We start from the raw sequence: 57407 nt of genomic DNA, 5'->3' as shown, positions 1-57407 counted from the left end.
ATGGCGGCAATCCCCCCAGCAATTCATCTCAAAGAGGTCTCCTTTGGCTGGTCGCCAGAGGTTTTAGTGCTGGATCGGGTCTCCCTAGACATCCCGCGGGGGCAACTATGGATGCTCCTCGGCCGCAATGGCAGTGGTAAGTCAACGCTGGTGCGTATTTTGGGGGGTCTCTTGCAGCCCCAAAGCGGTGAAGTCTATGTGGAGCAACCCCTTGGCTTTGTCTTCCAGAACCCCGATCACCAACTGGTGATGCCCAGTGTCGGTGCGGATATTGCCTTTAGTCTCAATGGTGAATCCCTCAACTATTGGCAGGTGCGCGAGCGCGTCAGTGCAGCCCTACAAGCTGTGAATTTACAGGGGCTAGAACGCCGTCCCATCTATGCCCTCAGTGGCGGCCAAAAACAGCGGGTAGCCATTGCCGGGGCGATCGCTCGCCATTGTCGGGTGCTATTGCTCGATGAGCCCACGGCTCTCCTTGACCCCGATAGTCAGCGGGAACTCTTGGGCTACGTACGCCAACTGGTCAACAGCCAAGGGATCACCGCACTGTGGGTCACCCACCGTCTCGATGAACTGGCGCAAGCGGACGGTGCCATTGTTCTGGATCGTGGCAAAGTGATTGGCCAAGGGGCACCCAGCGACATGATGCCTCTGCTGCACGCTTGAAAAGCCAACCATTCCTGCACCGAAAGGGATCTCTCAAACCGCTGGCACTCCTCTTGGGCTGCTATGATCAAGGACTAGAGATATAGAATGCTTGCATACGAATTCACCTGTAGGATTGAATTATTGCATTAGGAGCGATCGCCATGACTGAAACGCCTCAAACCCCACCTCCCGAAGAACCCACGGCCAAAGCTGCCCGTCCCGCCCGTCGCAGCAACCCGCCCGCCAAAGAAAATAGCGGTCAAATGGTTTCCCTTGCCGAAAAAACCGCTCTTGCCCCCGCAGGCACAACCACAGCCAGCGACATCGTGGTATGGCAAACCTTTAATAGTGCCGGCTTGCGTCCCATTGAAGCCAGTCCCGTGCAAGTGGTGCACATGATCAAAGATGCCGGCGAGCGTCCTGTGCTCAGCAGTGGCCTGCAAATCTACGACAGCATCAACTCCGCCGGTATTCGCCCCATCGTGGCCACCAATTTCCGCGTGGTTGAAACCCTGAACATCATGGGGGTGCGCCCCGTGGCAGCGGATGACTTTGAAATTGTCGAAACAGTGAATTGGATGGGCATTCGTCCGATTACCACCAGTGGCCTGCACATTGCTGAAACCTATTATTCCGCTGGGGAACGTCCTGTGGCTTCTAATACCATTGATGATTCACCCGTCCTCATGGGCTATCTGGACTAGGGTCATAGGGTTGACCATTCAACCCTTTAGGTGGGGGAATGGCAGTCTGAATGGCCATTGATCCTTATCGGCACCTGCTGCGGCCACTTCTTTTTTCTGGCTTGCAGGCGGATCCCGAATTTCTGCACCAGCAGTTTATCTCCCTCTGTGGGTGGCTTAATCAGGATCGTGCCCTGAGCACTTGGCTGCGGCAGCAACTTCAGCAACGCTATGCCCTTTCAGATCCCCGTTTAGAGCGGCAAATGTGGGGACTACGCTTTCCCAATCCCATTGGTTTGGCGGCAGGGTTTGATAAGAATGGCGTCGCCCCCAGTGTCTGGTCGGCCTTTGGCTTTGGCTTTGCAGAGTTAGGCACGGTCACTTGGTATCCGCAGCCGGGCAATCCGCGTCCGCGCCTCTTTCGCCTAACAGCCGATCGCGCAGCAATTAATCGCATGGGGTTTAATAATGCCGGCGCAGAGGCCATGGCCGCCCTTTTGGAGCGATCGCCCCCGCCAACGATTCCCATCGGTATCAATTTGGGCAAGTCAAAAATCACCCCTTTGGAAGCTGCAAAAGAGGATTACTTAGCCAGTTTTCGCCGCCTGTATCCCCTTGGCGATTATTTCGTGATTAATGTGAGTTCTCCCAACACACCGGGGTTACGGGATCTGCAAGCCAAGGAACAACTAGAACCCATTTTGGAGACGCTACAAACCGCCAATCACTCCCACAAGCCCCTGCTTCTGAAAATTGCCCCCGATTTGAGTTGGGAGCAGATTGCGGCAATTCTTGATCTGATTCAAACCTATGAACTCGCCGGCATTGTGGCCACCAATACCACCGTGGCACGGGAGGGGCTAAAAACCCAGATGATTCCGCAGACGGGGCGATCGCCGGCGGCCGAGGCGGGAGGTCTCAGTGGTGCCCCTTTGCGCGATCGCGCTACCGCCGTGATTCGCTTTATCCACAAAGAGACCCAAGGCACTCTGCCGATTATTGGGGTGGGGGGGATTTTCACGCCAGAGGATGTGATCGAAAAACTAGCAGCCGGTGCAACACTGGTGCAACTCTACACCGGTTGGATTTACCAAGGACCGAGCCTATTGCGAGAGCTACTCCAAGGACTCTTAGCCCACGCCGCCGATCAAGAGAAACCAGAGAAATAGCGTTTGTGCCCTTGTCAAGGGGAGCATTCTAACTGTTAACTTTTCTATAGTATTGTCCCTATATTTTACGAAAGTATAAAAATATGACCGTTTCGCCCGAACAGATTGACCGCATTGTTTCCAACCAGCACCACGATCCCTTTGAAATTTTGGGCTGTCACCAGATCAGTGAGAATGGCCAATCCGTGTGGGCGGTACGCGCCTATTTACCCAATGCCGAACGGGTGAGTGTCCTCTGTCCAGAGCAGCGGCAAGAATATCCGATGACGCCGGTTCACCACCCCCACTTTTTTGAATGCCGCATTCCTCTGCCGGAACTGAATAATTATCAACTGAAAATTTATGAAAATGGTCACGAGCGGGTGATCTACGACCCCTATGCCTTCCGCTCCTCAAAGCTGACGGATTTTGATATTCATCTGTTTGCCGAGGGCAATCACCACCGCATCTATGAAAAACTCGGGGCACACCTGCTCACAGTCGATGGCGTTGCAGGGGTGTATTTTGCCGTCTGGGCACCCAATGCCCGCAATGTCTCTGTCATTGGCAACTTTAACCACTGGGATGGCCGCAAACACCAAATGGCACGACGTGGCAATGGCATCTGGGAACTCTTTATCCCCGGCTTGGGTGTGGGCGAGCACTATAAGTACGAAATTAAGAATCAAGACGGCCACATCTACGAAAAATCAGATCCCTACGGCTTTTACCAAGAACCGCGTCCCAAGACCGCCTCTATTGTCACCGACCTCAATAGCTACGAATGGGGCGATAACGACTGGTTGGAAAAACGGCGCCACACTGACCCCCTCACCCAACCGATTTCCGTCTTTGAGGTGCATTTAGGATCGTGGCTCCACGCCTCAATGGAGGATCCGCCCATTGGTGCTGATGGCCAACCCCAAGAACCCGTACAGGTGGCAGAACTCAAGCCCTGGGCACGCTTTCTCACCTATCGCGAATTGGCGGCCAAACTCATTCCCTACGTCAAGGAATTGGGCTACACCCACATTGAACTCTTGCCCGTTGCTGAGCATCCCTTCGATGGCTCTTGGGGTTATCAAGTCACTGGCTACTACGCCCCCACCTCTCGCTATGGCAGTCCCCAAGACTTTATGTATTTCGTGGATCAGTGCCACCAAAACGGTATTGGTGTGATTGTGGATTGGGTACCGGGGCACTTTCCCAAGGATGGCCACGGCCTCGCCTTCTTTGATGGCACCCACCTCTACGAACACGCGGATCCGCGCAAGGGCGAACACAAGGAATGGGGCACCCTTGTCTTTAACTATGGTCGCCACGAAGTGCGCAATTTTCTGGTGGCCAATGCCCTCTTTTGGTTTGACAAGTACCACATTGACGGTATTCGCGTGGATGCCGTGGCCTCGATGCTCTATCTTGACTATGCCCGCAAGGAGGGTGAGTGGGTACCCAATGAATACGGCGGACGGGAAAATTTAGAGGCAGCTAACTTTCTGCGCCAAGTCAACCACGTGATCTTTAGCTACTTTCCGGGGATTCTTTCGATCGCTGAGGAATCCACCGCTTGGCCAATGGTCTCTTGGCCGACCTACATGGGCGGACTGGGCTTCAACCTGAAGTGGAATATGGGTTGGATGCACGATATTCTGGACTACTTCAGCATGGATCCCTGGTTCCGCCAGTTCCACCAAAACAATGTCACCTTCAGTATGTGGTATCACCACAGCGAGAACTTCATGCTGGCGCTCTCCCATGATGAGGTGGTGCACGGCAAGAGTCACATCATTGGCAAAATGCCGGGCGATCGCTGGCAGAAATTTGCGAATCTACGCTGTTTATTTGCCTACATGTTCACTCACCCCGGTAAGAAAACAATGTTCATGGGGATGGAGTTTGCCCAATGGAGCGAGTGGAATGTCTGGAGTGATTTAGAGTGGCACCTGCTGCAATACGAACCCCACCAGCAAACCAAACGCTTCTTTGAGGATCTCAATCGCCTCTACCGTTCACAACCTGCCCTCTATACCCAAGATTTCAAACCGGAGGGCTTTGAGTGGATTGACTGTAGTGATAACCGCCATAGCGTTGTGTCCTTTATCCGCTGGGATAAGGACTACCAAGATTTTGTGGTTGTCGTCTGTAACTTTACACCGCAGCCCCATAGCCACTACCGCATTGGTGTCCCAGAGCATGGCTTCTATAGTGAACTCTTTAATAGTGATGCCCGCGAGTATGGCGGCAGCAATATGGGTAACTTGGGCGGTAAATGGGCGGATGAATGGCCCTACCACCACCGTCGCTACTCCCTTGATCTGTGCTTGCCCCCCTTGGCGGTGCTGATCTTGAAACTGGATCGCGAGAAAACAGCGGCGGAGCGGGCACGCTATAATCTCACACCCTAACCTTCAGGGAGGAGCTGGCCGGCTTGGACTTGCCAGAGGCCGTAATAGACGCCCTGCTGCGCCAAGAGTGCTTCGTGGGTTCCCTGTTCGACAATTTCACCGTGTTCAAGGACATAGATGCAGTCGGCATGGCGAATGGTGGAGAGGCGGTGGGCAATGGCGATCGTCGTGCGATGTGCCGTAATGTGGGCTAGCGATCGCTGGATGGCGGCTTCGGTTTCGTTATCCACGGCGGAGGTGGCTTCATCGAGCACTAGAATCGGTGGATCTTTGAGCAGGGCGCGGGCGATCGCCAGCCGCTGCCGCTGACCGCCGGAGAGTTTTTGCCCCCGCTCCCCCACCACCGTGTCGTACCCTTGGGGCAGTTGCTCGATAAAGTCATGGGCTTCGGCCAGTTTTGCTGCGTGGATCACATCGGAAAGGGTTGCCCCCGGACTACCATAGGCAATGTTTTCAAAGGCAGTGCCGTGGAAGAGAAAGACATCCTGACTCACCCAACCAATGGCACGGCGCAAGTCCCGCAGCCGATACTCGCGAATATCCACCCCATCAATGAGAATGCGCCCTTCTTGCACCTCATAGAACCGCAGTAACAATTTTACGAGGGTACTTTTGCCGGATCCCGTGGAGCCGACAATGGCGATCGTCTGACCCGCAGGGACGTGTAAACTAACATTTTTCAGCACGGGGGCACGCCCAGCATAGGCAAAGCTGACGGATTCAAAGCGCACTTCCCCTTTGACATGGCGCGGATCAAGGGGGCGATCGCCCGTACAAATCGCGATCGGCGTTTCCAGCAAATTCAGCACCCGCTGCGTTGAGGCCATGGCTCGCTGATACTGATCCAGTGTTTCCCCCAAACGGGTCAAGGGCCAGAGCAACCGTTGAATCAGATAGACCATCGTGCTGTAGGCGCCCACATCCAAGCGCCCCTGAAAAGCGGCAAAGCCCCCCAGCACCAACGTTCCCGTAAAGCCAAAGAGGATCACAAAGCGAATCAGGGGAATATAGGCAGCACTGAGGCGAATGGCGCGGCGATTACTCTGTTGGTAGGCTTCACTATCCCAGCGCAGGCGCTCCAATTCGTAAGCCTCGGCAGTAAAGCTCTTAATCGTTTGAATACCTGAGATATTGTTAGCCAAGCGTTCATTGAGGCGTCCCGCCTTTTCCCGCACATCGGCATAGCGAGGGGCGAGTCGCCGCTGAAAGATGATGGATCCCCAGAGAATAAAGGGCATCGGCAGCATCCCCCAGATCGCCACATTGGGCGCCAAATAAAAGAAAATCCCACCAATCACTAAGACAGTGGTTGTGACTTGCAACACCTCATTGGCACCACCATCCAAAAAGCGCTCGAGTTGGTTAATGTCATCATTGAGAATCGAGAGCAACACCCCACTGCTGCGTTCTTCAAAAAACGCCAAATCCATCTCTTGGACATGGGCATAGGTCTCAAGGCGCAGGTCGTGTTGAATCTGCTGGGCTAGGTTGCGCCAACTGCGGGCATAGGCATACTCAAAGAGGGATTCCAAGCTCCAGATCACAAATGATAGGCCGGCCAAGGCCAACAGTTGCTGCTCAAAGGTCACCAGCCCCCAGCGGGCGAAGAGGGAATCCTGCCGCTTCACCACCAGATCCACAGCAATCCCAATCAGAACGGGGGGAGCGAGATCAAAAATTTTATTGAGGATAGAGTAGAGGGAGGCAAGCCCCACTTGGCGTTGGTAGCGTTGGCTGTGGTGCAGCAGTCGTAAAAACGGATGCAAGGCTTCTTGGCCTCCCCAAAGTGCAGGATGATCGCGGGCAAGCAAATCACTCGCCTAATTCTTAAGATAGGCTAAAGAATTGCCCCCTTGGGGAACAACGCCTCCAACGCTACTGCCTACCTCTTAAACGGATGCTTTTCCTGCCTCCTGAATCGGTACCCACTCCGTATGGAAGGTTCCCGGTTTATCGATCCGCTCGTAGGTATGGGCACCAAAGAAATCCCGCTGTGCTTGGGTGAGATTTTGCGGCAGGCGATCGCGCCGATAGCTATCGAAGTACTCCAAGGACGCGCCAAAGGCGGGCACAGCAATCCCAGCACGGGTCGCCTCCACCAATACCTCCCGCCACGCCGCCTGTTTATCGAGGATGGTTTGCCGAAACTCCGGCGCCAGCAGCAAATTGGCCAGTTGGGGATTTTCGCTGTAGGCCTGCTTGATCTTATTCAGGAAGCCAGCGCGAATAATGCAGCCCCCCTTCCAGATGCGGGCAATTTCGCCAAGGTTTAGTTGATTATCAAAGAGTTCTTGGGAGCCTTTGGCAATCAGCGCCATCCCTTGGGCATAGGAGCAGATTTTCGAGCAGTAGAGGGCATCGCGGATTTTGCCGATGAATTCTTCAGTATTGCCGCTAAAGTGAGCCACAGGGCCGGGGAGGACTTGGGCAGCCGCCATCCGTTCGGCTTTGATGGAGGACATGATGCGGGCATTCACGGCAGCGGTAATCGTTGGAATGGCCACCCCCATTTCAAGGGCACTTTCCACCGTCCAGCGACCGGTTCCCTTTTGACCTGCCGCATCCACAATCACATCCACAAGGGGCAAATGGGTTTCTGGGTCAATATAGGTGAAAATCTGGCTAGTAATTTCAATCAAAAATGAGTTGAGTTCGGGGGTCTCATTCCAGCGTTTGAAGACCTCATGAAGTTGCTGGTGATTGAGGCCGAGGAGATTTTTCAGCAGGTCATAGGCTTCGGCAATGAGTTGCATATCGCCATACTCAATACCGTTGTGCACCATCTTGACAAAGTGCCCCGATCCCCCCGGCCCAATGTAGGTGACACAGGGGCCATCATCCACTTGGGCTGCAATTTTAGTGAGAATGGGTTCGAGGGCTTGGTAGGCCTCACGACTACCGCCGGGCATGAGACTTGGGCCATTGAGGGCACCTTCTTCACCACCGCTGACCCCCATACCAAAGAAGCAGAGTCCTGCTGCCTCCATTTCAGCAACGCGGCGTTCGGTATCCGTGTAGAGGGAGTTGCCACCATCAATGAGGATGTCTCCCGGTTCAAGGAGTGGCTTGAGTTGCTGGATCAGGTCATCCACGGGTTTGCCGGCTTTGACCATCGCCAAAATGCGGCGGGGACGCGACAGGGAAGCAACAAACTCCTCAAGACTATAGGTGGCCTTGAAGCGACGGCCGGTGGCTCGTTCGGCCATGAAAGCTTCAGTGCGGGCGGGGGTGCGATTATAAACCGCCACGGAGAATCCATTTCGCTCCACATTGAGGGCAAGGTTTTCCCCCATGACAGCGAGGCCAATGACGCCAAAATCTTGCTGTGACATACATCCGTCCTGCAATGGCAAGGATCACTTCCACCATAGCGGCAAGCTCAGCCAGAGGAATGGAAGAAGACGTTAAGGTTCGCTAGCGATTGATGTCCCGCAGCAGACAGCGCAGGTTATCCCACGTGTTCAAGTAGATCAGGTTATCAATTTGCCAGCGATCGCTCCCTTGGCGAAGGAGTACTTTAATCGGCACAGGCGTTCCCGATCGCCCCCGCAGACCTGCCATAACCTCAATATCCACTTCCGCCACTTGGGGATGATTGGGCGATCGCCGGACATTGCGCACTTGCACCCCTTGAGTACTCACTTGGGTAAAGGAAAAGGGATCAAAGTCTAGCCAAACGCCATCCCGTGGCTGTCTGCGAAAGGCTTGCATCAACTGCTGGTATAGATCGGGTGTAAACACTGCTCGCTGCTGACTAAGCCGTTGGCGGCCTTGATCTTGGTTTCGCACCCACCACTGATAAAACTGGCTCACCACTGTTTCTGGTGCTGGGCGAGCGATCGCCCCCGTTTCGATGACAAGGGCAAGACTAACGCCGAGGGGCAACCACCGCTGCATCAGTTAGGCCAAACCGACGAGTTTTTCACTTAACTCCCAAAGACGGCGGGCTTTTTGCTCATCACTACCCTCTGCCGAGAGTTCTTGGACAAAGGCTTTGCGGCCCTCTTTTTGGCGGTTACCCCAGCTCCAGTGCACCCCCGACTGGCGAAACTCTGGATCGGCCACCACCATTGCGACGCGCTCACCCGCTAGTTCTTGACTGACATAGCCCCCAGTGATGTTTTTCTGGAAGAGGGGGAAGAGCTTCTGGAAGAGGGGAAAGTGGTGGCGAAACAGGGGGGTATCCGCCACACAGCCCGGATACAAGGAGCTAAAGACAATCCCCGTCGAATCGTGGAAGCGGCGATGCAGTTCCCGTGCTGTCAGCATATTGCAGAGCTTGCTGTCTTTATAGGCCTTGCCCGACTTGAAGGGCTTGCCGTTAATCATGGCAATGGGTTTCTTGAAGCCCTTTTCAAAGCCTTCGAGGTTGCCCAAATCGGGGGGAGCAGGAATGGGAATTTTACCGCCGAATTCTTTGCGGTTGGCCGTCACCGTGCCGAGAATCACCAAGCGCTTATCGCTTTCGGGAGACTTCTTCAAATCATCGAGGAGGAGGTTGGCCAAAAGAAAGTGCCCCAAATGATTGGTGGCCACACTGATTTCATAGCCATCCACACTGTAGATTGGTTCCTTGAGCAGGGGATAATAGACAGCGGCATTGCAGACAAGGGCACGCAAGGGGCGATTCAATGCCCGAAATGACTCCACAAAGCCGCGCACACTGGCCAACGAGGACAAGTCCAAATGCAAAATCGTGTAGGCCTGCGGCGGAATCTGCAAGTCTTTGGCGGCTTGCTCTGCTTTTTCAAGATTGCGGCAGGCCATAACAACGTGCCAGCCCCGATTGGCTAAGGCTTTGGTGGCATACAATCCGACTCCAGAGGATGCACCCGTAATAATGACCGTTGGGCGTGGCTGATCACTCATAGGTTCTGTGGCATACCTGCGGTAACGTCGCTATTGATCCTGCCATAGAAGCGATCGCCCCCTAGGCGCACCCCCAGCGATCATTTACAGTTACTTAATAAATAGACTCGATAGTTAATCAAGTTTTGTATCTAGCTCGCCTCTCCCCTATTTTCAGGATTAGCCCGACTCTATGACCATCTCCCAACCCCTGCCGCCGTGGCTGCGCAAACCCCTTGGCAAAGCCAGTGAACTCTCCACCGTTCAACGCCTCGTGCGCCACTATGGCATCCACACCATCTGTGAAGAGGGGCGCTGTCCCAATCGCGGTGAATGCTATGCCCAAAAAACCGCCACTTTTTTACTCTTGGGTGCCACCTGTACCCGTGCCTGCGCCTTTTGCCAAGTCGAGAAAGGCCACGCTCCTGCTGCGGTTGATCCAGAGGAACCAGCAAAAATTGCGGTTGCTGTAGCTACCTTGGGATTGCGCTATGTGGTTTTAACCTCTGTGGCTCGCGATGACTTACCTGATCAAGGGGCGGGTCAATTTGTGGTCACCATGCAGGCGATTCGCCAACGTTGCCCCGGCACGGAAATTGAAGTCCTCACCCCCGACTTTCGTATGGATCGGGGACGCTTGAGCCAACGGGACTGCATTGCCCAAATTGTGGCGGCACAGCCTGCCTGCTACAACCACAACCTTGAAACTGTGCGCCGCCTACAGGGGCCTGTGCGCCGCGGAGCCACCTATGAGAGTTCCCTGCGGGTCTTGGCCACGGTTAAGGAACTGAATCCCCACCTTCCCACCAAGTCGGGCTTGATGTTGGGCTTGGGAGAAACCAAGGCAGAGGTGATTCAAACTCTAAAAGATTTGCGAGCCGTGGGGTGCGATCGCCTGACCTTGGGGCAATACCTGCCCCCCTCGTTGAGTCATTTGCCTGTGGTCAAGTATTGGACACCTGAAGAATTTAACACCTTGGGCAAGATTGCCCGCGAACTCGGCTTTTCCCACGTGCGATCGGGGCCTCTTGTACGTAGCTCCTACCATGCCGCAGATGCCGCGCCAACCCAAGAAGCGTGATGGGTACTTCATTCACTCAGGAAAGTATTTGCCCCTTGTGGTGACCATTACCGCACCGCGATCGCGAATCAACGCCTTGGCTGCCCGCTCAACGCGATAGCCAAAAAACAGAGGGCGAATTTCCTCAGTCGCTTCCACTTGAGCGACCAGATTCAAAAACCGCTCCACCTCAGATTCGGTGATATTGCTTTTGACTTCCCCCAGCACTAGAATCGGCTCTCCATGAACTTGACCCCGGATGACCAAGTCAAACTCATAACTGCCGTTGCGTAGGGGTAGGGTATCCCGCTCACAAAATTCGATTTCTATGCCCCAGCGATATTCCAGAATCTCTGGCACCACCTCAAGGGCGAGGTCTTCCAGCGACCCACCCAGGGCTTCACTGAGGCCGCCCACTTGGCGTGCAAGTTGTTTGACGGCTCGTTCGGTGTGCTTTTGCGCTTCCGCCAGTTCTGCAACAGCAACAGCTAGCTGATCCACTCGTTCTTCAGTGCGTTTTTGAGCTTGGGCAAGTTCTTCAACTCGTTCTTCAGTGCGTTTTTGGGCTTGGGCAAGTTCTTCAACCCGTTCTTCAGTGCGTTTTTGGGCTTGGGCGAGTTCTTCAACCCGTTCCTCAGTGCGTTTTTGGGCTTGGGCGAGTTCTTCAACTCGTTCTTCAGTGCGTTTTTGAGCTTGGGCGAGTTCTTCAACTCGTTCTTCAGTGCGTTTTTGAGCTTGGGCGAGTTCTTCAACCCGTTCCTCAGTGCGTTTTTGGGCTTGGGCAAGTTCTTCAACTTGCTCCTCAGTGCGTTTTTGGGCTTGAGCTAATTCGCCTACGATGGACTTCAGCTCATTGAAGTCTCTTGCTTTCACCAAATCGTTGTAGGCTTCATGGATGACTTCTGCAAGCAGATGCGCTTGTTCGGGAGGAAACGCCGCCCGCAGCTTTTCTTCAAGGACAGAGGTCATTGCATCTATGAAATCTTGGCTGTACTTTCTATTGTACCGACCGGACAGGGCTTCTCTAGTTGCCGCGACCTCTATCAGGAAGGCTCCTTGGGCACACTCCTACCATGATGGCGAGACAGATGAAATTTCAGTGTCAACAAATCACAACAACCTATTTGACAAATCCAAGGGAAAGCACTTAGAATCTATCAGAACTTGCATAATCAGCTTGCAACACATTTAAGCCATATTGTGTAAGCTAAGTACTAGGGGACAGCAGAATGAATTGATCGCTCTGCCGGACCCAGACGCTCGTGAGTGAGGAGTAACATCGTGAAAAAGACGTACCTGTTAGCAGGTAGCTTAAGCCTACTGGGTGTGGTTGCAGGGGCTAACATTGCTACCGCCAATGAACCCGCCAACTTCGAAAACCTAATTGCTGCTGAACCACAAAATCTCCAAGTTTCTGAAGCACTTGCTCCCAACACCATTGCAGACGCTTCTAGCACCATTACCTCTGTTAATCAGCTTCTGGCCAACGAAGAATCCATGGGGCAGGTGACCTCTGTCTCGCAACTGTCTGACGTGCGTCCCACCGACTGGGCCTACCAAGCCCTCGCCTCCTTGGTTGAAAAGTATGGCTGTATCGCGGGTTATCCCGATGGCACCTTCCGGGGCAACCGTGCCGCCACCCGTTATGAAATGGCAGCAGCATTGAACGCCTGCCTCGATGTGATTAGCGATCGCTTTGCCACCAAAGAAGACCTCGCTACGCTTCAGAGACTCATGGATGAGTTCGCTGCTGAACTCGCCACCCTGCGCGGTCGCGTGGACAACCTCGAAGCCCGCACCGCTGCCCTTGAAGCCACTCAGTTCTCGACAACGACCAAGCTCACGGGTACGGCGGTGATGTCGGTGCAGTACGGTGGTCGCCAAAGTAGTAGTAGCCTTTTCCGCTCCGTGCGTCCTGGTCCCGATCCTGCTACCCCAGGTAACAATATTCCTCTTGGCGGCGGTAACTTTATTTCACTTGCCTCCGGACGTCCAAATCCGACGGTTATTTCTGCCGTTCTGCTGAACCTGAATACCAGCTTTACCGGCACTGATTTGCTGCAAACCACGCTGTCTACGGGCAATGGCGGTCGCGATGCCATTAGCACCTATGGTCTGGGTTTGCAAACAAATTCGACCCTCGGACCTGGCAATACATTTAATAATGCAGCGGGGCCGCTGCCCTACTTTAGCCCCAGCCAGTACTACTGGTCGAACTTTGGTCCGAATGTGGAGCTATACCGCTTAGCCTATACGTTTAAGCCCACCCAAGATATCACCATTACTGCAGGGACACGGTTCTATCCGAGCGACATCATTGACACCAATAGCTGGGCGAACTCTCCTGCTAGTGACTTTGGCACTTACTTCTTCCTCAACAACCCCTTCATTGTGCCCTACGCCATGAACTACCTAGGGGGTGCAGGGGTTGCTATCCAGTGGAACCCCAATGAAGGTCCTTTTACTGTGCGGGCATTGTATCTTGCGGCAGAGCCAGGACGAGCTAATTCTGGCATTGCCCCTCCAAGTCCGGGGGGTGGGTTTGCGGGTGATCCCTACCAAGCTTCCTTGGAGTTGGAGTATGCCAACACCTTTGGCAATGGTCGCAACAGTTATGTGGTGAAGCTGCAGGGTACCTACTCCAAAACCTATGGCATTGAGGCGCAAGCGGGGGGCATCAACTTTGAGCTTAATCTGGGTCGCTTGGGCATCTTTGGCCGTGCAGGGGTAGCAGGGATTCCCAATGGCTACTTCCCCAATGTTTCGCCCCTACCGTTTTCTATTTTTGGTGCCCCTGCCGCTGGTATGATGGCCTATAACTTTATGGCGGGTATTGGCTACAAGGACTTGCTGGTGCCAGGTTCAGTACTGGCGGCAGCGGCGGGTGCGCCGTTTATCAACAGTGCACCTAGTTTTGGTCCCATTAACAATGCCAATCAGGTCAACATTGAGGCCTTTTACAAATTCCCCATCAGTGACAACATCAGCATCACGCCTATCTTCACAGCGATTATCAACCCCAACAATACTAATGGTGGTGGGGTTATTTCTGGTCAGCCGATTCTGCAAGGCGTGATTCGGACTACGTTCACGTTCTAGAGCGGGTGAATTTGCCCTCACCCTAGATCCCTCTCCCCTGTGGAGGGGGATTTTTTTTACGGGAAGTATTTACCACGTGTGGTGACCATCACTGCGTCGCGATCGCGAATCAACGCTTTAGCTGCCCGCTCAACGCGATAGCCAAAAAAGAGGGGACGAATCTCCTCAGGCGCTTCCACCTGAGCGACAAGATTCAAAAATCGCTCCACCTCTGATTCGGTGATGTTACTTTTCACTTCCCCGAGTACCAAGATTGGTCGCCCTGCCACCTCACCCCGAATCACTAAATCAAATTCATACTCCCCATTGCCCAGGGGGAGGGTGTCGCGGTCACAGAACTCAATTTCCATGCCCCAGCGATATTCCAGAATCTCGGGCACCACCTCAAGGGCGAGGTCTTCCAGCGACCCACCCAGGGCTTCACTGAGGCCGCCGACTTGGCGTGCAAGTTGTTTCACTGCTCTCTCGGTGCGCTCTTGGGCTGCCGCCAGTTGATCTACTCGTTCTTCGGTGCGCTTTTGTGCTTCAGCGAGTTCTGCAACAGTGACAGTCAGTTGATCCACCCGTTCTTCGGTGCGCTTCTGGGCTTCGGCCAGTTCTGCAACAGTGACAGTCAGTTGATCGACCCGTTCTTCCGTCCGCTTCTGGGCTTGCGCCAGATCCGCGACAATCGCCTTTAGTTCGTTAAAGTCTTTGGCCTTCACCAAGTCGTCATAGGCCTCACGGATCACTTCCGCCAGTAGGTGCGCCTGTTCTGGCGAGAACGCTGTCCGTAGTTTTTCTTCGAGTGCAGAGGTCATTGCTAGTGCTGATTAGCCATATTCCCATTCTAGGGAAAGTACTTGCCGCGTGTGGTGACCATTACCGCGTCGCGATTGCGAATCAACGCTTTAGCTGCACGCTCAACGCGATAGCCAAAAAAGAGGGGGCGAATCTCCTCGGGCGCTTCCACCTGAGCGACAAGATTCAAAAATCGCTCCACCTCTGATTCGGTGATGTTGCTTTTCACTTCCCCGAGGACCAATACTGGTCGCCCTGCCACCTGACCCCGAATCACTAAATCAAATTCATACTCCCCATTGCGCAGGGGGAGGGTGTCGCGGTCACAGAACTCAATTTCCATGCCCCAGCGATATTCCAGAATCTCTGGCACCACCTCAAGGGCGAGGTCTTCCAGCGACCCACCCAAGGCTTCACTAAGGCCGCCGACTTGGCGTGCGAGTTGTTTGACCGCTCTCTCGGTGCGCTCTTGGGCTGCCGCCAGTTGATCCACTCGTTCCTCTGTTCGTTTCTGAGCTGCCGCCAGTTCTTCTACCCGTTCTTCCGTCCGCTTCTGCGCTTGAGCGAGTTCTGCAACAGTGAGAGTCAGTTGATCCACCCGTTCTTCCGTGCGCTTCTGGGCTTGCGCCAGATCCGCGACAATCGCCTTTAGTTCGTTAAAGTCTTTGGCCTTCACCAAGTCGTCATAGGCCTCACGGATCACTTCCGCCAGTAGGTGCGCTTGTTCTGGTGAGAATGCCGTCCGTAGCTTTTCTTCAAGTGCAGAGGTCATAGATAATTATGGTTCAGAGAGGAGAGGCATCATTATTTTTGAGACAACGGGTCTGCTTTACTATCCTTTGTAAAAGTCATTAACTTTTCTGAAGTTTTCTTTCATCTTTTCCCCAACACTGCTTAATATAATCAACACATCGGTATTCTTAAGCACACCTCTTACTTAAGGATAGCTCCATATCTCAATTGGTTTTATTGTCAAATATCGCTGGTTGCTGCCGGAGTAGGACGAAACTTCGGTGGGGGTAGCAGCTCGGAGGCTAAATATGATGACATCAGATCGCGGTTTTAGTGGCGGGGGAACACCACAGTTTACAGAAACGCTTCAGCCAGAACGATTACTCCAGCAACTCAGCACTTCAGGAGGCACAGGTTGCTTCAGGGTGAGCGTTCAAGGGCAGCAGTGGTTTCTCTACTTTGATCAGGGAAGTATTGTCTATGCTACCCACACGATTGAACCGGGCGATCGCTTTGAGCGCCATTTGCGGCAACTCAGCCAAAGTGTTCCTGCCCTCGATCGCGAGTTACGTGCCCAAGTCCGACAGCAATGGGAACAGGCCAACACCCCCACCCCGATCTATGAATATGAGAGTCTGCGCTGGTTGCTTACTCAAGACATCATTACCCCAGAGCACTTCAGCCGCCTAGTCGAGGGGCTAATCGTTGAAGTCCTAGAGTCGTTTTTATATCTCAAGAGCGGTCACCATCAACTTGTGCCCTATGTTGAAGTGCCAATTGTCAGCCGCTTTGACGCCACCCGACTGATTCAGCAGTGCAAATCCCGAATTCAGCAGTGGCTCAGCCTTGGCCACAAAATTGTCTCGCCTTTTCAGCGCCCCTACTTCTTTAGTGGTGCGCAAGTCAATTTAACCCCAGAGCAGCAGCAACGCTTGGGGTCGATGTTGCGGGGGTTTAGCTTCCGCCACTTGGCCGTGCTCATGAACCAAAATGAAATTGCCTTGGTGCGTAGCCTCTTACCCTTGATTGATAAAGGAGCCGTAGTCGTTCGTGAGCCGCAACACCCCTTTGATTTGCTGCCCAGTTTTGATGCCAGTTTGTGGCAGGAAACCACGCCTACCGTTACAGAGGAGAGTGGCGATTTGGGCAGTGGCTTTTTTACCTCAAAAGTGCCAAACCGTACCTATCGGATCATCTGCATTGACGATAGTCCGACCATGCTCAATGAAATTAAGCGGTTTTTGGCGGATGATGCCTTTGAAGTCATTGCCCTCAATGATTCTGTAAAAGCCCTGATGGAGGTGATGCGCCTCAATCCAGATCTGATCCTGCTGGACGTGGGGATGCCCAACATTGATGGTTATAAGTTTTGTAAAGTCATTCGCAACCATGAACGCTTTAAGTCAGTGCCGATCATTATGGTGACGGGTAACACGGGTCTCATTGACCGCGCTAAAGCCCGCCTCGTGGGAGCGACGGACTATATGACCAAGCCCTTTACTCAGGCGGAACTTCTCAAAATGGTGTTTCAGTACTTGACGTAGTACAGGCAACCTGTGGGCAGTATATTGACAGTAATCGATTATTTGAATTGACATTTGGGAGATGACATGACGACGGTTTTAGTGGTGGAAGATACCCCCTCGGAAATGGCACTGATTACCTCGTTTCTTAAGGACTCTGGCTATACCGTCATTGCGGCCACCGATGCCAAGGAGGCTCTAGAAAAAGTCACGCAGTACAAGCCCGATGTGGTGGTGACGGATGTGGTGATGCCAGGGATGAGCGGCTTTGAACTCTGCCGCAGTCTCAAGAAAAATCCGGAAACAGAAAAGCTCCCCATTGTTGTCTGCACGTCGAAAAACCAAGAGCTAGACCGCCTTTGGGCAATGAAGCAGGGGGCAGATGCCTATGTCACGAAGCCCTTCAGCCGTGAGGATCTACTGCGGGCACTGAAGTCGGTGGTGGTGTAGCGATGCTTGGGGCAGCACCTTGGTTGAATCATGGTGAAGGGCGGGGCGATTACCCAAAGAGTACGCTACGCGATCGCCCCCAAGGGGCGCCCTATTTGCGTTTGGTTATCCACGACCAATTCACGGCATTGCTGCCGATGACTGAGATTCAGCAGGTGTTGGTGATCCCACCGCAACAGCTCACGGTGATTCCCAATATGGCCGCAGTGGTGATGGGACTGCTGAACTTTCGTAACCGCATTGTTTGGGTACTGGATTTAGCCCACTTGCTCAACTTGGAGCCACTGGATGCGGATATTTCGGTGTTGACGATCGCGTTGCTGCACACCCCCAAGGGATACCTAGGATTGGCGCTCAAGGAGGTACGGGGGATCGTCCGTCTTCCCGAGGGAGCCATTCAATCGCCTGTGGGTACAGTGAGCGCGGCGCTGGTTCCCTACCTCAAAGGCTGTTGTCGCTTAGGAGAGGAGTTGTTCTTTATCCTTGATGGGGCAGCGATCGCCGAAAGGTCTTGCTCAAGTGTTCTTGCTGTTGATGTCGGATAGCACTGCTGTTAATGCTGTTAGGATGTGCCAACAATGACCACTGCCAAACCCTCCCTTGATATTCCTCCTTTGCCACCGTCGGTATTGAACTACCAACTCCCTCCCCTAGAGGAGAAAAAAGCCACAACCAACGGCAAATCCCCTGAGCAACCTGCATCCCCACCCCCCCCACCCCGCAAATTTTGGGGCTTACGTCCGAAACTGATTACCAGTGCCGTTGCCCTTGCAACACTGCCGATGATTGGTGTGGGCTTGGCGGCAAATGAAGTGGCGCGTCAACAACTGATGGAGCAGGTCTTGCAGCTCCAGCAGCAGGAAGCCAGTAGCGCTGCGCTCCAATTTGATAACTATCTGCGCGATCGCCGAGGGGATGCGCGCGTCTTGGCTTCGGTTTTGAATAATCGTTATAGCAGTGAAATTCAGCAGCGCGATCGCGCCCAACTGCAAGCCGTTCTCGATCAGTTCCTTGATGCTTACGTGGCCTACGACAGCGCCGCGATCATTGCCAACAATGGCCAAGGAACGGTTATTGCTCAATCCTCAGCGGGAAATCGTCTCGCCAACAATATTCTCCAAAATCAAGAGTACTTTAAGCTCGCGATCCAAACGCGGGGCGCGGTTTTAACCGTTGAGCCAACGCTGTCACTGCCAGAACGCCCCTTGGGGATGTTTTTAGCGGTACCGCTGATTAATCCTCAAAACCAGCAAATTATAGCGGTGCTGCGGTTGCGGGTACCCAAAAGCAGTATTCAGCAATTTCTGAAAACCTATGATCGCACTCAGCAGCAGAGTTTTTACCTCGTAGAGCCGGGGGGAACGATCTTTGCTGCCTCTATTCCAGCATTGCAGGGTAAACCCCTAGAGGAAGTCTTTCCCAAACTGGCTCAGTCTAGGGACAATACCTCAGCAAGTACGCTGACAGAACGGCGCCGCTCTGATGGCGAGTCCCAAATTCTCAGCTACACCACTGTTTCCCAACCCTTTGCCTCCATTGTCCTCGGCACCGACCAAGACTATGCCCTTAAACCCCTACGAAACCTGACATGGACACTCCTTTCGGGGGTGGTGGTGACGGCAATTGTGGCGGGGGCGATCGCCATCTACCTCAGCGATCGCGGGATTCAACCCCTGCTGCGAGCCACCAAGGCGGTGACGAAAATTGGTGAAGGGGATCTCCAAACCCGTCTGCCGGTGGAGGGGGATGATGAACTGGCAACCCTCAGCCGCACGATTAACCAGATGGCAGAACAGTTGGAACAATCCCTGATAGAAGCTCGACTGGCTGCCCAACGCGCCCAACAGTTACGTGATAGTGTCTTTCGTTTGACCCAGCAGAGCGATCGCCAGCAAATTCTCGATAATCTGGTCAATGAGGGGCGCCATCTTTTGGGGTGCGATCGCGTGATCTTCTATGAATTTGACGAGAACTATGTCGGCAAAGTCGTTGCCGAGTCTGTAGCCGTCGGCTGGCCCCAAGCCCTCGAACAGGTGATTGACGATCCCTGCTTCCGTCAAAATTGGGTTGATGCCTACACCAAAGGGCGCGTGCAAGCCACAGCAGACATTCTCAATGCTGGTCTGACGGAGTGCCACCTCAAACAACTTGCTCCCCTGAAGGTGCGAGCCAACTTAGTCGTTCCCGTGTTGGTGGAGAAAAAACTGGTCGCGCTTTTAATTGCCCACCAGTGCAGTGAGCCGCGTCAGTGGCAGCAGCCCGAAATTGATGCTTTCCTCCAGTTGGCCAACCAAGCCGGACTGGTGCTTGAGCGCAGCAAATTCCTTGAGCAGACCACCGCTGCCCAAAAAGAAGCAGAACGCCTTGCCCAAGAGCAACAGCAGCGTACGGAACGCATTCAAATGCAGTTGATTAACCTGCTCACCGAAGTCGAGGCGGCCTCCCAAGGGGATCTGACGGTACGGGCCGACATCACCGCCGATGAAATTGGTACCGTTGCCGACATCTTCAACTCCCTCATTGAGAGTCTGCGGGACGTGGTTGTCCAAGTGAAAGCCACCACAGAAAAAGTGAACACCGCCCTCTTGGCGGATGAGACAGCCATGACAGAGTTAGCAGAAGAATCGCTGCGGCAAGCCAAGAAGGTGAAGCGGATGCTGGAAGCGGTTGAGGCGATGTCCACCTCCATTGAATCCGTGGCCAACAGCGCCAACGAAGCGGCAGAAGTGGCTCGCAAAGCTTCAGAGCGAGCCGTGACCGGTGGTGAAACCATGGATGCCACCGTTGATAGCATTCTCCACCTGCGGGAAACCGTGGCCGAAACCGCCAAAAAGGTGAAACGCTTGGGCGAATCCTCGCAACAGATTTCCAAGGTGATTTCGCTGATTAACCAGATTGCCCTACAAACCAACCTCTTGGCCATCAATGCCAGTATTGAGGCTGCCCGTGCCGGTGAAGAAGGCCGCGGCTTTGCTGTGGTTGCCGAAGAGGTGGGTGAACTAGCGGCGCGATCGGCAGCGGCCACCCGCGAAATTGAGCAAATCGTAGAAACGATTCAGATGGAAACCCACGAGGTGGTGAGTGCCATGGAAACGGGTACGGCTCAGGTGGTTGAAGGCACCCGCCTTGTGGAGGTGGCCAAGCAAAATCTCCAAGAAATTGTGCAGGTGTCACAGCACATTGACGAACTGGTGCAGTCCATTTCCCAAGCTACTGTCTCCCAAGCCCGTACCTCCAACACCGTCAATACCCTCATGAAAGACTTTGCCAAGGTCTCTGAGGGGATGTCTGCTACGTCCAAGCAGATTTCTGAGTCTTTGCAAGCCACCGTGGACATTGCTCAGGAACTCCAAAACTCCGTCAACATCTTTAAGGTGACTGCTGAGGGATAACCATGCCCGAACCCGGCGTTGAGGAAACGATTCGTCTCCAGTTCCTCGAGGAGGCTCAGGACTACCTGCAAACCATTGAAGCAGGGATACTGGAACTCTCCCACCAGCCGGGGGTGATTGATGCTGTACTGCGGGCAGCTCACTCCATTAAAGGGGGGGCAGCGATGATGGGCTTTATGTCCCTCAGTGAACTGGCGCATCGCCTTGAGGATTTCTTCAAGGTCTTGAAATCGCGCCCCTGCGACGATGTTGAAGTGCAACACCTCCTGCTCAAAGCAGTGGATCAACTGCAAGCAGTCATTACCCTCCATCGCCAAGGGGTTGAACCCAATGAGGGCTGGTGGCGCACCCAAGTCGAGCCAATTTTGGATGAGTTGCAGGGACGGCTGGGAGATCCCACGGCGGAGGATGATCTGGCGCTCCTCAGTGGTGATGATGGCCAGCAGATGCGGGTGGTGCTCTTTGAAACCGAGGTGGAAGCCTGCCTACAACGCTTGGAAACTGTTCTGCAAACCTCCGGCCAACCCTGCCTCAAGGAGGAGCTGGCGATCGCCGCCCAAGAACTGGAAGGCCTCGGACAAATGCTCGAACTGCCTCAATTTGCTGAGTTTTGTGCCTCCGTCAGTGCCTATCTGGAGCAACCCAACTGTGATGTCAGCGAAGCGGGTGCCCACATTGTGCAGCAATGGCGCCGCTGTCAAGCCCTCGTGATTACTGGTCAACTGGAGGCTCTGCCCACCCGCTTGGAAATCCCGGAAACCGATGACGCGGATCAAACCATTATTGATTTATCGCTGGCCAACCTCAATCAAGAATTAGGGGTCGAGGACTTTGCCAGTGCTGAAGTGGGGGCCTTCTCCTTGGGTGATTTATTGTCCCCCCCACCCACCCCTACAGCAGCCCCTTCCCCTGCGCCAGAGGCTGAGACCACCCCAGTAACTCCCCAGCCCCAAGAACCCAAGGAAATGACCGTGCGGGTGCCGGGGCATCAGTTGGATCAACTGAGTGATCTGATGGGGGAATTGCTCATTGAGTGTAATGGTCTGGATTTACAACGGGAGCGCCTCCATGATCTGCTAGTGGGTCTCAAGCAAAAAGTGCGTGCCCTTGAGCGTGCCAACTTTCGTCTGCGCGCAGAGTATGACCGTGTCAGTGCCCCCCATCACTTTAATCCCCAAAATCAGCATGGCTTCGATGTTCTCGAGTTCGATCGCTATACCGATGTGCATCTGCTCTCCCAAGAGGTGATGGAAACCATTGTCCAAGTACAGGAAATCACCAGCGATTTGGAATTGAGCCTAGAGGACACTGAACGCACTGGCCGTGATCTCAACCGCACCGCCAAGCAACTTCAAGCTCGGTTTACCCAAGTGCGGATGCGCCCCTTTGCGGATCTGGCCAACCGCTATCCTCGCCTAATCCGCGAATTGAGTCGCGAGCATGGTAAAAATGTCAACTTAGAGATTGAGGGCAGCCACGTTCTCATTGACCGCATGGTGTTGAGTGTGTTGGCGGATCCCCTCTTGCACCTTGTCCGCAATGCCTTTGATCACGGAATAGAACCCGCAGAGGAACGCCAAGCCCTTGGTAAGCCCGCAGCGGGAACCATTACCCTAAAGGCGGCCTATCGCGGCAACCAAACCGTCATTACTGTGGCGGATGATGGCCGAGGCCTAAATCCAGAGAAAATTCGGCAAACGGCACGGCGATTGGGCTTAGCCCGGGACTGGTTGGAAACCGCGAGCGATCGCGACCTTTGGCAACTGATTTTTGAGCCGGGCTTTTCAACGGCCTCACAGGTGACCAGCCTCTCCGGGCGTGGTGTTGGCATGGATGTAGTGCGCACCAATCTGCGGCAAATTCGTGGGGACATCCAGATCCACAGTACCCCCGGCCAAGGCACACGATTTATAATTACAATTCCCTACACCCTCTCAGTGGTACGGGTGCTCTTGGTGGAGGCCGCTGGCATGCTCTTGGCGGTACCCACCGAAGAAATCGAGGAAATGGTGCTGGCCGATCGCTACCCGCCCATCGAAACCCTTGGCTCAACCCTAATTGACTGGGAAGGCTATCTCATTCCTTTAATTGACCTCACCCAGATTTTCCACTTTCAGCGCCCCTATCGTCCTGTGGAAATGGAGGGCGCACCCACAATTAACGAGCCAACCCTGATGATTATCAGTCAAGGGGACAGTGCCCTTGCCCTGCGGGTCGATCGCTATTGGAGCGAGCAGGAAGTCACCATTCGCCAAGTCGAAGGCGAATTAGCCCTCCCCCAAGGCTTTAGTGGCTGCACAATTTTAGGGAATGGCCGCATTGTCCCCCTACTCGATCCCCTTGCCCTCTTTGATTGGTCAGAACAAGAGAGTTCTCATGCCCCTGTGGCTAGCCCCGTTGCCCCTAGCCAAGACACCGTCCTTGTGGTTGATGATTCAGTGAACGTGCGGCGTTTTCTCGTCAGTACCCTTGAAAAAGCCGGCTATCGGGTTGAGCAGGCCAAAGATGGTCAGGAAGCCATTGATAAACTCCAAGGGGGGCTACACGTCAACGCTGTTATCTGCGACATTGAAATGCCCCGCCTCGATGGATTTGGCGTCCTCACTCAAATTCGCCGCATTCCCCAGTGCCAAAACACCCCCGTCATGATGCTGACCTCCCGCACGGGTCAAAAACATCGCCAGCTTGCAGAACGCCTAGGGGCAGCCGCCTACTTTAGCAAACCCTTCCGCGAAAGTGACCTCTTGGCCACCCTTGATCAGTTGATCCGCCATGCTTAAAAGCCGCCGTCGCCGCCAAAGCCAACCCGTTGTTTTAGAGCAGTTCCTGACCTTTATCGTGCGTCAAGAGCAGTTTGCCGTGCCCATGGCACAGGCCTATCGGGTCATTCCTTTACCTCCCATTCATGGCGACCCCCACCAGCGGGGGATTGGCCTTGTCACCTATGAGAATCACGAAATTCTAGTCATTGATATTGGCTGCTGTCTCTTTGATGATCCCCTCTCAACCTCAGAAACCCAGAAGCTGAAATTTTTGCTCATTCTCCAGCCTCGCTTAGAAGGGGAATGGCTTGGCCTGCCCCTCACAGAACCCCCCGTGATTGAGCGCATTCCACGGGATGCCATTCATCCCATTCCCAGCAACTATCTCCACTGGGGGAGTATTCACAGCGTCAGTTCCCTCATGGTCAGTAGTCAAGAAGATCAGGAGCTACCCCCGATCTTTATCGTTGATATTGAGCAGGTTCTGCACACCCTAAAAACGCGATAACCTGCCTGCATTTCTAGATGGAGGCGCACCAGCCATGAGTACGCTGTATGAAACCGACTTTTATAGCTATTCCAATAGAGAATGAGATATCATCTAGCACAATACTTGCGAATCACCTCATCCATAGAACAGTTTAACCCTGCATACATCCGCGCTCGCTTCAGCGCACTGAAGTCGTGCTCAATCACATTCAAATCAAGAGAGTATTTCGGTAAAAATAACACCTCGTGACCCGCCGCTTTCACCACTGCCTGAATCGCCCCTTTCGGATGAATCGGTGCATTATCCATCGTCAACAACGACGGTCTCTTTAACGTCGGCAAACAGTATTGACTCAGCCAACTCACAAACCCTAACGCATTCAAATATCCTGAAAACAACATTGGGGCTATGAAGTCTTTCTGGTGTCTATACCATCCTGCGACTCAACTCTCTCTTTTCTGACGCTTCCCCGCTCGCTCTCCATCAATTCGTTGGCCTCGCGCTGACCACCCATACTCAGACTCCACTCGATCGCTGGGCACGGTCGATTAAACGGTCATCGGGATGGGCAGCAACATCCGCTGCTAAGGCCGCTCAATCCAGCTTCCAAGGACGACGGGGGACAACCGTGGGGGCTAAGTCGCCTCGCTTCAGCCAGCGATGGATGGTGGCGCGGCTCACCTGAAAAATTTGAGTCGCTTCACTGATTTTGCCACCTTGCTTGATATAGGAGACAACCCGCTCTCGTCAGTCCAAGCTATAGCTCATATTCTTGAGTAACATTCATGACGCTTTGAGTATAGCCTATCCCTCTTGAAAATATCTCATCTCCTTTCGAAATGGCTATACGAAAAAGAATGACGCGATCGGAGGTGATTCTCTGGCAGCATCTCAAGGGCAAGCAGATGAATAGCTATGATTTCGATCGCCAACGTCCTATCGATGAATACGTTGTTGACTTCTACTGCAAAAAGCTGAAGCTAGCGATCGAAGTTGATGGCTCATCCCACGATAGCGAAGAAGCTCAAGAGCAAGACCGCTACCGTCAGCAAAGGCTTGAAGCCTTAGGGGTTCGATTCTTGCGGTTTCGAGATGAAGAGGTGCGCCACAATGTTGAGGCAGTCCTTGAGGCGATCGCAACCTAGATTAAGGACAACGCTCCCAAAACTCCCCCTCTAGGGAGGGATTAGGGGTGGGTCTGAGTTGGGCTGACTACGGACAGGGATGCGAAGGGAATCCTTGCCCTGTAAATTTCTGCGTGAATCTCATTTGTGACCTCTGCCCATCAGACTAAGAAGCCTCCCATGGCTCTCTAGTTCTCCTCATCCCAAACTGACGTGGGTGAGATGATGTGTTCGTGCTAAACGCTAGCCGAATCAGCGTCAATCCCTAGAAGGGCACCTCATCTAGGTTAATATCTTCGGGTTCGGGGGGTGGGGGCGCCACTTTCGGTGTCATAGGTGCCGTGGCTGCGGGTGTGGCCATTGGGGTTGCTGCGGGCTGGGCGGGATGATCCACAATGTTGCCGTCAACGGTGTAGAAGCGGCTCACTACCAACTCGGCACGTTTTTCTTTGAAACCTTCGGGGCGGTCAATGGTGTCCATTTTTAGCCGGCCTTCGAGGATCAGGCGATCGCCCACTTTGCATTCTGCCTGCATTTTTTGCCCCAAATTGCCCCAAGCCACTGTTCGCAAACTCATGGGTGGCTCTTCACTGCGCAGGCTAGCAAACTGCACCACCATTGTGGCCACCGCCATCTGATTTTCTTGGGTGTAGCGCAGTTCTGGCGCTTGAATCACTTCTGCAAAGAGGACGCAACTGTTCATCCGATCGGCTTCCAACAGGTCGTGTTCTTTCCAGTATAGTCCCAACGGCTGCCGCGACAAGGCCACAGGATCAATACAGCGCGACTCTGGGGTTCTCCCTAGCACAGACGGCTGTAGCCAATTGTATCTTCTTATACTATCATATAGTTAATTAGATAAATTTACAGAGGATACGGTTATGGCACGGGTGGTTGTCCTTGGGGCAGGCATCGGCGGGTTGTCCACAGCCTACGAATTAAGGCACCGTTTGGGCGATCGCCATCAAGTGGTCTTGGTCTCCGATGTGAATCGCTTTACATTTATTCCGGGACTAGTGGCAGTTGCCCTTGGACACCATTCCCTCGAACGCCTGCAAGTGCCCCTAGGGATCGTGAGCCGTCGCCATGGGTTGCAATGGGTGCAAGGCAAAGTTCAGCAGATTGACCCTAAAGCTAAGAAAGTCTATTTGCCTGAGCAAACCCTTGACTACGACTATTTAGTGATTGCCACAGGGGCAGAACTCGCCCTCGATTTGATTCCCGGCCTTGGCGTTCACAGTTATTCCGTGTGTACCCCCGCCCACGCAGTTGCCGCCCATCGAGCATGGCAAGCATTCCTCAAAGACCCCAAGGATTTAGTTGTGGGTGCGGCGCCGGGAGCCAGTTGCTTTGGGCCTGCCTATGAATTTCTGTTTTTGGCGGAGTATGCCCTGCGGCGTCATCGGTTGCGCGATCGCGTCAAGATTACATTCATTACTCCTGAACCCTACATTGGCCATCTGGGGATTGGCGGCTTGGCTAACAGTGATCAACTCACCCTAGACCTGATTGCACAGCGGGGCATTGAAACCATCACGAATGCCGAGATCACGGCCATTGAGCCGCATCGGATTTTGTTGCGGGATGGACGGGTAATCCCCTTTGGCTACAGCATGATTTTGCCACCTTTTCGCGGGCCAGCCTTTGTGCGTGCCTCGGGTCTTGGCAATGAAAAGGGATTTTTGCCCCTGCTGCCCACCCTTCAGCACCCCGACTATCCTGAAATCTATGGGGTCGGTATTAGTGTTCACCTGCCGCCGATAGAAGTCACCCCTGTGCCTATGGGCTTGCCCAAGACGGGTCAAATGACCGAGGAGATGGCGATCGCCGTCAGCCACAATATTGCTGTTGCCCTTGGGGAATTAGCCGCTGACCCTGTGGTGCCGACACTGGATGCCCTCTGTTTTGCCGACTTTGGTGACACGGGTATTGCCTATATTGCCGCTCCTGTGATTCCTGAGACCCTCGGGCAGAAGCGCCGCTTGGCCTACGCTATTCAAGGATTGTGGGTGAGTTGGGTCAAGGCTGTCTTTGAGCGCTACTTCCTGCTGAAAATGCGATGGGGGCTAAGTGTTCCTTGGTTTGAACAGTGGGGACTGCGGCTCTTCTTTGGCCTTTCCCTTGTGCGTCCCCTTCACCCCCCCCTAGTTTCCAAGCAGCAACCGTTCGCAAAAGTTTGATATGCAACCGTTAACAACACTGACAAGGAGTAATTTTTATGGCGCGCCTCTTTCTCATGGGTCTGTTGATGGTTTGTCTATGGCTCAACAGTTCCTCAGCCACATTGGCCAATGTGAATCCCGATGAACTGGGGAAAGCCGTAACCGCCATTGAACAGTTGGATCAAATGCGCATTGGCCTTGCCTCTACTTTAGAAGGAAGTCCCACGGAACCCACCCTTGACACCTTTAAGACTGTTTGTGCCCCCGTAGGCAAGAAAGCGAAGGAAATTGCTGCTGCCAATGGCTGGCAACTGCGTCAGGTAGCCCTCAAGTACCGCAACCCCAACCATGCCCCGCGCACAGCGCTGGAAGTGCAAGCCCTCAATCGCTTTGATAACAATCGTCAACTCCAAGCCTTTTGGCAAACGGATGCTGCAGGGGTGCACTACTTCCGTCGCATTGATGTCCAAGCCAGTTGCCTTGCCTGTCATGGGGCGAAAAATCGGCGGCCTGCCTTTATTCAAGAAAAATATCCCAGCGATCGCGCCTATGGTTTCCGTGTTGGTGATCTGCGGGGCATGTACGCTGTGACGATTCCGCAAATTCAACAGGCACTCCAAACCTCACCCTAGGGAGGAACTTCAATGAAACGTTGGCAGCGTTTGTTACTTGTGATCCTGCTCGTCATTCCCCTGTGGCTAGCGGTGTCCCCCAGTAGCCCTGCCATGATGCGCACCATTGAAGAGGCTCCCAATCAAGTGGTGGTGCAGTCGCGGCATCAGTTGCGCGATAATCGTGGCTTCACGTGGCAGGTGATTCTCTTTTCCCGTCGTGACCAGTTGCAATTACGCTTGGTGGGGTTTCCCGAGCAGTACCACTTTCGCCATCCCGATCCCTTGGTGCTGATCACATCGAGCGGTCAAACCCTCACAGCCGTAGATGACTTTCCCAAGGCAGACTCCGTTGCCAATGTGGGACAGTTTGACCTGTTGCCCCTCGCCTCGCAATTGCCCAAGAGTGAACCTTTGGTACTGCGTCCGCCCCTAGAGGAGCAGGGGATTGAGATTGCTGTGCCTGCGGCTGTGGTAATTGAATGGCACGCTCTGATGGAGGGAGCCTAGGAACGGGGGCTGATGGGCATAGGTGTTCCGAGGGCAAGGAGCAGGGCTTGGGCTTTGCTCAGGGATTCTTGCCATTCCCGCTGTGGATCACTGTCGGCCACAATACCGGCGCCCACCTGTCCCCAGGTCGTCTGGCGATCGCCTGCCACCAATAAGGTACGGATGAGGATATTCAAGTCCAAATGCCCCCGCTGATCCCAGTAGCCACAGGAACCGTAGAACAAATTGCGGGGAAAGGGTTCCAAATCGGCCAAAATCGCCATGCAGCGCACCTTGGGACAGCCAGTAATCGTGCCGCCGGGAAAGAGGGCACGGATCACATCCACAGGAGACAGCCCCGGCTGCAACGTGCCGCGAACATTGCTCACCAAGTGAATCACATGGCTGTAGTACTCCAGCGTTAGGAGTTCATCCACCACCACACTGCCCCACTGGCACACTCGCCCCAAGTCATTGCGCTCTAAATCCACGAGCATCATGTGTTCTGCCTGTTCTTTGGTATTCCTAAGGAGTTCCTCGGCCTGGGCGCGATCGCCCGCTGGGGTTTGGCCGCGCGGACGGGTACCAGCAATGGGTCGGGTTTGCACCCTATCTCCCTGCACTTGCACCAAGCGTTCCGGTGAGCAACTGACAATGTAGCCCCAAGGGGTCTGCCAAAAACTGGCAAAGGGAGACGGGTTAATCTGCTGCAGCCGCAGGTATTGTTGCCAAGGATCAACGCGCCCGTAATGGCAAAAGCGGGCCGACAGATTGGCTTGAAAAATATCGCCAGCGCGAATATGGCGGAGAATCTGCTGCACCGCTGCTTGGTAGGTATCGGGTTGCCAGCCAGCGGCTAGTTCAATGCTGCCGGGGCGATCGGGCACCCAGAGAGATGGCTCAGGGGGTGTTTCCGCAAGCGCTTCTTGCAGCGCTGCCAGTTGGCTAGGGGTCGAAGCCGCCAAGTAGAGCAGATCTTCCTGATGATCCAAGACGGCGAAGGCTTGGGGTTCATACCAAAAGGCCACTGGAAAAGGGAGAGGATCAGGCTTCAGAGGCGGCAGGGCTTCAATTTCCCACGCCAACTCATACCCCAGCCATCCCAACCAGCCACCAGTAAAGGGCAGATGGCGCACCGCTTCAGGAACCGCTTCACATTGGGGAAAGCTTTGTAGCGTCGGCAGGACTTGACCCAAGGAGAGTGGCCACTGGCGATCGCCGCGGGGGGAACCCGCACAAATGGAGTAGCGCGCTTGGGAGGTGGGGGCTTGGGCTGGACTTTCGAGGAGGACGGCAATCGGCTCCGCCAAAAATAACTGCTGAAAAACGGCGCGAGCCGTGCGACGCCGCAGCGGCAAACAGCACCATAGCCACGGCTGACAGGGGAACATCAATGGTGTGTCACCCCCAACCAACCCAAACGAACCAACCAAAATAACCCCATGCCCCCCAGAGCCAACCAATCTCGCCGCTGCAGTCGCAGATGGTGCCAGGGATTATCGTAGGTTCCCGGTTCTTGAAAGCCCCGCACCTGCATCGCACAGGCCACCTGTTCTGCCCGCAGGAGTAAATTGTCCAACAGCCGTACTGCTAAGGTGAGCCACAACTTGATGCTGCCCTTAATGCCCACCAGTCGCCAATTGATGGCACGCGTCCGCACTGAGCGGCTCAGGTTTTGCACCTCTTCTAAGACCAAGGGAATAAACCGCAGCGACAGCGTCAAGGTCAGGGCAATTTCGGCCACCGGCAGCTTAAAGCGTTTCAGGGGCTGCATCAGATTTTCCAAGCCAGCGGTGACTTCCTCAGGGGCAGTGGTGAGCAAAAACAGATGCGTACTGTAAAGGAGCGTAAACAGGAGGGTACTCAGGCGTAACCCCAAATCCAGCGATCGCTGGGAGACTTGCAGATGAATGGGAAACTGACCCACTTGGGTATGAAACTGCCACAGGATATAACTGTAACTCGTGGGCGGAACTGTCGCTGCCAAAGGGCGGCGGGGTTGATAGGTGACCGCCATCCCATCCGGCATCAAAGCCGTGATGACTAGAATTAAACTCCCCACCAAGAGGAGCCACAGCAGTTGCCGCCGCCACACCCGTGCGGGAATTCCCCCTAGGAGGGTCAGGAAAATTAAACTAACCACTAGCCCCAACCGCCAAGTGACATCCGCCAAAATAGGTGCCAACAGAAACGTCATCAACCATGCCAGCTTGACCCGTGGATCAAGGCGATGCAGCCAAGTCACAGGTTGTTCAAGGTATAGCCCCAAAGGGAGCGATCGCAGGAGATCCATGGAAAATAACTAGTTCTTCTCCAGTTCCCGCCGCAGGGCTTCCAACTCTGGATCGTAGGCAGGGGTGCTGCTGGGTGACAGTTGCGGGTTGGCCAATTCTGCCTTCAGCCGTGCCAAATCGTCATCCACACTGCCGGCTTCGAGGGCGGCAAACTTGGCTTCGAGGGTATCGCTATTGAGTTCAGCCACGGCTTGGGAGCGAGCCTCCATTTCCTGAACCCGTTCCTCCATGCGCTCAAAGGCGGCCATGGGGGCATTGGTGTTGAGGCTGCTAAAGGTTTGTTGCAGTTGCTCTGAGGCCTTGGCTGCCCGTGCCCGTGCCACCAGCATTTCTTTGCGGGTTTTCGCTTCCGCAATCTTGCTTTCAAGCTGCTGCATTTGTTTTTTGAGGGCTTCCACTTGGGTCACAGACTGCTCCAGTTGCCCTTTGAGAGCCATGGCTGCATTCAGTGCTGTTTTTTTGCGACTCAAGGCCTCAAGCGCTAGTTGCTCATCCCCATGTTGCAGGGCAATTTTGGCACGGCGCTCCCACTCAGCCGCCTGCTGTTGATGTTGGTTGAACTGTTGCTCTAACCGCTTTTGGGAGGCGATCGCTTGGGCGACGGCTTGCCGCAGGGTCACCAGATTGTCCTGCATTTCAATCATGGTCTGCTCAAGGATTTTTTCGGGATCTTCAGCAGCACCCACCAGCGCATTGAGCCAACTGCGAACCACACGGCTGACGCGATCAAACAGTCCCACAGCGTTATCTCCCTATTGGTTCCTTATCTATAGCAGTATGCCACTTTCCTTAGACCCTTTGGCCACGAGTTCCAAAAACGGTCGCTGCCCTAGGCTTAAGCTATAGTAAAATCATCAAAATTCTAATCCTACTCTAGTGATGTCTGCTTCTTCGGGGCGACCTTCAGACGCCTTTGATAAACACGGTTTTCTCAGTCGCTACGCCCCAGCCATGATTAATCAAAATAGAGCTGATCAAATGCTGGCAGACTATGCCAAAGGGCGGCGTGACTTTCGGCGACTGGATTTGCGCGGTGTCACCCTAGAAGATGTGAATTTGGCGGGGGCAGATCTCAGTGGCTCGGATTTAAGCAATGCCACACTGACCAACGTGGATTTGACCAATGCCAAGCTGATTGAAGTTAAGCTGATCAATGCTGAACTGACGGCTGTGCAATTGCGCCAAGCCAACCTGAGTCGCGCCAACCTGCGGGGTGCCACACTGACCCACACGTCTTTAGCCACGGCAACCCTGCGGGGAACAGTCCTGCCCAATGGCCGCTGGTCCGATTAGCTAAAGCTGGTGCAAAAAAGCTTGCAGCCGTTGCCAAAAGCGCTCCATCTCCGCTGGTGTGCCAATGGTGACCCGAATTCCGCCAGCGATCGCCCGCACAAGGGTACCCTGACGCCGCAAGGCATCACACAGGGGCTGGGTGTATTGCGGTTCCTGCAAGCGGAAAAAGAGGAAATTGGCCACACTCGGCCATACCCGCAGTTGGGGGCACGCCTGCAGCCGTTCATAAAGGCGCTCCCGCTCTGCCAGTACCGTGGGAATTTCTGCCAGCAACGTCTGACGATGGTCAAGGGCAACCTGCGCCGCCACTTGAGAAAACGTAGGCAGGTTATAGGGCAGACGAACCTTTTCTAAAACCGCAATCACCTCGGCATTGCCAATGGCGTAGCCCACCCGATGGGCGGCGAGTCGAAAGGCCTTGGAAAAGGTGCGCAGAATCAACCAGTTGGGATGCGCTGCCAAGTCCCCCACCAGTGTCTTGCCCGAAAATTCAAAATAGGCCTCATCAATCACCACTAAAATGTCCTCAGGAAGCTGCCGTAGCCAGTCCACCTCCGCTGCGGTTAGGGGGTTCCCTGTTGGGGAGTTGGGTTGCAGCATAAAGAGAACGCGCACGGGGGGAGCCGCTTGGGCAATGAGGGTATTGGCTTCAGCAATTTGCACGGCAAAGGTGTCAGGATCGCGGGGCGATCGCTGGACGGGAATCCCTAGGGTTTGGGCGAGGATCCCGTATATGGAAAATGTCGGTTCTGCCACTAGGATAGAACCGTAGCCCCCGATCGCAGTGGCCAGTAAAATCGAGCGAATTAGCTCATCGGAGCCGTTGCCCACCGCAATTTGGTGTGGGGAGATTTCAGTTGAACTGTGTTCATTGACATAGCGGGCGATCGCCTGCCGCAGCGGCCAATGGTGACTGTCGGGATAGCGATGACTGGCGAGGGTGCTGACATACTGTTGAGCTAACGCCTCCTTAAGGGCAGTGGGCAAATCCCACGGAAACTCATTGGTATCGAGGTAATCCAGTTCTAGGGGTAGGGAGTCGCTCGTGGGGGTGGAGTAGGCGCGGAGGTTGCTCAGTTCTGGACGAAGAAACGTCGCCATGCCAAGACGGTATAAAGGGATTCAACTATAATAACACTGAGCTTTTTGCCCTAATTTGCTGCCAGCCCTGACACTCAATCTTCATCTTTTGATTACGTAGAGGCGAATGTTCCTATGGCGCGTACCGACTTCAAAGATTACTACCAAATCCTCGGGGTCAGCAAAAATGCCACGGATGCCGAAATTCGGCAAGCCTTTCGCCGCCTCGCGCGCAAGTATCACCCCGACTTAAACCCAGGGGACAAAGAGGCAGAAGCTCGTTTCAAGGAAATTAACGAAGCCCACGAAGTGCTCTCGGATCCGGAAAAACGACGCAAATACGATCAATTTGGTCAGTATTGGCAACAGGCCAGTGCGGCGGGTGCTGGTGGCTTTAATGTCAATATTGGTGACTTTGGCGCTGACTTTAGTCAGTTTGGCAGCTTTGAAGACTTTATCAACGAGTTGCTGGGGCGATTTGCCACCGGCACGACCACAGGGCGTACCCGCACTTGGAGCAGCGCTGGCTTTGATTCATCGGCATTTGGCGGCAGCGATGTTGATGCGGAAGTGCAAATTAGCTTCCAAGAGGCCTTTCAGGGCTGCCAGAAATCATTCGCCATTGGTAATGAACAGGTGACTGTGACGATTCCCGCTGGTGTTAAGCCAGGGACAAAGTTGCGGCTGCGGGGCAAAGGTCAATATAACCCCTACACCCAACAGCGAGGGGATTTATATCTCACGGTACAGGTGGCGCCTCATCCCCTCTTCCGCTTTGAAGAGGATCAATTGGTGATTGATTTGCCGATCACGCCGGATGAAGCTGCCTTGGGTGCTCAAGTCACGGTGCCGACGCCCTCGGGGACTGTGGTTTTGAATGTGCCTGCGGGCACGCGATCGGGGCAATCACTGCGGTTACGGGGCAAAGGGTGGCGCAGTAGTAGCGGCATTGCTGGCGATCTCCTTGCTAAGGTACAAATTGTGCCCCCCAAATCCCTGAGTGCCCAAGAAAAAGAACTCTACGAAAAGTTGCGATCGCTGCGCACCTTTAACCCCCGTGCCCATTGGCCGCTCTAAGTTAGGGAAATTGCCGCGATTTTACAGCTTGGCAGTAGCTCTTAAGGGCAGCGATCGCCTGAGTGCCCAAGTCGGCATACACCTTAGCAAAGGGGGGCACCTGTGGACTCAAGCCCAAAACATCTGCCGTCACCAACACCTGACCATCACAGTAGGGGCCTGCGCCAATTCCAATCGTGGGAATTTTCAGCTTGGCGGTAATCTGCTGTGCCAAATCCGCAGGAATATGCTCCAAAATGATGCCAAAGGCACCTGCTTCGGCCAGAGCAAGGGCATCTGCGAGAATTGCTTCTGCCCCCTGTGGCGTCTTCCCCTGTTGTCGCCATCCCCCCAACTGATGCACCCGCTGCGGCAACAGACCCACATGACCCAGCACCGGGATGCCGGCCTCCACTAAGCGCCGCGTTGCTGCCTGCACCACGGGTGAAGCACCTTCCATTTTCACTGCCTGTACATCTGCTTCTTTGACTAAACGCCCCGCCGATCGCAGGGCCTGCTCTGGGCTTTCGTGGTAGCTCAAAAAGGGTAGGTCACACACGAGGAAACTGTGGCTGACGCCCCGCCGCACCGCCTGCGCATGGTGAATCATCTGATCAAGGGTCACCGGCAACGTGGTTTGATAGCCAAGGGCAACCATACCAAGGGAATCCCCGACAAGGATCACATCCACCCCCGCCGCATCCAATAGCCGCGCCCACAGATAATCCCAAGCCGTGAGCATGGTAATTGGCTCTCCCTGCTGTTTTTTTTGCTGGAGTTGGGGTAAGGTTACGGGGCGACGCACCATAGTCAAATCCACGAGCTTCGTATCCCCATCCTCTAAAGGAACGCTCAAAACGTCAATTTAGCCACAGGCATAGAGTCTAGTGATATGATTGGGGCGCGATGTTAGCCACAATACGCATGTCTTTGCCTGCCTTTGTCGAAGCCCTATTAACCCCTGCTGCGTACCCCCATGCAGTGACCTCTCCCATTCAATTGCTGCAAACGCATATTTCCTACGTATTTCTGACGGGGGACTATGCCTATAAGGTGAAAAAGCCGGCGGATTTTGGCTTTTTGAACTTTACAACCCTAGAAAAGCGGCTATTTTACTGTCGGGAAGAGTTACGGCTGAATCACCGTTTGGCGTCAGATCTCTACTTGGCGGTGGTGCCCATTGTGGCGGTGGGCGATCGCTATTTTGTGGCGGATCCCCAAGACTTACCTGCGGGAGCTGAGGTGATTGACTATGCTGTGCAAATGCGGCAATTTGATCAGTCGCAACTGTTTTCGCACCTCTTTGCCGCCAACCAAGTCACCCCCCACCTAATTGAATCCCTCGGTAAAGAACTGGCTCACTTTCACCGCACGGCTGCCACCAGTCCCCACATTAGTGAATTTGGCTCCCCGCGGGCGATCGCCCAAGTGATTAACAATTGCCATGCCTTGGCAGCTCAGTTTGTCGGTCGCTGTCAATCCCCAGAGCAGTACGCGGCAATTCAAGCCTTTACCGATGACTTTTTGACGCGGCATCAGGAGTGGTTGGTGCAGCGGCAAGCCGGGGGCAAAATCCGCGAGTGCCATGGCGACCTGCACCTGAACAATATCTGTCTGTACAACGGCAGGGTGCAAATTTTCGACTGTATTGAGTTCAACGAAGAATTTCGCAACATTGATGTCATTTACGACGCCGCTTTTTTGCTGATGGATCTGGAGTTTCGGGGGCGCGGCGACTTGGCCAATCTTTTCCTCAACACCTACTTAGAGTGGAGTGGGGACTACGCTGGGGCAGTGCTGTTGCCCCTTTACCTCTGCATCAGAGCCTATATTCGCGGCAATGTGAACGCCTTGGCCCTCAATGATCCCGCCATTAGCGAGGCCGAAAAGGCACAGATTCAAGCCACGGCTGCGGCCTACTATGAGGCGGCCTATCGCTACACCCAACCACGTCAAGCCAAGCTCTATGTCATGTGCGGTCTCTCTGGGGCAGGCAAAAGTACACGGGGACGGGATCTCGCCCAAGCCGAGCAAGCCATTCAAATCCGCTCCGATGCCGTGCGTAAGCACTTGGCGGGTTTACCCCTTGACCGCCACAGCAGTGATTTCCCGCAGGTCGATCTCTATTCTGAGGCCATGACCCAAAAAACCTATAATCAGCTCTTGGCCTATGCAGAATTGTTGCTGCGTCAAGGACAAACGGTGATTTTGGATGCGAAATACGATCGCGTGGCGCTGCGCCAACCCGTGATTGCCCTTGCAGAGAAACTGCACGTGCCCCTAGAGATTCATTTCTGTAGTGCACCCCCGGAGGAATTGCGCCGTCGCTTGAGCGATCGCCAAGGGGATATTGCCGAGGCCACGCCCGATCTCATTGCTGCCCAAATGGCCAGTTTTGAATCCTTTTTGCCTAGGGAGGAACCCTACGTTCGCCATGTGTGTGACTAGGACGAGCGCGACTGATAATAGGAACAGTGCAATAGGACGGGTCTGATGTATCACATTGGTTTACTGGGGTTGGGCACTGTTGGTGGTGGTGTGGCACAAATTTTGGCGGATCCAGCGGGGCGCCATCCGCTGATCAAGGAACTGGCGATCGCCCAAGTGGGGGTACGGAATATCCATAAACCCCGCGCCATTGCCCTTGATCCGCAACTGTTGACAACAGATTTAGAAAGTATTGTCACCAACCCAGCCATTGATATTGTGGTGGAAGTCCTCGGCGGCATTGAACCGGCGCGATCGCTCATCCTCAAGGCCATTGCCCACGGCAAGCACATTGTCACCGCCAATAAGGCCGTGATTGCCCGTCATGGTGCTGAAATTTTTGATGCGGCCAATGCCCAAGGGGTCTATGTGATGCTCGAAGCGGCCGTGGCTGGTGGGATTCCCGTCATTCAAGCCCTGAAACAGAGCCTAGGTGCCAATCGTATCCACAGTGTCAGCGGCATTCTCAATGGCACCACCAACTACATCCTGACCCGCATGCAGCAGGAGCAAGGGGATTTTGCCCCTATTCTTGCCGACGCCCAACGCCTAGGGTATGCCGAGGCGGATCCCAGTGCTGACATTGAGGGATGGGATGCAGCGGATAAAATTGCCATTCTTGCCAGCCTTGCCTTTGGCGGACGGATTCGCCGCGAGGAAGTGTATTGCGAGGGCATTAGTGGCATCACCGCAGCCGATATTGTCTATGCCGAAAAGCTAGGATTTCGCATTAAACTGCTGGCGATCGCCCGCCAGCTCAGTGGCCAGCCCCTAGAGGTGCGCGTGCATCCGACGCTTGTGCCCCTTGAACATCCTTTGGCCGGCGTCAATGGCGTCTTTAATGCCATTCTTCTCGAGGCAGAGCCGTTGGGACAGGTGATGTTCTATGGCCCCGGTGCGGGTGCAGGGGCAACCGCCAGTGCTGTCGTGGCGGATTTAATCAACATTGCCGCCCTTCTGCCCCAAGGACGTGCCAGCCATCCCTTGCTCACCTGCCAGCATGATCAGTTTATGCCGCTGCTACCGATGGCAGAGGTGGATAGTCGTTTCTATGCCCGTGTCCATGCCCAAGATCATCCGGGGGTACTAGGAAAACTCGGCACCTGCTTTGGTAACCATAACGTTAGTCTGGAGTCCTTGGTTCAAATTGGTAGTCACAACGATCTGGCAGAAATTGTAATTGTCACCCACCATGTGCGCGAAGGAGAGTTCCGCCAAGCCATGGCCGAGATTGCCCAAATGACCGATATTGAAGCCGTGCCCTCGATTTTGCGCGTCCTCGGCACCTCCTAGGGATTGGGCTTGATCCCTGTTTTCCGCTCCAAAATTTCCTTAACCACGAGCGTCACAAGCGCTAGCAAACCAAGGATCACCGCTGCTGCGTAGGCCGACTCCGTGTTGTAGTTTTTGTAGGCGTCTTCAACAAAGAGAGGCAGGGTTTGCGTCAAGCCCGCCACATTGCCAGAGACAACTGCCACAGCACCAAACTCCCCCATCGCTCGCGCATTGGTCAACAGGACCCCATAGAGCAGCCCCCAGCGGATATTGGGCAGGGTGACTCGCCAAAAGGTTTGCCACTCATTGGCGCCTAGGGTTTTTGCGGCTTCCTCCTGCTCGGTGCCGATTTCTTCCAGGACAGGGATGACTTCTCGTGCCACAAAGGGCAAACTCACAAAGGCTGTTGCCAGCACCATCCCCGGAAAAGAGAAAATAACGCGAATATCTAAAGCTTGCAGCCAGCCCCCGAACCAGCCATTGCGGCCATAGACCAGTACCAGCATCAGTCCGGCAACAACGGGGGAGATGGAAAAAGGTAAGTCAATAATGCTAAGTAAAAGGGTGCGCCCCGCAAAGCGATGGCGGGCGATCGCCCAAGCGGCACAGAGGCCAAAGATCGTGTTTAAGGGCACCACCACCAAGGCAAGGGCAAACGTCAGCCACACCGCATGCAGAAAATCTGGCGCCAGCAAATTTTCCAGAAAGGGCATGACTCCCTTGTGAAAGGCTTGGAAAAGGACATTGGCCGCCGGCAGCAAAAGCACAAGGGCTAAGTAGGCGATGGCAATGACAATCAAAAAGGCATGTAGCCACGGCTTTTCTTGGGTGGGCGAGGGTTTAACGCTCCGCATAGCGCCGCCCCCACGCTTGCAGCAGATTAATCAGAAATAAAATCGCTAGGGACACCAAGAGCATCACCGTGCCAATAATGGTTGCTGCCTCATAGTCATACTGCTCTAAGCTCTGAAACACCAGCACTGAGGCAATCAAGTCCCGAAAAGGAGTGTTGGAGGAAATAATCACAATTGAGCCAAATTCTCCCACTGCCCGTGAGAAGCCTAGGGCAACGCCTGTGAGAATAGCGGGCATCAAAGGTGGCAAAATCACTCGCCAAAAGGTCTGCCCATGGGTGGCACCCAGCGACCATGCTGCCTCCTCCACATCCTTTTCCATTTCGGTGAGGACGGGCTGCACCGTGCGAATCACAAAGGGTAAGGAAATAAAGAGCATCGCCACCGCCACTCCCCAGCGGCTGAAGGCAATTCTGATTCCGAAGGGCGCTAGTAAGCTACCAATCCAGCCATTTTCGCTATAGACCGTTGCGAGGGTGAGACCCGCCACCGCCGTCGGCAATGCAAAAGGTAGATCCACGACAGCATCAAAGAAGCGCTTCCCCGGAAAGGAATAGCGCACCAGCACCCAAGCAATCAGGGTACCAAAGATGCCATTGATCAGCGCTGCGATGAGGGCAGTGACAAAGGTGACTTCATAGGCCGACAGGGCGATCGCCCGCGTTGCCACCCGCCAAAAATGCAGTGGCCCAGCACTACTGGCACGGCTCAAGAGGGCAGCAATGGGTACAGCCAGCATCACGAGTAAGTAAAAGACCGTGATTCTCCAAACCCAAGGAAACTGCCAGCGCTGTTTCTGAGGAGAGAGTGACGGCGAAATGGGGTGGGTAGCGGTCATCAGGCTTGATTCTCCTGCTGAATTTGATCAAACAGGGCGCCATTAGCGAAAAATTGGGCTTGCACCTTCTCCCAGCCCCCTAAATCTGCCACGGTAAAGAGGGTGGGCACGGGTGGAAACGTCTGCTGATGGGCGGCAAGGACGGTGGCATCCACGGGTCGAAAACCATATTGGGCAAAGATCTCCTGAGCTTGGGGAGTATAGAGAAAGTCAATATAGGCCTGTGCTACCTCCCGTGTGCCATGTTTATCCACGTATTGATCCACAAGGGCGATCGGGTTTTCAATCAGGATATTCACAGGAGGAAGGATATAGGAAAGGGTCTTGCCCTTTTGGCGAGCCAAGATCACTTCATTTTCATAGTTGATCAGGGCATCCCCCTGTCCCTGTTTCAAAAAGGCATCAGTGGCTTCACGACTATCGCGGGGGAGAGCGGCCACATGGCGAAAGGCTTCAGTCACAAACTGCCGCGCCTGATCAAACGTTCCCCCTGTTTCCGTGACCGATCCCCACAGCGCAAGGAAGTTCCAGCGAGCCGCGCCAGAGGTTTTGGGATCGGCAGTCACAAATGTCACCCCCTCACGGGTGAGATCCTGCCAGGTTTGCAGATTTTTCGGGTTGCCGTCACGGGTAATCAGGGCACCGACAGAAGTGGTGACAATGCTGTTGTGGGGGGCTTGGCTAGCCCAATCGGGGCGAATTAACCCTGCTTTGGCAATGCGATCGACATCTAAACCAAGGGACAAGTGGACGATATCGGCTTCTAGGCCATCAATCACCGCCCGTGACTGACTGCCCGAGGGACCATAACTCGTTCGGAAGCGCACTTTTTGTTGATGTTCCTGTTCCCATTGAGCAGCAAACAGGGGCATAATAGCCTCGTGCGCTTTTTTAGTGACCGAGAACGAAGAAAGGGTTAGATTCACCTGAGCAGGGCGACCATCGGGCAGAGTGGCCTGAAATTGACAAGCAGCGGTGAGACCACTGAGACCTACCGCTAGTAAGAACAAGCTCAACCAAACCCTAAAACGCCGCCAATTGACCATTCTGTCATCAATCTACGATAAATCGGTCGGAATACTGATGTGTAATCCATCTTAGCAGAAGGGGCGGCGATTCTGACTGGAGTTCTTAAAACGTGATCAGCACCCCACTCGGATTCGCGGGAATCACATACTGCGGTTGATTGCGATGGGGCTTTTTGCGGTGATGGCGCGATCGCGGGGAGGCTGGCGGAACACTAACCACTCTTGGCTGTACCACATACACGGGTTGTGTTTGAGGGGTAGGCACCACATAGACGGGTTGGCTAGAGGGACTGGGCACCACATACACCGGCTGACGGGAACCACCAAGATTCACGTTGACATTCAGTTGAGCCGCGGCGGTATCCACAAAGGAAAGAACCGCCAAACCAGTCAAGGACGATAGGCCAACGACTTGAAGTGTCTTCAACATCGTCAACTCCTCCACAGAAAAAACGTACTGCGGGGTCTGACGCTTAAGGAGCAGGGTGGGTTCCGATCACATCGGCGTCCAAATAAAAAGGGGGAAGAGCTTCCCCCCAGGCGATTAACGTTGTTTACTCAACGCCCTCAATCTTGTCCTCGACCTCTTGATAGAGTTGCCGCAGCAGTTCCAGATTGGCTTCACTGGTCTGCCAGTAGCCGCGTCCGTGAAGTTCGAGGAAGGTGCTCACCATTTTGCGGAAGGAGTGGGGGTTGGTATTCAGAAGCCGCTGCCGCATCTGCTCATCGAGAATAAACGTGGCATTCGCCTCCTCATAAACCCAGTTATCCACAGCTCCTGCGGTGGCCGACCAGCCCATTGTGTTGACTAGTCGCTTCGAGATCTCGCGCACCCCTTCGTAGCCGTGGGAGAGCATCCCTTCATACCACTTGGGATTCAGGAGCTTGGTTCGGCTGTCGAGGCGAACGGTTTCCGAGAGCGTCCGCACTTGGGCATTGGCTGTGGTGGTATCGGCAATATAGGCCTTGGGTTGTTTGCCATCGCCGCGCAGTGCCCCCACCAGCTTGGTCGGATCCGAGTCAAAGTAGTGGCTGACATCGGTGAGGCTAATTTCTGAGGAATCGAGGTTTTGGAATGTCACATCCACCGTTTTGAGGGCGGTTTCAAAGAGTTCCCGCGCCTGCTGCATCGTCCCCGGAGAATCCGCCGAAAAGGCAAAGGACTTACGGGAGAGATACATATCCTGAAGTTCCGACTCCTGCTCCCAAGAGCTATTTTCCACCGCTAGGTTGACATTCGCCGCGTAGGAACCGGAGGCATTGGTGAAGACCCGTGTGGCCGCTTGGCGCAGGTCAATCCCCAATTCTGAAGCCTGTTGCAGTGCGTGCTTGCGGATAAAGTTTAGCTCAAGGGGTTCATCGGCTTCGGCAGCCATCTTGATGGCACGGTCAATGAGCGCCATCTGGTTGATAAAGAGATCGCGGAAGACCCCAGAACAGTTGACGACAACATCAATGCGTGGCCGCCCCAGCTCTTCTAGGGGGATGAGTTCCACTTTGTTGACCCGTCCCAAGGAATCGGGTAAAGGACGGGCACCCACTAGCCAGAGCACTTGAGCAAGGGACTCGCCATAGGTTTTGATATTATCTGTGCCCCAGAGCACCATGGCGATAGTTTCTGGCCATTGGTTGTTGTTTTCCGCTTTTTGCCGCGCTAGAAGGCGATCGACCACAACTTTGGCAGACTGCACAGCAGCGGCAGTGGGAATGGCTTGGGGATCCAAGGCGTGGATATTTTTGCCCGTCGGCAAGACCTCAGGATTGCGAATTGGATCGCCACCGGGGCCGGGGAGAATGTACTCGCCTTCAAGGGCTTGCAGCAGTGCCCCCAGTTCATTGTCGGCCACAATCTGCTGTAAACAGAATTCGAGGTATTCCATGAGGGGCTTGAGGGCAGCCGCATCCACTTGGGTATAGCCTGCACCATGGAGGGATTCAATCCACGGCTCTTTGCGCCCCATGTTAAAGAAGTTCAGCTTCGAGACCCGCGACACACGACCCTCAGCATCGGCTTGGGCTTGGACGAGGGCACTGACGGCAGCACGGGTCGCCTCGTTAATCTGGCGCAGCAGTTCAACATCTGCAAGTATCCCGCGATCGCTATTTTGATAAATTTCGTCAATGTCCCGCCCTAGACTCTCGGCAATCAGCCTAGGCAAGCTCTTAATGCCGTCCTCAGAGCGATCCAAGCTGGCAATATTGACCAAGGTAGCCACTGCTTCTTCCGTTGTCGGTGGTTTGCCAATTACGTGCAGGCCACAGGGCAGGAGGCGGCTTTCAATCTCCATTAGTTTGATATAGACCTTGCCCACGAGGGTATCGCGCTCTTCGGCACTGAGTTCTGCCGCGTCCTTATCGGGAAGAGCCACATCCTGATCGAGATTTACCATGCGGCACTTATCCATGATCGTGTTGACAATCTGAACCCCCCGACCGCTATCTTTCAGGGTTTGGTAGGAACCAATGAGATCGCTGAGTTCCCGCAGCCCTTTGTAGAGACCGGCATTTTCCGCGGGGGGCGTGAGGTAACTAATCGTGTTGGCGTAGCTGCGGCGTTTGGCAATGGTGGCTTCGGAGGGGTTATTGGCGGCGTAGTAGTAGAGGTTGGGAATACAGCCAATGAGATTATCGGGGTAGCAATCCCCAGACATGCCCATCTGTTTACCCGGCATAAACTCCAAGGAGCCGTGGGTGCCAAAGTGGAGCACCGCATCCGCTTGCCAAATGTGGTTGAGGAAGGTGTAATAGGCAGCAAAGCCGTGGTGAGGACTGGCGGAGCGAGAAAAGAGCAGCCGCATTGGATCCCCCTCGTAGCCAAAGGTGGGCTGCACGCCAATAAAGACGTTGCCGTAGGCTTTGCCGTAGATGAGCAGGTTTTGGCCGTCACTGTTCAGGTGCCCCGGCGGTTTGCCCCAGTTTTCTTCAAGGCGCTTGGCGTAGGGGGTGAGGCGCTCGTATTCCGGCACGCTCATGCGGTAGGCAATGTTGAGTTCGGGGCTACCCACTTGGGCACGGGCATCGTGGAGAATCTCTTGCATTAAGGCTTCGGCGCTCTCGGGCATGTCCTGCACGTCATAGCCGTTATTCTTGAGGGCTTCCATGACTTTGTAGATGGAGCCAAAGACATCCAAGTAGGCGGCGGTGCCAACATTGCCCTTATCCGGTGGGAAGCTAAAGATGGTGATGGCGACTTTCTTTTGCACCTTGGGTTTGCGGCGCAGATTGGCCCACTTCAGTGCCCGCTGCACGATCATTTCCACGCGGTCTTGGAGGGCGATCGCCTTACCGGTCAGGCCATCGCGACCGGAAAGAATAATTGGCTCAATGGCACCATCCAGTTCCGGTAGAGCAATTTGCAGCGCCACTTGAATCGGGTGCAGCCCCAGATCACTGTCTTCCCATTCCTCAGTGGTTTGAAACACCAAGGGCAGTGCCACCATGTAGGGACGGTTGAGTTTTTTCAGTGCCGCCACAGCTTTGGGATGATCCTGCTTGGCAGGCCCCCCCACAAGGGCGAATCCCGTGAGAGAGACAACGGTATCAACAATGGGTTTTTCAGGGTTGACAGGATCGTAGAAGAATTTTTCTAGCGGGGTCGAAAAGTCCAGCCCACCAGAGAAGACGGGAATCACCCGCGCCCCTTGGGATTCAAACTCTTGCACAATGGCGACATAGTGGGCGTCATCACCTGTGACAAGGTGGGTACGCTGCAACAGCAGGCCAATGGTGGGCACAAGGGGATCCTTAAGATCAGTGCCAATATCGCGGCGACTGTTGAACCAGTTGAGGTACTCCTTGAGATCCTCAAACATTTGCGGTGCAAGGGGGTGCCAAATACCGGTGTCGGGGTAGGTGACCGGTTCTTGGTAGCTGAGGTTGCTGTTTGGCTGACCTTTGAAGACGTAGCGATCGGCCAGCATGAGGAGGAAGTTTTCTAGGTTCTCTGGCGATCCCCCCAGCCAGTACTGGAAGCTGAGCATGAAGTTGCGGGCATCCTGGGCTTTGTCAATGGGGAGGTACTTCAGGACTTGGGGCAGGGTTCGCAGGAGTTTGAGCATGGCGTCTTGGAAGCCGGCACCTGACTTCTCCTTGCGCTTTTTCATGAAGTTGGCAATGACGCTCTTGGATTGGCCAATCTGAGCCAAGGAAAAGCTGCCCATTTTGTTGAGGCGCATCACCTGCGGCAGCGAGGGGAAGACAACCGCTACATCGAGGCGATCGCGATAGGGCTGAACCGCCTCGACCACCTTATCCGCTAAGTCCTCAATGAAAATCAGGGAGGCGATAAACACATTCGCCCGCGCCACGTCCTCACAGAAGGCGGCATAGTTTTCGGGATTGCGCAGTTCCTCAAGGAGATAGCCACTGATTTCAATGGCCACCTGTGGATGGGTATCGTTAATGCTGCGAACCGCTGCCGACAGCGCGCTCTGGTATTGGGCTTCAAGTACCACATACACCACTCGCAACAGCGATCGCCCATTTAACGCCGCTGGCGCGATATGCCGAATCGTGGACTTGACGTGGGTGAACATGCGTTCAAACTCCTTGTAACGATCGAGACCAAACCCCAAGTGGGATATACGCCCCTTTGCTAAAACGATGGAGGACATTGAGGAGGTACTATCCCGCACTGGCTTTACAGTGCTGTGGGTCTTCCATCCTTGCAAGAAGGGCTGTACCTCTTGTGGTTGTAGCAGAAAATCAAGCTGTGGAGCGACTTTGCGCCCCTGTGGTAACAAATTGCAAAGTTTTGCTACCTAAGTATTAAAACTTATTACAGGACTTGACTGATGGGAAGTCAGTGGCACTAGACAACCGTTTTCCAATCGCCACGTGCGATCGCTAATCTCCTGTAGTTCCGTTGCTTCGTGGGTCACCACCAGCAAGCTCCAGTGTTCCTTGAGGCGGCGCAGCACCTGTACCAATTGGCGGCGCATTGACCAATCCAGACCCGCTGTGGGTTCATCGAGCAAGAGCAGGTAGGGTTGGCGCACCAGTTGCACAGCAAGCGCGAGGCGACGCTGCTGACCACCACTCAAGGATTCGGGGCGGGTGTGCAAAGGCAAGTGATCGAGACCCACATCGGCAAGGGCACGGTAAAAGTTTTCGTAGGGAATTTCTGGGTGGCCAAAGCGCAGCTCTTCGAGAATGGTACTGCCACAGAAGTAGCGATCTGGGAACTGAAAGACCAATCCGGCCAACTGTTGTAAATGATCGGGTGTGAGAACCTGATCCTGCCATCGAATGATTCCCCGACTGGGGGTGGCCAAGCCCGCTAAAATCTCTAGTAGGGTGGTTTTGCCGGATCCACTGGGTCCGATAATTAATCCCAGTTCAGCCATACCCAAGTCTAAATTAATGTCCCGCAAAATGGGCTGAGGGGTGGCGGCGGGGTGGTAGCTGAGATGGTGAACCGCAAACAAGATGCAGACTCCGGAGGTAACGACCGTGCAAACACGTCAACTGCGCCTGTGGCAACGCTTTGCTCTCTATCTTAGTGGAGCGATCGCCCCTTGGGTACTGAGTACCGCTGCCCTTGCTGGCGATCCTTTCCGTACTGGCTCGCAGGCGCGACCCATTTCCGATCAAACGGAAGCCGTCTTTGTTGCCCTCTTTCGCGATGGTAACTATGTCAAAGGTAAAGAGTTACTGCCGGCGGCCTTGGAGCGCGATCGCCAAGAACCCCTAACCCTGACCTTGGCTGCTGCCATTGCCTATCTCAATGAAGACTGGGCAGGGTACAAACGCTATGCTGAGGAGACCCTGCGCGCTGCCCAAGCCCTCACGAGCCGCGATCGCCTGCGGGGAAATCTCTATCAAGCCGTGGGGCATTTCCTGATGGCCGGCTATGAAATTTCCGATGCCGGATCGGGGCCTGTGGCTGGTGCCCCCGCCGCTCTGTTGCGGGTACAGCGGGTTCTCGATCATGTGGGGCGAGCCGAAGCCGTCAATCCTCGCGATCCGGAATTGAATCTTGTTCGTGGCTTTATGGAGTGGGGCATTGCCAGTAATGTGGGCTTTGTCAGCATGGATCGGGCCATTCAAACCCTGCAAACCTACGCCGCTCCCAATTACTTGAGTTATCGAGGCTTGGCCTTGGCCTATCGCGATCGCAAGCAATGGCCGCAGGCCTTAAACGCCGTTGATCAAGCCTTGGCACTTGCCCCCAACAATCCTGAGCTGCTCTACCTCAAAGCCCAAATTTTAGCCGCCAGTGGCAACCGATCGCAGGCACAGCAATATTTCCAGCAAGCCCTAGCCAAACAAAGCCAATTGCCGCGAGGGATTCGCGAGGAAATTCAGCAGTTTAGCCGCCGCCTTTTGCCCCAAGGCTAGGTTGTTGTCTCAGACAGCAGCTTTACTATTGGCAGCTTGGCAATATCTGTGCTGAGCAGGGGCTGAACCTGTTCCAAAATAGCGAAAATTTCTTTGCGGCAGTTCCACTGAGGGATTTCGCCATAGCGAAGCGTGAGTTGCGTTAAAACTTCCAGCGCATAATCAGGAAAGTCCAGTGCATCAGCAATTGCCGCCAGTCTTAGCAAGTGGCTAGGGCTCTGTAGGTGCCGATTTTGCTGCTGTTGATTCTCATTGAGCAAATCCCGCAGGTAAATTGCATCGGCCCATAGCAGTTGACCCCCTCGCCGTTGGGAGCAAAATGGGGAAACGTAGCGCGGTAATCGGCACCAACCATCATTGGTGAGTAGGTCAAAGAGCACAAAACCTTGAGCGCGCAAATATGCATCAATATCCCCAAAGAGGGGCTGCCCCCTGTAAACCTCCGAAAACTCAACTTCAACCATGATTGCTAAAGTACTTGCTGCCAGAAGCTGCTCACCGCCTTGCAACACATCCAGATCTGCCCCTTGGACATCCACTTGCAGGGCATCTATGCTCTCTAGTCCTTCAGCTTGGGCAAATGCGTCAAGGGTAGTTGTTTCCACCTGAACAGTTGCCGCCACATTCAGGCTAGGATTAAATCCTTGAAATCGCGATGTGTAGCTCAAATTTGGTGGATATAAAGAACTGCAATGAATGGCGTTGGTAATGTAAAGGGTTGATTCTCCCACCTCTTTGCCCAGCGTCAGCGGATAGTGACGCTCAAACCAAGTGATTCCTTGGGCTGCTAAGGCGGTATTGGCCTCATCACAGGCGTCGGCATCCGCATCAAAACCATAAATTCTGAGATTGGGGGCAAAGATATGCCATGGAGATTGGGCATAATCATCCTCATGATAGATTTTGCGAGAGCCAACGATGCACAGCGTTAAAGAAATTGGATCGAGCTTGCCTGCCGCTTTTAGCGTATTGTTAACGAGTCCCATAGCAAAGTAAAACTTCTACGACATCAACGACAATTCTGAATTGTGCCCTAGCGAAGACTGCCTTTTGCTCAATCATCGCCACCTTGGTAAGGCGAGCAATCCAAGAATTTTCACCCCCTTGGCTCCCCAAGATTTCAGTCCTCGTGATAGGTTAACGGTGAAAATGCGACAGGATGCAGGACTATGCACGCCAGAACCAAAGGGAAATCGCTTGTCCGCTGACTGGATGTGGGTAAGGCCTACCGTCAGCCCAACGGTCAGGTCACTGGCATTTTTGGTTGCGCCTACGTCTGGGTTTGAGGGTGTTCCATCTTTGGGAAAAGGGCTGTACCGCTCCTGTGCGACGATAAATATAAGCAGCCAAAAATCTGGAGATGGAGAACTTCCCTCACCCGATGATTGATGAACTATTGGAACTCTCGCCCAACTGGGGACTGGATACCCTGTTGTTACTTGTGGTGTTGTTGGCACTGGAAGCGGTTCTCTCAGCGGACAATGCGATCGCCCTAGCGGCCTTGGTACGAGGCATCGAAGACTTAGATGAGCAGCGGCGGGCACTCAATCTAGGACTGGCCATTTCTTACGTTTTTCGCATTGGCCTGATTTTCACAGCGACTTGGGTCTTGCGGTTCTGGCAGTTTGAGTTGGCGGGGGCACTCTATCTGCTGTGGTTATCGGCAAAGTACTTTTTCTTTACGACCGAGCCAGAACATGAACACGAGCGGGTGATTCGTTCTTTTTGGCAGGCAGTCCCCCTACTGGCCTTAGCGGATTTGGCCTTTTCCCTCGATAGCGTGACAACGGCGATCGCCCTGTCGGATGAGCGTTGGCTGGTATTACTCGGCGGCACGATTGGCGTGATTATGCTGCGCTTTATGGCGGAGCTATTTATCCGCTGGCTGAAAGAATTTCCTCGGCTTGAGGATGCGGGCTATTTCACAGTGACGCTGGTGGGTCTGCGGCTGCTCATTCGCGTGATTAATCCCCAACTGGTACCCTCGGACTGGGTAATGATTAGCCTGATTGCCCTTTGCTTTACGTGGGGCTTTTCCAAGCGGGAGGTGGAGGAGTCAGACACCCCCCCAACCCATCCCAAATCAACCCATGAGCCTACATCTCATACACCCAAGAGGTGAAGGCCGGCTCCCAAGGCACCAGTTCCTGCGTTTGGAACCAGAGATTGATTTCCCGCTCGGCATTTTCGGGACTGTCGGAGCCGTGAATTACATTCCGTCCCACATCTACAGCAAAATCGCCCCGTAGCGTTCCCGGTTCAGCATTGAGGGGATTAGTGGCACCAATCAGTTTGCGGGCATTGGCAATCACCCCCCGGCCTTCCCAGACCATGGCCACCACCGGTCCAGAGGTAATGAAATTCACTAGCCCCGCAAAGAAGGGCTTATCTTTGTGTTCGCCGTAGTGCTGCTCTGCCAATTCGCGGCTGACCCGCATCAGTTTGAGGCCGACCAGTGTGTAGCCTTTTTGTTCAAATCGTTGGATAATCGTCCCCACTAGCCCACGCTGCACGCCATCGGGCTTAATGGCTAGAAATGTCCGTTCCACGCAGTATGTCCTCTGCTCGATCTACAGGATTGATTTTACGGTTTTCGGGGGTCGGATGCCGCTACCACTGTACCAAGTTGATGCCTTTACCCAAGAACCCTTTCGGGGTAACCCGGCGGCCGTATGTGTCCTAGGGACGTTTTTTGAGGATGCAACCTTGGGGGCGATCGCCCGCGAAATGAATCTTTCGGAAACGGCTTTTGTCGTACCGCTGGCCAGTGGCTTTCACCTGCGCTGGTTTACCCCTGTGGCAGAAGTGGATCTCTGTGGTCATGCCACCCTCGCAACGGCCCATGTCCTCTGGCAGCATCAGGGGGTGGTGGGGGATCTAGAATTTCACACCCGCAGCGGTCTCCTGCGTGCCCAGCGCCTTGGGGATTGGATCGCCCTTGATTTTCCGCGGCAGCCCGTAATGCCCCTTGCGGATCAGCAGGTGCAAGCCTCAATCATTGCAGCGCTCGGGACAACGCCGGTGTTTATGGGGCAAGCGGGGAGCGATCTGCTGGTGGAACTGGCCGATGCCGATGCGGTAGCACAGTTGAAACCTGATTTTGACCAGATTGCCCGCCTGTCCTGCCGGGGATTGATTGTGACCGCCCGTGGCGAGAAATATGACATCATCTCTCGCTTTTTTGCCCCCCAATTGGGCATCCCAGAGGATCCCGTCACTGGCTCTGCCCACTGTAGCCTCTATTCCTACTGGCAACCCCAGCTCGGTCAAGAGGAACTCATTGCCTATCAAGCCTCCGTCCGGGGCGGCGTGATTAAAATGCAACCCCAAGGGGGCGATCGCCTGCGGCTATTGGGTCAGGCGGTTACGATTTTCGCTGGGGAACTCCTGCTTTAGAATTCAATCCCCGGCTGGGCTTTAACGCCCTGTTCGCGAAAGGGATGCTTGACAAGGGTCATTTCCGTCACCAGATCTGCGGCGTCAATCAGGGCTGGGGGAGCACCGCGTCCGGTGAGAATCACATGGGTCATTTCTGGCTTGCGGGCAAGTCCCTCGAGCACCTGTGCCACGTTTAAGTAGTCCAGCTGGAGGGCGACATTAATTTCATCGAGCAGTACCAAGCGGTACTCGGGGTTGGTGATGTAGCTGAGGGCAAGTTCCCAAGCGGCTTGGGCGCAGGCGATATCCCGCTGGCGGTCTTGGGTTTCCCATGTAAAGCCCTCCCCCATCGCATGGAAGGCCAGTTGGTCTGACCAATGGCTAAGAACCGCTTTTTCCGCTGGCTCCCACGCCCCCTTGATAAATTGAATAATTGCCACTCGATAGCCATGCCCCAAGGAACGCAGCACCATGCCAAGTGCCGCCGTGGTTTTGCCCTTGCCGTTGCCCGTATGGACAATAATGAGACCTTTTTCACGGGTGCGCTCCGCGAGGCGTTGGGCCTGCACGGCTTTGCGCTGCTGCATTTTTTGGCGGTGCTGTTCGTCAGTGAGCATGGGCTAGCTGGCAAGGTACTCGTGAATATCGCCGCGGCGTTTGCGGAGTTTGCTGAGGGCTTCCCGCTCAATTTGCCGTACCCGCTCGCGACTGATGTTGAGCAGTTCGCCCACTTTGGCAAGGGTGAGGGGCTGGCCATTCTCTAGGCCAAAGCGTAGGGAGAGCACATGGCGTTGCTGCGGGGTCAGATCTGCCATCAGCCGTTCAAGGTCACTGCGCAACGAGGATTGAGCGGCAAACTCCTCCGGTGAAATGGAAGGATCCTCGAGCAATTCCCCCAACTCCGTATCCTGATTATCGCCGACACGGACATCAAGGGAGAGGGGCTGTCGCGCCCGTTCAAGATATTCCCGCACTTGGGCAGGGGTTAATTCCAGTTCTGCCGCCAGTTCATTAATCGTGGCAGCGCGACCAAGGCGTTGGGACAGTTGTCGCTGGGCTTTTTTGATTTTGTTCAGCTTTTCGGTAATGTGGATGGGCAGACGGATCGTGCGCCCCTTTTCAGCGATCGCCCGTGTAATGGCTTGGCGGATCCACCAGTAGGCATAGGTGGAGAAACGATACCCCTTGGTGGGGTCAAATTTTTCTACCCCCCGCTGCATCCCGATTGTGCCCTCTTGGATTAGATCAAGCAGATCCACATTGCGCTTGATGTACTTTTTGGCAACCGAAACCACCAGCCGCAGGTTGGCCTCCACCATTTTCCGTTTGGCGCGCTCACCATTTTCGATAATTGTCTCTAATTCTGCTTCACTCATGTTGGCGGCGGCGGCCCATTCAGCACGGGTGGGTTCACGGTTGAGTTCTGCTGCGAGCTTTTCGCGAATCTCGTTCATAGCGGCAAGCTGCTGCACCTGTTTGCCGTAGATCACTTCCTGTTCGTGGGTGAGCAATGGCACACGGCCAATCTCCCGTAGGTAAGTGCGCACTAAATCTTTTGAGGTATCCATAGTCCCTATCGCTCGTTCTCAAGGTTGACAGCAGTGATTCGTCCAAGGCCTAGGAATATCGTTTTCTCTATAGGATGGGCGATCGCCCCTGCTAAAGATCGCGGCCAAGCCAACGGTGCTTTAACAGCGTTTTCGGAGATACGTTACATATATTAAGAATCTTAACATTTCTAAATCTGTTCATCGGAATACTAACACCGACCTTTGGCGGTTCTTAATCTTTTTTTTATATTTGCCCCATTGAAAAGTCTCTATGAATTTTGAAAATACAGACGGAGTTAATAAATCTTTAGTTCACGCCTCAGCCCTACTGAAGAGTTATCCATTCTCGCGGCTAGGGGTATGCAGTCGCGTCTTAGGAATGAGATGTATTTTCCTGGAGTAGGGATTTAATTTGTGCTAACAACTGCCCCAGTTTCCCCTCCTCAAAAAGGGCATTGATCAGGGCTAGCCCGCTAGTGGCTAGGAGCAGTTTATTGAGATCAGCAGGGGTGCCCCCGTTGGCAAAGGTATAAATTTTGGCATCGCCAATCACCCCCGGTTGCGGGGCAAGGGCTTGGAGAACTTGTGGCAGTTGCGGTGCCAGTTCTGGCCAGAGGGCTGTAATCACTTGAGCTGTCAAGTTAGCGTTGCTAATCACATTTTTGGCCGCGAGCATGGCCTCCATCCCTTCAGCTTCAGCAAGGGCTTTATCACGGTTGGCCGCCGCAAGGGTGCGAATCGCTGCCGCCTCCAGTTCCGCTGCCTGTTGGGCAATTTCCGCTTGCCGCCGCCGCCGAAAGGCATCAATTTCCACAACGTTTTGCTCTAGCACCCGTTTTTCAGCCGCTTCCCGCTCTGCGGCAATAATCGCTAGGTTTTTCTGGCGATTGGCTTTTTCCACTTCGATGGCGGTGGTGACCGCAGATTCTGCCCGTGCCCGCTCGGCTTCGGCAATCAGACTTTCTTTTTTCTTGGTGGCAACGGCAATCGCCACATCCTCTTGGGCAAGACGCGCTTGACGCTCGGACTCCGCAATGGCCACCTGCGCTTGCAAACGGTTGGCCTCCACCTGCTGCTGGCGACTGATCTCGGCGATTTCTGCCTCCTGCTGTTGCTGGGCTTGCGTTACCTTGAGGAGTTTATTTTTTTCCTCCAGTTCAATGCTGGCCTCAATTTCCTTCTGTTGGATGGCGAGTCTTTTGCGGATTTCTTCTTCCTCAACCGCTTGGGCTTGGAGCAACTTTGCCCGCTGAATCGCGGCTGCCTCTGCTGCTTTGGCCTCCTCAATTTCCCGCTCCCGCTGCGCCTTTAGGGCTTCCACCTTCAGGCGTTGGCTCAACAGTGCCGCTTCTTTTTCCTCTTCAATTTGCAGGGAGCGTTTTTGGGCATCCAGTTCCTTTTGTTCGATCGCTACCCGGGTTGAGAGTTCGACTTCCCGCTTTTGCTGAATCGAGCGTTGAATCGTTTCTGTGCGCAGCCGCACCCCCTGAGCATCAAAAAAGTTGTTTTCGTCGTAGGTGTCGCTCTCTTGGACTTCTGAGATGGCAATGTTGTTGAGGGTGAGTCCAACTTTTTGCAGATCCTGCTGCATCAGGTTGAGTACCTCTTGGGCAAACCCCAGTTTGTCGGAGTCAATTTCAGCAAGGGACTTGTGTTTTGCAGCTGCGCGAATGGCATCGTCCGCCCGTTTTTCAAGGGCATTCTTGATGTCTTCGGGGGTAATGCGGTTATTTTGCGAAAGGCGAGCGGCGGCAGTGAGGACATCCTCTTCGGTGGCATTGATGCAGACATAAAAGGTGACCCGCATATCAGCCCGCAGATAATCTTGGGTGCGCACCGCCAATTTGCCCGTTCGCTCTACGTCAATGGAGATTTCCCGCAGCGGTACCCGTGTCAACTCATGGAACCCCGGCAGGGCAATGCAGCCACCATTGAGAATGACTGTTTTTTTCTTAACAAAAATCCCCCCTGTGCGCACAAAGGCTTCGTTGTTGGGGGTAATGACATAGACGCGCGTGTAAGCCCAAATGCTCAGGAGCAGCAAAATCACAATGCCGGCAATCACACCGGGAAAAAAGAGCAGCCCACCCAGATTACCCATGACAATGGGGGGAGACTCGGCCAGTACCGTGGCTTTGGTTTGGGTGCGGGGGGGTGCTGGCAATTCTGGTGTCGGTAATGCCTGCAAAAATGTCAGCCAGTAAAGCATAGAACTGCCCCCTCAGCGTTAATTTCAGTGTGGCATTTTGGGGGCGATCGCCCGCTATTTTTAAGGGTTCTTTAATTCGCTGGAGCCACTTCAGTGGTTGAGGCCACGGCGGCATCTTTGCGCTTTTTCTTCTCTGTGACTGTCACAGGTCGCATTTCAATATGGTTGAGCAGTGTCGTGACAAAGGCAAAGAGCAAAAAGGGCAAGGTTAAGACCAAAATTAGCCCCCCGACCAGAAACGCCTGCACGGGATTGTTGTAGAGGGTAAGGGATGCGGCCAAACCAATAAAGATCACAATCAGCCAAACAATGACTTGGCCATAAATATCCCCGAAGGTGAGGGTGCAGACGAAACGGTATTTTTGTAAGCCGTTTTGTAGTTCATTGGCCATAGGGGCTATCCTCGCGGCGTATGCTGAACAGTTCCAGTTAAAAAATAAGCTTTTGGCTCAGGGGGAGTAAAACGGAGGTTGCGTGACAGGGTTGGCAAGTACAGAGAAACGAAGGTACCTGAATTTTAGAAAACCTGCCCCCAAGATTAAAGCCCTTGCAACAAATGTACAAACTTTGGTTAGAAAAAGCGGGCACGGGCATTGGACAGCCCTTTTCTAACATTGGGATCCACCAAACCCGCCTCTGTGATCGTGGCTTTCAGAAGCTGGCGTGTCTTCTCTCGGTGTGAAAAGGGCTGTAATATGACAGATTGTATCAAAACTGCACCGATCGCCCCCGAAGCACTCTATGGGTACGTTTTACCGTTTGACCACCACGGCGGGTTTACAGGCTGCCCTTGGCACATTATCTCCCGCAACCACCCTTGGTTTTGTACCGACAATGGGGGCACTGCATGGGGGGCATGCCGCCTTGATCCAGCGGGCACGGCAAGAGTGTGATGTGGTCGTTGTCAGTATTTTTGTCAACCCGCTTCAGTTTGGTCCCCAAGAGGATTTGGAGCGCTATCCCCGTGCCCTTGAGGCTGATACGGCGCTTTGTCAGCAGTTAGGGGTGGATCTGCTCTTTGTGCCCAGTGTGGCTGAACTGTATCCAGCGGGGATGGAGAGTCTGACGGTAGTTGAGCCACCAAGGGAATTAACAGAACGCCTCTGTGGGCGATCGCGCCCCGGCCATTTTCGCGGGGTAGCAACAATTGTGCTGAAGCTCTTGCATTTGGTGCAGCCCGATCGCGCCTATTTTGGCCAAAAGGATGCCCAGCAGTTAGCAATTATTCGCCGCTGTGTGGCGGATTTGAATCTGGACGTGGAGATCATTGGCTGCCCCATTGTCCGTGATGCCGATGGCCTTGCCCTCAGTTCCCGTAATCAATACCTCAGTGCGGGCGATCGCGCCACCGCCTTAGCCCTAAGTCAGAGCCTAGAGGTAGCCACCACCGCCTTCCGCCAGGGCTGCTTTGAAGCTAAGCAGCTATTAGAGCAGGTGCACCACCATCTGCGCCAGTTTCCCCAGTTGCGCCTCGACTATGCCGAATTGGTGCATCCCCAGACCCTTGTGCCCTTGGAACGCATTGAGACCGTGGGACTGCTGGCGATCGCGGGTTGGGTGGGGCAAACGCGCCTCATTGACAATTGCCTATTGGATCGCCGCCTGCCGATTCTGGCCGTGGATGGCCCTGCCGGCGCGGGGAAGTCAACCGTGACGCGACTAGCAGCCCAAGCCCTAGGGTTGCAGTACCTTGACACCGGTGCCATGTATCGAGCAGTAACTTGGTGGTGCTTGGCAAATAACATTGATCTCAGGGATGAGCCAGCCGTCGTAGAGGCGATCGCCCATTGTCAGTTGCGTCTTGAGAGCAGCGATCCCCCTCAACCCACACGGGTGTGGATCAACGATCGCGAGGTCAGCCAAGCGATTCGTTCCCTAGAGGTGACGCAGCGAGTGTCCCAAATTGCCGCCCTGCGGGGTGTGCGACGGCTCATGGTACAACAACAGCGGGCGATCGGAGCCAATGGGGGCATTGCTGCCGAAGGTCGTGATATTGGTACCCACGTCTTTCCCGAGGCGGGCTTGAAAATTTTCCTAACGGCCTCGCCCGAAGAGCGTGCCCAGCGCCGCTGGCAGGAATTACAACAGCAGGGACAATGCGACCTCTCCTATGAGGAATTGCTCGCTCAGATTACCGCTCGCGACACAGCGGATCAGCAACGCACCTACGCCCCCTTTCGCAAAGCTGCCGATGCCATAGAAGTCTGTACGGACAACTTGGGGATCGATGAGGTAGTGAGTAAAATTGTCCATCTCTACCGCAGTCGCTTTCCTCAACCTTGATGAGCAAGGGAGATTTCCCGTACAGTAGCAGAGGAGAGTTCACGCCGAGCACATTTCTATGGATCGCAATCCCCTCGATCTTGTACAACAACTCTACTACACCGGTATTGGAGCGGCTGCTGCTGCCATTGAATCCCTACAGGATGAGGCCAAACGCCAAGAATACCTGACGCAACTGCGGGTGGATGCCCGCCAATTTGCCACCGTCTGTGCTGAGAAAGGCCGCCTCACCGAAGCGCAAGCACGGGAACTGATTCAAACCTTCATTGCCCAACAGCAGCAACCCTCTTCGACCCCTGAGCCTGCTCCTCGCGAGAGTGCTGACTTAGCCGCAGATATTCAAACGCTTCTCGAAACGCTGCGCGCCATTCGCCAAGACCTACAGCAGGATTCTCAGGCACCCACGCCCTAGGATTTGCGCATTACGGGAAGTAGGTGCCCTTAATGATTGCTCTTTAGTCGTTGTCCCAGCACTCACGGCCAATGAGGTCGCCAATGCGATCGCGCAGCATAAAATCACAGCGCTCTAGCTCTGCCTCAATGAGGGGCCACTCCCGAACGGGCACAAACTGGCAGAGGGTGTAAATGGGCTGCTGCCGACTCACCACACCTTTGGCCACCAGTCGTCGTGCTTCATCTTTGACGAGTTCGATGGAGTATTGAAGGGATTGAACCATAACATCCTCGTTTGGCTGAAGAGACCCTAGGATTCAGAATTGGCAAAGTGTAATATCCAATACTGAACTATTTTAACTTTTGCCCTAGGGAGCTACCTGTCATAATAACAAATGTTTCCTAAGTCAGGGGGTTCTGACCAAAAAATCCTACCACTGGTGGAAGCGAGTGGCGCCTCACCTGTTCTTGAAGTTACATTGACTGTCACTGCCCCAGAGCATCGTTTATCCTAGAGAAAGGCAATGCCAAACAAAATCTAAAGACTGCCCCATGGCTTTCCATCTTCCCCAATTGAGCTGCCAACTGCGCCCAGAGGTGGCCGCCCTCCAACCCGAACTTGTGCAGTGGCGACGCTATTTGCA

Annotated in this window: 52 protein-coding genes and 1 pseudogene (2 of these 53 only partly in view); 26 read left to right on the top strand and 27 right to left on the bottom strand. The window is 54.2% G+C overall.

Annotation, left to right across the window (positions count from 1 at the left end; genetic code table 11):
* The 4 genes from M0644_RS12965 to glgB all read left to right on the top strand — a co-directional run.
* A protein-coding gene (locus tag M0644_RS12965) for an energy-coupling factor ABC transporter ATP-binding protein (protein WP_149821508.1) crosses the window boundary here: on the top strand, positions 1 to 666 show its 3' portion. Its footprint begins 21 nt before the window's first position; the window shows 666 of its 687 coding nt (coding positions 22–687); its start codon lies beyond the left edge, outside the window; it ends in the stop codon at positions 664 to 666.
* Between the two features lie 143 nt (positions 667 to 809).
* Positions 810 to 1352, top strand: a complete 543-nt coding sequence (locus M0644_RS12960) for a hypothetical protein (RefSeq protein ID WP_286626019.1) — start codon at positions 810 to 812, stop codon at positions 1350 to 1352.
* A gap of 56 nt (positions 1353 to 1408) precedes the next feature.
* Positions 1409 to 2500: a quinone-dependent dihydroorotate dehydrogenase gene (locus tag M0644_RS12955; protein ID WP_190278357.1), complete on the top strand. Its 1092-nt coding sequence runs from the start codon at positions 1409 to 1411 to the stop codon at positions 2498 to 2500.
* 83 nt (positions 2501 to 2583) lie between these two features.
* Positions 2584 to 4884, top strand: coding sequence for a 1,4-alpha-glucan branching enzyme (glgB, locus tag M0644_RS12950; protein WP_149821502.1), 2301 nt, complete (start codon positions 2584 to 2586; stop codon positions 4882 to 4884).
* On the opposite strand, the gene M0644_RS12945 is transcribed toward glgB, so the two are convergent.
* From M0644_RS12945 to M0644_RS12930, 4 genes are all read right to left on the bottom strand, one after another.
* A complete protein-coding gene (locus M0644_RS12945) occupies positions 4881 to 6695 on the bottom strand; it encodes an ABC transporter ATP-binding protein (protein ID WP_286626017.1) in 1815 nt (604 codons plus the stop codon). The genes glgB and M0644_RS12945 overlap by 4 nt on opposite strands.
* 78 nt (positions 6696 to 6773) lie before the next feature.
* Positions 6774 to 8216: an NADP-dependent phosphogluconate dehydrogenase gene (gndA, locus tag M0644_RS12940; protein ID WP_286626015.1), complete on the bottom strand. Its 1443-nt coding sequence runs from the start codon at positions 8214 to 8216 to the stop codon at positions 6774 to 6776.
* An 82-nt stretch (positions 8217 to 8298) separates the two neighbouring features.
* The gene (locus M0644_RS12935; protein ID WP_286626014.1) at positions 8299 to 8781 is read right to left on the bottom strand and encodes a DUF3828 domain-containing protein; all 483 of its coding nucleotides are present in this window, start codon (positions 8779 to 8781) and stop codon (positions 8299 to 8301) included.
* A gap of 3 nt (positions 8782 to 8784) precedes the next feature.
* Positions 8785 to 9753 (bottom strand): protochlorophyllide reductase, encoded by a 969-nt coding sequence (locus M0644_RS12930; RefSeq protein WP_286626013.1) that lies wholly within the window; start codon positions 9751 to 9753, stop codon positions 8785 to 8787.
* A gap of 172 nt (positions 9754 to 9925) precedes the next feature.
* Here M0644_RS12930 and lipA point away from each other — a divergent pair, with 172 nt between their 5' ends.
* The gene (gene lipA / locus M0644_RS12925; protein WP_286626012.1) at positions 9926 to 10813 is read left to right on the top strand and encodes a lipoyl synthase; all 888 of its coding nucleotides are present in this window, start codon (positions 9926 to 9928) and stop codon (positions 10811 to 10813) included.
* Between the two features lie 12 nt (positions 10814 to 10825).
* On the opposite strand, the gene M0644_RS12920 is transcribed toward lipA, so the two are convergent.
* Positions 10826 to 11761, bottom strand: coding sequence for a hypothetical protein (locus tag M0644_RS12920; RefSeq protein ID WP_286626011.1), 936 nt, complete (start codon positions 11759 to 11761; stop codon positions 10826 to 10828).
* Between the two features lie 312 nt (positions 11762 to 12073).
* Here M0644_RS12920 and M0644_RS12915 point away from each other — a divergent pair, with 312 nt between their 5' ends.
* A complete protein-coding gene (locus M0644_RS12915) occupies positions 12074 to 13891 on the top strand; it encodes an iron uptake porin (protein ID WP_286626010.1) in 1818 nt (605 codons plus the stop codon).
* A 56-nt stretch (positions 13892 to 13947) separates the two neighbouring features.
* On the opposite strand, the gene M0644_RS12910 is transcribed toward M0644_RS12915, so the two are convergent.
* Both M0644_RS12910 and M0644_RS12905 read right to left on the bottom strand, forming a co-directional pair.
* On the bottom strand, positions 13948 to 14691 hold the full coding sequence (locus M0644_RS12910; RefSeq protein WP_286626009.1) for a hypothetical protein: 744 nt from the start codon (positions 14689 to 14691) through the stop codon (positions 13948 to 13950).
* Between the two features lie 29 nt (positions 14692 to 14720).
* Entirely contained in the window at positions 14721 to 15443 is a 723-nt protein-coding gene (locus M0644_RS12905) for a hypothetical protein (protein WP_286626007.1), read from the bottom strand.
* Positions 15444 to 15711: 268 nt separating this feature from the next.
* On the opposite strand from M0644_RS12905, the gene M0644_RS12900 reads away from it, so the two are divergent.
* The 6 genes from M0644_RS12900 (at position 15712) to M0644_RS12875 (ending at position 24038) form a co-directional block, all read left to right on the top strand.
* Positions 15712 to 16947, top strand: a complete 1236-nt coding sequence (locus M0644_RS12900; RefSeq protein WP_149821481.1) for a response regulator — start codon at positions 15712 to 15714, stop codon at positions 16945 to 16947.
* Positions 16948 to 17013: 66 nt separating this feature from the next.
* On the top strand, positions 17014 to 17376 hold the full coding sequence (locus tag M0644_RS12895; RefSeq protein WP_149821479.1) for a PleD family two-component system response regulator: 363 nt from the start codon (positions 17014 to 17016) through the stop codon (positions 17374 to 17376).
* Positions 17377 to 17378: 2 nt separating this feature from the next.
* Positions 17379 to 17921, top strand: a complete 543-nt coding sequence (locus tag M0644_RS12890) for a chemotaxis protein CheW (RefSeq protein ID WP_286626005.1) — start codon at positions 17379 to 17381, stop codon at positions 17919 to 17921.
* Positions 17922 to 17954: 33 nt separating this feature from the next.
* The gene (locus tag M0644_RS12885; protein WP_286626004.1) at positions 17955 to 20768 is read left to right on the top strand and encodes a methyl-accepting chemotaxis protein; all 2814 of its coding nucleotides are present in this window, start codon (positions 17955 to 17957) and stop codon (positions 20766 to 20768) included.
* Between the two features lie 2 nt (positions 20769 to 20770).
* Entirely contained in the window at positions 20771 to 23548 is a 2778-nt protein-coding gene (locus M0644_RS12880; protein WP_286626003.1) for a hybrid sensor histidine kinase/response regulator, read from the top strand.
* Positions 23541 to 24038: a chemotaxis protein CheW gene (locus M0644_RS12875; RefSeq protein WP_149821472.1), complete on the top strand. Its 498-nt coding sequence runs from the start codon at positions 23541 to 23543 to the stop codon at positions 24036 to 24038. The genes M0644_RS12880 and M0644_RS12875 overlap by 8 nt, the downstream gene beginning before the upstream one ends.
* A gap of 89 nt (positions 24039 to 24127) precedes the next feature.
* On the opposite strand, the pseudogene M0644_RS12870 reads toward M0644_RS12875, so the two are convergent.
* Positions 24128 to 24746 (bottom strand): annotated as a pseudogene (locus M0644_RS12870) (transposase).
* 131 nt (positions 24747 to 24877) lie between these two features.
* Between M0644_RS12870 and M0644_RS12865 the strand changes: the two are divergent.
* Positions 24878 to 25165 carry an endonuclease domain-containing protein gene (locus M0644_RS12865; RefSeq protein WP_286626002.1) on the top strand — a complete coding sequence of 96 codons (288 nt, stop codon included), beginning with the start codon at positions 24878 to 24880 and terminating at the stop codon, positions 25163 to 25165.
* A gap of 244 nt (positions 25166 to 25409) precedes the next feature.
* Here M0644_RS12865 and M0644_RS12860 read toward each other — a convergent pair whose 3' ends face one another.
* Positions 25410 to 25847, bottom strand: a complete 438-nt coding sequence (locus M0644_RS12860) for a single-stranded DNA-binding protein (RefSeq protein ID WP_149821863.1) — start codon at positions 25845 to 25847, stop codon at positions 25410 to 25412.
* A 178-nt stretch (positions 25848 to 26025) separates the two neighbouring features.
* On the opposite strand from M0644_RS12860, the gene M0644_RS12855 reads away from it, so the two are divergent.
* Genes M0644_RS12855 through M0644_RS12845 form a run of 3 tightly spaced genes read left to right on the top strand, consistent with a single transcriptional unit; the run spans position 26026 to position 28427 of the window.
* On the top strand, positions 26026 to 27324 hold the full coding sequence (locus tag M0644_RS12855) for an NAD(P)/FAD-dependent oxidoreductase (protein WP_286626001.1): 1299 nt from the start codon (positions 26026 to 26028) through the stop codon (positions 27322 to 27324).
* A 38-nt stretch (positions 27325 to 27362) separates the two neighbouring features.
* The gene (locus M0644_RS12850) at positions 27363 to 27938 is read left to right on the top strand and encodes a DUF3365 domain-containing protein (protein WP_286625999.1); all 576 of its coding nucleotides are present in this window, start codon (positions 27363 to 27365) and stop codon (positions 27936 to 27938) included.
* A 12-nt stretch (positions 27939 to 27950) separates the two neighbouring features.
* Positions 27951 to 28427 (top strand): DUF3122 domain-containing protein, encoded by a 477-nt coding sequence (locus tag M0644_RS12845; protein WP_149821464.1) that lies wholly within the window; start codon positions 27951 to 27953, stop codon positions 28425 to 28427.
* On the opposite strand, the gene M0644_RS12840 is transcribed toward M0644_RS12845, so the two are convergent.
* Genes M0644_RS12840 through M0644_RS12830 form a run of 3 tightly spaced genes read right to left on the bottom strand, consistent with a single transcriptional unit; the run spans position 28424 to position 31440 of the window.
* On the bottom strand, positions 28424 to 29899 hold the full coding sequence (locus M0644_RS12840; protein WP_399374397.1) for an anthranilate synthase component I: 1476 nt from the start codon (positions 29897 to 29899) through the stop codon (positions 28424 to 28426). The two genes, M0644_RS12845 and M0644_RS12840, sit on opposite strands and share 4 nt — an antisense overlap.
* Positions 29797 to 30699: an energy-coupling factor transporter transmembrane protein EcfT gene (locus M0644_RS12835; RefSeq protein ID WP_286625998.1), complete on the bottom strand. Its 903-nt coding sequence runs from the start codon at positions 30697 to 30699 to the stop codon at positions 29797 to 29799. Before M0644_RS12835 ends, M0644_RS12840 begins: the two co-directional genes overlap by 103 nt.
* Before the next feature lie 9 nt (positions 30700 to 30708).
* The gene (locus M0644_RS12830; RefSeq protein ID WP_206200417.1) at positions 30709 to 31440 is read right to left on the bottom strand and encodes a PspA/IM30 family protein; all 732 of its coding nucleotides are present in this window, start codon (positions 31438 to 31440) and stop codon (positions 30709 to 30711) included.
* A gap of 139 nt (positions 31441 to 31579) precedes the next feature.
* On the opposite strand from M0644_RS12830, the gene M0644_RS12825 reads away from it, so the two are divergent.
* The gene (locus M0644_RS12825; RefSeq protein ID WP_226971972.1) at positions 31580 to 31993 is read left to right on the top strand and encodes a pentapeptide repeat-containing protein; all 414 of its coding nucleotides are present in this window, start codon (positions 31580 to 31582) and stop codon (positions 31991 to 31993) included.
* Here the strand turns inward: M0644_RS12825 and M0644_RS12820 are convergent, their stop codons facing one another.
* Positions 31994 to 33094 (bottom strand): histidinol-phosphate transaminase, encoded by a 1101-nt coding sequence (locus M0644_RS12820; RefSeq protein ID WP_286625997.1) that lies wholly within the window; start codon positions 33092 to 33094, stop codon positions 31994 to 31996.
* Between the two features lie 114 nt (positions 33095 to 33208).
* Here M0644_RS12820 and M0644_RS12815 point away from each other — a divergent pair, with 114 nt between their 5' ends.
* Entirely contained in the window at positions 33209 to 34150 is a 942-nt protein-coding gene (locus M0644_RS12815) for a DnaJ C-terminal domain-containing protein (RefSeq protein WP_149821452.1), read from the top strand.
* Position 34151: 1 nt separating this feature from the next.
* On the opposite strand, the gene panB is transcribed toward M0644_RS12815, so the two are convergent.
* Positions 34152 to 34937 carry a 3-methyl-2-oxobutanoate hydroxymethyltransferase gene (gene panB / locus M0644_RS12810; RefSeq protein ID WP_190278113.1) on the bottom strand — a complete coding sequence of 262 codons (786 nt, stop codon included), beginning with the start codon at positions 34935 to 34937 and terminating at the stop codon, positions 34152 to 34154.
* Between the two features lie 116 nt (positions 34938 to 35053).
* Here panB and M0644_RS12805 point away from each other — a divergent pair, with 116 nt between their 5' ends.
* Together M0644_RS12805 and M0644_RS12800 are read left to right on the top strand one after the other, a co-directional pair.
* Positions 35054 to 36577 (top strand): bifunctional aminoglycoside phosphotransferase/ATP-binding protein, encoded by a 1524-nt coding sequence (locus tag M0644_RS12805; protein WP_286625996.1) that lies wholly within the window; start codon positions 35054 to 35056, stop codon positions 36575 to 36577.
* A 45-nt stretch (positions 36578 to 36622) separates the two neighbouring features.
* Positions 36623 to 37909 (top strand): homoserine dehydrogenase, encoded by a 1287-nt coding sequence (locus M0644_RS12800; RefSeq protein WP_315863001.1) that lies wholly within the window; start codon positions 36623 to 36625, stop codon positions 37907 to 37909.
* Here the strand turns inward: M0644_RS12800 and cysW are convergent.
* The 6 genes from cysW to M0644_RS12770 all read right to left on the bottom strand — a co-directional run bounded on the left by cysW (position 37906) and on the right by M0644_RS12770 (position 46037).
* On the bottom strand, positions 37906 to 38745 hold the full coding sequence (cysW, locus tag M0644_RS12795) for a sulfate ABC transporter permease subunit CysW (protein ID WP_286625994.1): 840 nt from the start codon (positions 38743 to 38745) through the stop codon (positions 37906 to 37908). The genes M0644_RS12800 and cysW overlap by 4 nt on opposite strands.
* Positions 38732 to 39583 (bottom strand): sulfate ABC transporter permease subunit CysT, encoded by an 852-nt coding sequence (gene cysT, locus M0644_RS12790; protein WP_286625993.1) that lies wholly within the window; start codon positions 39581 to 39583, stop codon positions 38732 to 38734. The genes cysW and cysT overlap by 14 nt, the downstream gene beginning before the upstream one ends.
* Positions 39583 to 40599 (bottom strand): sulfate ABC transporter substrate-binding protein, encoded by a 1017-nt coding sequence (locus M0644_RS12785; RefSeq protein ID WP_255451678.1) that lies wholly within the window; start codon positions 40597 to 40599, stop codon positions 39583 to 39585. Before M0644_RS12785 ends, cysT begins: the two co-directional genes overlap by 1 nt.
* Positions 40600 to 40714: 115 nt before the next feature.
* Entirely contained in the window at positions 40715 to 41041 is a 327-nt protein-coding gene (locus M0644_RS12780; protein ID WP_190278112.1) for a hypothetical protein, read from the bottom strand.
* 124 nt (positions 41042 to 41165) lie between these two features.
* On the bottom strand, positions 41166 to 45146 hold the full coding sequence (locus M0644_RS12775; RefSeq protein WP_286625990.1) for a magnesium chelatase subunit H: 3981 nt from the start codon (positions 45144 to 45146) through the stop codon (positions 41166 to 41168).
* A gap of 225 nt (positions 45147 to 45371) precedes the next feature.
* Positions 45372 to 46037: an ABC transporter ATP-binding protein gene (locus M0644_RS12770; RefSeq protein ID WP_149821437.1), complete on the bottom strand. Its 666-nt coding sequence runs from the start codon at positions 46035 to 46037 to the stop codon at positions 45372 to 45374.
* A 25-nt stretch (positions 46038 to 46062) separates the two neighbouring features.
* Between M0644_RS12770 and M0644_RS12765 the strand changes: the two genes are divergently transcribed.
* Positions 46063 to 46950 carry a Sll0314/Alr1548 family TPR repeat-containing protein gene (locus M0644_RS12765; RefSeq protein ID WP_286625989.1) on the top strand — a complete coding sequence of 296 codons (888 nt, stop codon included), beginning with the start codon at positions 46063 to 46065 and terminating at the stop codon, positions 46948 to 46950.
* Here the strand turns inward: M0644_RS12765 and M0644_RS12760 are convergent.
* Positions 46947 to 47936: an FkbM family methyltransferase gene (locus M0644_RS12760; RefSeq protein WP_286625987.1), complete on the bottom strand. Its 990-nt coding sequence runs from the start codon at positions 47934 to 47936 to the stop codon at positions 46947 to 46949. The genes M0644_RS12765 and M0644_RS12760 overlap by 4 nt on opposite strands.
* Before the next feature lie 395 nt (positions 47937 to 48331).
* On the opposite strand from M0644_RS12760, the gene M0644_RS12755 reads away from it, so the two are divergent.
* Positions 48332 to 49072, top strand: a complete 741-nt coding sequence (locus M0644_RS12755) for a TerC family protein (protein WP_286627196.1) — start codon at positions 48332 to 48334, stop codon at positions 49070 to 49072.
* Here M0644_RS12755 and ndk read toward each other — a convergent pair.
* A complete protein-coding gene (gene ndk / locus M0644_RS12750) occupies positions 49047 to 49499 on the bottom strand; it encodes a nucleoside-diphosphate kinase (protein ID WP_149821431.1) in 453 nt (150 codons plus the stop codon). The two genes, M0644_RS12755 and ndk, sit on opposite strands and share 26 nt — an antisense overlap.
* A 55-nt stretch (positions 49500 to 49554) precedes the next feature.
* Here ndk and M0644_RS12745 point away from each other — a divergent pair, with 55 nt between their 5' ends.
* Positions 49555 to 50346 carry a PhzF family phenazine biosynthesis protein gene (locus M0644_RS12745; protein WP_286625986.1) on the top strand — a complete coding sequence of 264 codons (792 nt, stop codon included), beginning with the start codon at positions 49555 to 49557 and terminating at the stop codon, positions 50344 to 50346.
* Here the strand turns inward: M0644_RS12745 and cobO are convergent.
* From cobO to M0644_RS12725, 4 genes are all read right to left on the bottom strand, one after another.
* Positions 50343 to 50945 (bottom strand): cob(I)yrinic acid a,c-diamide adenosyltransferase, encoded by a 603-nt coding sequence (gene cobO, locus M0644_RS12740; protein ID WP_149821427.1) that lies wholly within the window; start codon positions 50943 to 50945, stop codon positions 50343 to 50345. The two genes, M0644_RS12745 and cobO, sit on opposite strands and share 4 nt — an antisense overlap.
* Positions 50946 to 50948: 3 nt before the next feature.
* Complete coding sequence (locus M0644_RS12735) at positions 50949 to 51896, bottom strand: RNA polymerase sigma factor, RpoD/SigA family (RefSeq protein WP_149821425.1); 948 nt, start codon at positions 51894 to 51896, stop codon at positions 50949 to 50951.
* 355 nt (positions 51897 to 52251) lie between these two features.
* Complete coding sequence (locus M0644_RS12730) at positions 52252 to 54087, bottom strand: flotillin family protein (protein ID WP_149821423.1); 1836 nt, start codon at positions 54085 to 54087, stop codon at positions 52252 to 52254.
* Positions 54088 to 54158: 71 nt separating this feature from the next.
* Positions 54159 to 54479, bottom strand: a complete 321-nt coding sequence (locus M0644_RS12725) for a hypothetical protein (protein WP_149821421.1) — start codon at positions 54477 to 54479, stop codon at positions 54159 to 54161.
* Between the two features lie 349 nt (positions 54480 to 54828).
* Here M0644_RS12725 and M0644_RS12720 point away from each other — a divergent pair, with 349 nt between their 5' ends.
* Positions 54829 to 56370, top strand: a complete 1542-nt coding sequence (locus M0644_RS12720) for a bifunctional pantoate--beta-alanine ligase/(d)CMP kinase (RefSeq protein ID WP_286625984.1) — start codon at positions 54829 to 54831, stop codon at positions 56368 to 56370.
* Between the two features lie 58 nt (positions 56371 to 56428).
* Positions 56429 to 56782 (top strand): hypothetical protein, encoded by a 354-nt coding sequence (locus M0644_RS12715; protein WP_286625982.1) that lies wholly within the window; start codon positions 56429 to 56431, stop codon positions 56780 to 56782.
* Between the two features lie 43 nt (positions 56783 to 56825).
* Here the strand turns inward: M0644_RS12715 and M0644_RS12710 are convergent, their stop codons facing one another.
* Complete coding sequence (locus M0644_RS12710; RefSeq protein ID WP_024123956.1) at positions 56826 to 57047, bottom strand: DUF4327 family protein; 222 nt, start codon at positions 57045 to 57047, stop codon at positions 56826 to 56828.
* A 268-nt stretch (positions 57048 to 57315) separates the two neighbouring features.
* On the opposite strand from M0644_RS12710, the gene M0644_RS12705 reads away from it, so the two are divergent.
* Positions 57316 to 57407 carry the start of a M20 family metallopeptidase gene (locus M0644_RS12705; protein ID WP_286625980.1) on the top strand. Its footprint extends 1117 nt past the window's final position, so only the first 92 of its 1209 coding nucleotides appear in the window; the start codon lies at positions 57316 to 57318; its stop codon lies off the right edge, out of view.

Origin of the sequence: Thermosynechococcus sp. B1 (assembly GCF_030322985.1) — a bacterium.
In the GTDB taxonomy this organism is placed as follows: domain Bacteria; phylum Cyanobacteriota; class Cyanobacteriia; order Thermosynechococcales; family Thermosynechococcaceae; genus Thermosynechococcus.
The sequence above is the reverse complement of the archived record's forward strand: the minus strand, read 5'-3'. Positions and strand labels throughout refer to the sequence as shown.

What these genes read in the sequence shown, in the direction of transcription:
- M0644_RS12960 (WP_286626019.1), top strand. Translation starts at nt 810, where the DNA reads ATGACTGAAACGCCTCAAACCCCACCTCCCGAAGAACCCACGGCCAAA.
- glgB (WP_149821502.1), top strand. Translation starts at nt 2,584, where the DNA reads ATGACCGTTTCGCCCGAACAGATTGACCGCATTGTTTCCAACCAGCAC.
- gndA (WP_286626015.1), bottom strand. Translation starts at nt 8,216, where the DNA reads ATGTCACAGCAAGATTTTGGCGTCATTGGCCTCGCTGTCATGGGGGAA.
- M0644_RS12935 (WP_286626014.1), bottom strand. Translation starts at nt 8,781, where the DNA reads ATGCAGCGGTGGTTGCCCCTCGGCGTTAGTCTTGCCCTTGTCATCGAA.
- M0644_RS12930 (WP_286626013.1), bottom strand. Translation starts at nt 9,753, where the DNA reads ATGAGTGATCAGCCACGCCCAACGGTCATTATTACGGGTGCATCCTCT.
- lipA (WP_286626012.1), top strand. Translation starts at nt 9,926, where the DNA reads ATGACCATCTCCCAACCCCTGCCGCCGTGGCTGCGCAAACCCCTTGGC.
- M0644_RS12920 (WP_286626011.1), bottom strand. Translation starts at nt 11,761, where the DNA reads ATGACCTCTGTCCTTGAAGAAAAGCTGCGGGCGGCGTTTCCTCCCGAA.
- M0644_RS12910 (WP_286626009.1), bottom strand. Translation starts at nt 14,691, where the DNA reads ATGACCTCTGCACTCGAAGAAAAACTACGGACAGCGTTCTCGCCAGAA.
- M0644_RS12905 (WP_286626007.1), bottom strand. Translation starts at nt 15,443, where the DNA reads ATGACCTCTGCACTTGAAGAAAAGCTACGGACGGCATTCTCACCAGAA.
- M0644_RS12900 (WP_149821481.1), top strand. Translation starts at nt 15,712, where the DNA reads ATGATGACATCAGATCGCGGTTTTAGTGGCGGGGGAACACCACAGTTT.
- M0644_RS12895 (WP_149821479.1), top strand. Translation starts at nt 17,014, where the DNA reads ATGACGACGGTTTTAGTGGTGGAAGATACCCCCTCGGAAATGGCACTG.
- M0644_RS12890 (WP_286626005.1), top strand. Translation starts at nt 17,379, where the DNA reads ATGCTTGGGGCAGCACCTTGGTTGAATCATGGTGAAGGGCGGGGCGAT.
- M0644_RS12885 (WP_286626004.1), top strand. Translation starts at nt 17,955, where the DNA reads ATGACCACTGCCAAACCCTCCCTTGATATTCCTCCTTTGCCACCGTCG.
- M0644_RS12880 (WP_286626003.1), top strand. Translation starts at nt 20,771, where the DNA reads ATGCCCGAACCCGGCGTTGAGGAAACGATTCGTCTCCAGTTCCTCGAG.
- M0644_RS12875 (WP_149821472.1), top strand. Translation starts at nt 23,541, where the DNA reads ATGCTTAAAAGCCGCCGTCGCCGCCAAAGCCAACCCGTTGTTTTAGAG.
- M0644_RS12865 (WP_286626002.1), top strand. Translation starts at nt 24,878, where the DNA reads ATGACGCGATCGGAGGTGATTCTCTGGCAGCATCTCAAGGGCAAGCAG.
- M0644_RS12860 (WP_149821863.1), bottom strand. Translation starts at nt 25,847, where the DNA reads ATGAACAGTTGCGTCCTCTTTGCAGAAGTGATTCAAGCGCCAGAACTG.
- M0644_RS12855 (WP_286626001.1), top strand. Translation starts at nt 26,026, where the DNA reads ATGGCACGGGTGGTTGTCCTTGGGGCAGGCATCGGCGGGTTGTCCACA.
- M0644_RS12850 (WP_286625999.1), top strand. Translation starts at nt 27,363, where the DNA reads ATGGCGCGCCTCTTTCTCATGGGTCTGTTGATGGTTTGTCTATGGCTC.
- M0644_RS12845 (WP_149821464.1), top strand. Translation starts at nt 27,951, where the DNA reads ATGAAACGTTGGCAGCGTTTGTTACTTGTGATCCTGCTCGTCATTCCC.
- M0644_RS12835 (WP_286625998.1), bottom strand. Translation starts at nt 30,699, where the DNA reads ATGGATCTCCTGCGATCGCTCCCTTTGGGGCTATACCTTGAACAACCT.
- M0644_RS12825 (WP_226971972.1), top strand. Translation starts at nt 31,580, where the DNA reads ATGTCTGCTTCTTCGGGGCGACCTTCAGACGCCTTTGATAAACACGGT.
- M0644_RS12820 (WP_286625997.1), bottom strand. Translation starts at nt 33,094, where the DNA reads ATGGCGACGTTTCTTCGTCCAGAACTGAGCAACCTCCGCGCCTACTCC.
- M0644_RS12815 (WP_149821452.1), top strand. Translation starts at nt 33,209, where the DNA reads ATGGCGCGTACCGACTTCAAAGATTACTACCAAATCCTCGGGGTCAGC.
- panB (WP_190278113.1), bottom strand. Translation starts at nt 34,937, where the DNA reads ATGGTGCGTCGCCCCGTAACCTTACCCCAACTCCAGCAAAAAAAACAG.
- M0644_RS12805 (WP_286625996.1), top strand. Translation starts at nt 35,054, where the DNA reads ATGTCTTTGCCTGCCTTTGTCGAAGCCCTATTAACCCCTGCTGCGTAC.
- M0644_RS12800 (WP_315863001.1), top strand. Translation starts at nt 36,623, where the DNA reads ATGTATCACATTGGTTTACTGGGGTTGGGCACTGTTGGTGGTGGTGTG.
- cysW (WP_286625994.1), bottom strand. Translation starts at nt 38,745, where the DNA reads ATGCGGAGCGTTAAACCCTCGCCCACCCAAGAAAAGCCGTGGCTACAT.
- cysT (WP_286625993.1), bottom strand. Translation starts at nt 39,583, where the DNA reads ATGACCGCTACCCACCCCATTTCGCCGTCACTCTCTCCTCAGAAACAG.
- M0644_RS12780 (WP_190278112.1), bottom strand. Translation starts at nt 41,041, where the DNA reads ATGTTGAAGACACTTCAAGTCGTTGGCCTATCGTCCTTGACTGGTTTG.
- M0644_RS12775 (WP_286625990.1), bottom strand. Translation starts at nt 45,146, where the DNA reads ATGTTCACCCACGTCAAGTCCACGATTCGGCATATCGCGCCAGCGGCG.
- M0644_RS12760 (WP_286625987.1), bottom strand. Translation starts at nt 47,936, where the DNA reads ATGGGACTCGTTAACAATACGCTAAAAGCGGCAGGCAAGCTCGATCCA.
- M0644_RS12755 (WP_286627196.1), top strand. Translation starts at nt 48,332, where the DNA reads ATGATTGATGAACTATTGGAACTCTCGCCCAACTGGGGACTGGATACC.
- M0644_RS12745 (WP_286625986.1), top strand. Translation starts at nt 49,555, where the DNA reads ATGCCGCTACCACTGTACCAAGTTGATGCCTTTACCCAAGAACCCTTT.
- cobO (WP_149821427.1), bottom strand. Translation starts at nt 50,945, where the DNA reads ATGCTCACTGACGAACAGCACCGCCAAAAAATGCAGCAGCGCAAAGCC.
- M0644_RS12735 (WP_149821425.1), bottom strand. Translation starts at nt 51,896, where the DNA reads ATGGATACCTCAAAAGATTTAGTGCGCACTTACCTACGGGAGATTGGC.
- M0644_RS12730 (WP_149821423.1), bottom strand. Translation starts at nt 54,087, where the DNA reads ATGCTTTACTGGCTGACATTTTTGCAGGCATTACCGACACCAGAATTG.
- M0644_RS12725 (WP_149821421.1), bottom strand. Translation starts at nt 54,479, where the DNA reads ATGGCCAATGAACTACAAAACGGCTTACAAAAATACCGTTTCGTCTGC.
- M0644_RS12720 (WP_286625984.1), top strand. Translation starts at nt 54,829, where the DNA reads ATGGGTACGTTTTACCGTTTGACCACCACGGCGGGTTTACAGGCTGCC.
- M0644_RS12715 (WP_286625982.1), top strand. Translation starts at nt 56,429, where the DNA reads ATGGATCGCAATCCCCTCGATCTTGTACAACAACTCTACTACACCGGT.
- M0644_RS12710 (WP_024123956.1), bottom strand. Translation starts at nt 57,047, where the DNA reads ATGGTTCAATCCCTTCAATACTCCATCGAACTCGTCAAAGATGAAGCA.